The organism is Leptospiraceae bacterium, from assembly GCA_025059995.1.
GTDB lineage: Bacteria > Spirochaetota > Leptospiria > Leptospirales > Leptonemataceae > SKYB61.
The window spans coordinates 1-57,671 of record JANXCF010000005.1 but is presented as its reverse complement, the minus strand read 5'-3'; the positions used below and the strand labels follow the sequence as shown (position 1 = coordinate 57,671).

Sequence of the window (57,671 nt, the reverse complement as noted above, 5' to 3'; positions counted from 1 at the left end):
GACCTCCACAATATCCAGATTATTCCATCCTTGAATCATATCAATCACGGCTTGGGGTGGCATTGCATTCAGTCTTCTTGCCATATTTTCAATCAATCTATTTTTTTCTTTTCTTGCATTTTCAATCTCTTGAAGTTTTTGTTTTTGTTTTTCGATATTTTCTTTTTCGCTTTCTAATTCTTTTTCTTTTTCTGTTAGTGATTTTTGTTTTTCTTCTAATTGGAGTTTGAGTTCCTCAAGTTTGACTTTTTCTTCTTGTAAGATTTCTTTTTCTTTTTCTAACTGCTCTTTTTCAATCAACAAAAAGTTGGCTTGCGTTTGATCTACGGGGGGTGGTTCTTTCTTCAAGAAGGGAATATAATCTCTTAGGGTAATTATGCCCCACTGATCTAACAAATACAAATAAACACCTATCAAAAAGAAAATTAAGAAAATCAAGTATAAAAGTTTGATTTTTGGAGAAACCATTTTACTTACTCCATTTATTGATGATTCGATCTAAAGTTGTTATCTTTTCTGTGATTTTCTTCTTCAAAACTTTTGTGTAGTATTCGTAATATTCTCCTTCGAATCTTCTTTTTGGAATTGGAAAAAGATTCTTTTCAAACTCATGTTTATTCGTTGAATCATTATTCAATAATTTACTTTCATAATGAAATTCCTCGTTGTTGATAAAACTTTTGTAGGGCTTCTCTTCTTCTTGTTTGGAGGTCCCTGGTTGTTTCTTTCTTATCTGGTCTTTTTGGAAGAGTTTTTTTAATATCCTTATCATCTTCTTTCTGCTTCATCGAGTAAATATTATTCTGATTGAGTTCAAATAATTCTTTTTGTTCTGACTTTTTCAATTGTTTTTCATATTCGTTTTTTTGGTTTTGGATCAAGGTTTCTACTATCTTTCTATTTTTTGTTTTTTCAACTAATTTTTTTCTTTTTTCTTCTAACTCTGGTTGTAGCTCCGCTATGAGCTTTTCCACTGATTTTTTTTGATTTTCAATGCGATTTAAAAATGCCTCAAAAGTCCGATAAAATTGAATAGCCTCCGGCATTTTGATCATCTTGGGGAGTTTTTCTAATTCTTGTTGGTATTGTTCTTCGAGGATTCTTAATTTTTCTTTTTCTGCATTGATTTTTGATAAGACTTCACCCAGCTCTTGCATTGCTAATTCTTCTTCAATTGTTCGCAGTCTTAACAGTGGTTCTAAAGATGATTGAAAACGTTTATACTTCATAATCTAACCTACAATCTTTTTCATCAATTCTATTGTTTCCTCGAGTGTAAAGCCTTGTTCGATTGGTTGTTGGAGGAAAGCTCGAATTTGAGGCATCTTTTCAATGGCTATATCCAGATCAGGATTGCTTCCTTTTGCATATGCTCCTAATTGAATTAAATCTTCATTTTGTCTGTAAACAGAAAGCCATGAACGTATTTTCATAGCTAATTTTGCATGTTCTTCACTTACTACATTCGGCATAACACGAGAAATAGATTCAGTAATTTCTATTGCTGGATAATGATTCCTTTGAGCTAATTTTCTACTCAAGATAATATGACCATCCAAAATCCCACGAGCTGCATCAGCCACAGGATCATTCATATCATCTGCTTCGACCAGAACACTATAAAATCCCGTAATGGTTCCCTTTTTACTCACTCCTGCTCTTTCTATTAATCTACTTAACTTGAGCCAAGTGCTCTGTGGATAACCTCCAGGTCCTAGAGGGTCTCCAATAGCAATTCCAATTTCCCTCAAAGCGAAACTGAAACGTGTGACCGAGTCCATAAACAAATTTACATCTTTCCCTTGATCACGAAAATATTCTGCAATCGAAGTTGCAAAATAAGCGGCATATACTTTCTCTAAAGAACTTTTATCACTTGTTGCTACAATTACAATAGAGCGCTGTAAGCCTTCCCTTCCTAAATCCCTTTCTATAAATTCTCTTACTTCTCTGCCGCGTTCGCCAACTAAACAAATCACATTGATATCAGCAGTGGTATATTTAGCAATCATTCCTAAAAGAGTGGATTTCCCTACACCTGTTCCTGCAAAAATCCCAATCCTTTGACCTTTCCCAACCGACAGTAGTCCATCAATCGCTTTGATACCTGTAACCATGATGGTATTTATGGGGTCTCTTTCCATGGGGTTTGGTGGTGGATTATCGGCATTTCGATATTCTCCTTCAAAAATCTCTAACTCTCCATCGATTGGGTGCCCCAAACCATCAAAAACTCTTCCAATCATTTTTTCTGATACTAAAATTTGTGCTTTTCTGTTTGTGTTGTGAACGTTTGCTTTGGGTAAAATCCCCTCAGGTGATCCAAAAGGCATCAATATCAAATTCTTACCCCTAAAGCCCATGACCTCACAAAATAAGTATTCGCCACTTTCTTTTTCGACACGACATATATCTCCGATAGCGGTATCTGGTGGTCCCTCAGAAATGATGGTAAAACCACCAACTTCTTTAACCCTCCCTAAAGGCAAAATGGTATTTGTCTCTTCAATTACTTTGAAGTATTTTCTTAAAATTGTTGAAGAATTTTGCATAAGAACACTTAAGCCAAGAAAACAATATTTGTCAAATAATTAGTTGATTTTTGTATTTGAATAATTTTTATGAATTTCAATGAAAAGCATCGATGTATTAAAACTTTTAGACCAATATGAAGTTTTAAATAAACCTCTTCAAGAAATGATTGATGACTATTATAGAAGTAATGCATTACTTCCCGTATACTTATATGAAAATAAACTCATAAATGAAAAAAAGCTCTACCAACTAAACCAGTCTGAATTCGAATTAAATGAAAGTAAGGTCATAAAAATCAAAGATTTTGAAATATACGGAAAAACATACCCCAAATATTATATCAGTGGAGATTTTTTTGGTATCTTTCAATTGAAAGATAGTCGTGTTTTTATTACACTTTCGGATGTAAGTGGAAAGGGTTTAGAAGCCGGAATACTTGCTTTAATGCTTTCCTATTATATAACCCATGAGCTTAATTATACAAGCCTTACCCCCCAAGCTTTACTAAAAAAAATCAATCAATTGAGTTTAGAGATTTTTGATGACATCAAATTTGCAACTTTTACTATTTTATTATTAGACTTACTTTCAGGAACGATTGAATATGCAGCGGCAGGATGTCCACCTTTGCTTCACTACATACATAGAGAAAATACCTTAAAAGAAATCGATTTGCTAAACATCCCCCTTGGGATTGAAAATGATTTCATCTTTAAAGGAAAAAAAATCGATCTCAATCCCGGTGATGTAATTTTGTGCTATACCGATGGAGCTTATGAACAAGAAAACAAAAAAGGACAACAATACGGATTGGAAAGACTAAAAAAAGCCTTGAAAAAAAACTTAAACAAAAGTAGTAAACATTTAGTTCAAAAGCTTTATTTTGACCTTAGGTTTTTTCGAATGTTTGTCCCTCAGTTTGATGATACAACCTATTTAGTGATTAAATACAATAAAAAAACTCGATGATAAAATGAAGAATCATTTGGAACTTTATGGAGAAATTGCTTCCCATGGTCGAGGAGAAGGTATTGCTGTTATTATTGAACCCTTTAGTTATTACATATCAGAAGAACTCATTTTTGACTCTGAACTAAGAAGAGAAGAACTAAAAAAATTTCATCACTATTTACGAACTACTATCAATAAAATAAAAACCACTCAAAGTGAACTACCAGAGAGCTTGAGGGATTTGTTAGAAATTCAAATTCATTTTTTACGAGATCCTATTTTCATTGATGCTGTTGAAAAAAAAATTTTAAACGAAGGGAAAAATGTAGCTCTAGCTGTTTATCAAGGTTCTTTGGAATTAAAGAAATTTTTCCACGAACAAGCACCAGTTCTTATTCAACAACGATGGATCGACTTACAAGACGCCATCCACCAACTGTTAGAAGAAATTTTGAAAATATCCTATATCGAAAAATCTATAAATAAAATTGAATTACAATGTCAAAAAAATTGTAATTATATTTTAGTTGCTCAAGAAATTAGCCCATTATTGTTTTTAAAAATTCCCAAACCAAGAGGACTCATCCTAAAAGATGGTTCTTTGATGGATCACTTGTCATTACTTGCTACCAATCAAGGAATCCCTATTTTGATCCAAGTTTTTCCCAAAGAGAATTTCTATAAAATCCACGATGGAGATTGGATTGTCATCAATACTGACAAAGGTAAAGCTATTATCAAAAAAGAACCACCACCTGAAATCAATCTTATATCAGAAATTCTACCAAAAACCCAGAAAAAACGCTATACGCAAAATGAAGTGACAATATCCATCAATGCAGATGATATAGAAATCATAAAAAACCATAAAAACCATTACTATCTTTCCGTGGGATTATTTCGAACTGAATTTTTGTATATTAAAGATCCGAGTTTAATCTATGATTTAAATAAAGCAACACATACTTATCGAGAGATCTTTTTGAATTTCGATGAACATGAAATCCTAACTTTACGTCTCATTGATGTGAACGAAGATAAATATAGTTATTACCTTTATAGTTCTCCAGAAAACCGAAACAAAAGAGGAGTGGAGTATTATAAATCAGAAATCACCATCATAAAAAACCAAATCCGAAGTATCTTCAAAGCATTGCAGGATTTATCTAACATCAATTGGACCTTACGCATATTAATACCCATGGTAGCGAATTACGAAGACTGGAGGTTTGTATTTGAATTAATCTTAGAAGAAAGAAACCATATTCGTTTGGAGTCGAGTCCTAAAATTCAAATTGGTATTATGCTGGAAATCCCCTCTGTTTTTTTTAATCTACATCAATTAGAGAAAGAAGTGGATTTTTTTAGCATTGGCACTAATGACTTATTATCCATGTTTATAGGAAAACATAGAAACTTGATTTCAGAAGAAGATATCTATGATCCTTCTTTTTATCGAATGCTGTTCTTTACTTTAAATTCCCTTCAAAAAGAAATTGGTATTTGTGGAGCCATCGCCACTAGATTGGATCTTATACCTCTACTTTATTATTCTCAAGTTCGTAATTTTAGTGTTCCTTTGGGATTATATTCAAAAATATATGATTTTTTTAGTAATTATGATTTCTTTGAGAAATTCCAATCCGAATTCAAAAATTTGATTTTATTTTCAAAAACCAAAAAAGAAATGAAAGAAAACCTCAAATCAATTTTTAATTCCTATTTTTCGAAATCTAATTTATATTTATAAAAAAATTCTACCATTTTTTTATAATGACTACCTTCCCAGTAAACTTTTTTGCATTTCTCACAAACATAGAAACCTTCATACGTCTCCATAAGCCAAACGGGTATGGGTTGGAGTTCTAAAATTTCAGAGCTATCAACATACTTTAAGATTGAATTACAAATACTACAACGTTGAAAAGGCTTTATCTTGAGATGAAAATGACTCAAAATCTCTTGCAATTGTTCGCTTGGGGTTCTGCTAATGAGATAGTAACCATATTCTAGTCGTTTCTGCTTTAAAATTCCTTTATCCTGAGTTAATAAAACTCTCTTTTCTTGATTCGAAATCTGAATCAACTCAAAATCATTCCATTTAGGATTAAATAATACATCAATCCCTAATAGACGTAAATACCTTGTTAGTTTTCCTAAATGAACATCTGCAATAAACTTTTGCTTGAATTTGATTTTGTATTTTTTTACGTATTCTTTTTTTTCTTCGCAAGTTAGTTTTGTTGAGGTTAAGATTTCCCTTAGAATTTCCCTATCCATTTGAAAAAACATTGGATAAAGAGAAATCCTATCATTATGTTCTATTATCTGATTTAGGTATGTAATCGTTTGATTTCTTAAAACCAAAAAGATTTCTGTATGTGGCACCCCCAAAGACTCAACGACGTCCTTGATGGTTCGTCTTCCATAAAACGCAACTCGCATTGAAGAAACTTTTGATAGAAATACTAACTTTCCATAAAATCGGAGCTCTACTACTTTCATTTCTTTAAAAAGAATTTGATTTCATAATTTTATTTTCAATATTGGCATTTATATGAGTAAACAAAAAAAATACTTAATAAACTACTTTAAGCTTTCATTCTTTCTTTATTTTCTTTTGATTGTTTTATCCTCATGTATCAACGAGAACACTACATTTTTAAAAGAAGTATATGCAGAATCACCTTTAAAAAACAAAAAGAATTTTGTAGGGATTTATGAACTCCAGCAACGATTTTATGAAATCTATGAATTGTATAAAGATTCTGTGGTCTTTATAAGCACCGAAAAAACTGTTCGGATAGAGAATCCGTTTTATAATGATCCGTTTTTGAGGCGTTTTTTTAACATCCCGCAACTACCTGAGACCCAAAAACAACGGGGCTTGGGGACTGGCTTTATCATCTCGAGTGATGGATATATCTGCACTAATCATCATGTGATAGCAGGAATGGACGTCGTCAAAGTCTCTATAAAGGGAAAAGAATATAATGCCAAAATTGTCGGTTCCGATAGATTTGTGGATATTGCTCTTTTGAAAGTGGATGGAGTTAAGGATTTACAACCCGTTTACTTTGGAGACTCCGATAAAGTCAAGGTAGGTGACTGGGCAATTGCTATAGGAAACCCTTTTGGTCTTGACAGAACTTTCACGGTTGGAGTGATTAGCGCAGTTGCAAGAAAAGACGTAGATCAGATGGGCAATTCCCATATCCAGACAGATGCATCCATTAATCCCGGAAACTCAGGCGGTCCCCTAATCAACATTGACGGAGAAGTTATTGGTGTAAATAGAATGATTTATTCCCAAACAGGAGGAAACTTAGGTATTGGGTTTGCAATACCCATCAACACAGCGAAAACAGTAATAGAACAACTAAGACTACATGGTAAAGTCAAAAGAGGATACATAGGCATACAAATAGCTTCTTTAACAGAAGAACTAGCCCAAGAATTAGGAGTACGAGAACGAAAAGGAGTCGTAATCATAAGTATTTTGGAAAATAGTCCAGCCGACAAAGCCAAATTACAAGTAGGAGATGTAATCCTTTCTGCAAATGATAAAGAAGTTAACGAACCTGATGATTTAATACGGATTGTAAATGAAACCCCCATTGGAAAAATCATAAAGCTCCGAATCAATAGAAAAAATCAAATTCTAACAGTCATGGTAGTCGTAGAAGAAAGACCCCAATAATGGCATTTCTCTCCATACAAAATCTTCACACCTACTATGTCACAAAAAAAAGACTATTTACCCCAAAACTAACGATATATGCATTAAAAGACTTTTCGCTAAATGTTCAAAAGGGAGAATTCATTGCTATCGTGGGAGAGTCTGGTTGTGGAAAAACTACTTTAGGTAATACCCTTGTAGGATTACTAACACCAACGAAAGGGAAAGTTATTTATCACGGTCAAGAAATTTTATCTCCTCAGACGAATTTACTAAAAAGAAACTTAGATTTAAGAAAAAAGTTTCAGATGATTTTTCAAGACCCTTACTCCTCACTTAATCCCAAACATACAATCAAAACATATCTTTCGTCTGCACTGAAAATCCACCAAAAGAAAGAGATTGATGAAAGCTTAAAATACTATTTGTCATTGGTTCATTTACCTCTTGATATTTTAAAGCGCTATCCTCATGAGCTTTCTGGGGGACAACGACAAAGAGTGAGTATTGCTCGAGCAATATCATTACAACCTGAGGTATTGGTTTGTGACGAAATCACTTCGGCTTTGGATGTTTCCGTCCAAGCATATATTTTAGAACTACTTAAAGAATTACAAGAAAAATTCAATCTGACAATTTTCTTGATCACTCATGATTTATCTATTGTTCGCTATATAAGCACTAAAGTCTGTGTGATGTATGGCGGAGAAATCATGGAAATAGCTCCAACCAAAGAGCTCTTTTCAAACCCAAAGCATCCCTACACGAAAGCCCTATTGGAGTCAGTTCCTACCTTGAATCGAAAACGAAAACCCAAACTCTTAGAAGGAGAACCACCAAAAACCAATCAAATTTATAACTATTGTATTTTCTATGATCGCTGCTCAATACGAAAAGATTTGTGTAGAACTCAAAAACCAAACATGATAGAAAATAACAATCATCAAGTAAAATGCTTCTTTAGTAATTAATTTATATCCAGAACAAGGTCTTTCTTGCTCATGTCCATCACATAGACATCTATGATATGACCCGACTTTAACTGCAACTTTCCTCTCTTGCGAAACAACCCCTTCAATCTTTCATCCTTTATCTTGCGATACGTTTCCTCCGATATCTGTATCTGATTGCCCACTCCATAATTTTCTAATCGACTCGCTATGTTCACCGTATCCCCCCATACATCATATATAAACTTCTTTGTCCCTATCACACCAGCCACTATCCTACCACTATTTATACCTATTCTCATCATTATATCCAATCCTCTCTCTCGATTCATCCTCTCTATTTCCCCTATCATCCCCATTGCAAACCTCACTATGTTGTCCGCATGCCAATCGTCATACTCAGGTATACCCGTAGCCGCCATATAACAGTCCCCTATTGTCTTTATCTTCTCTACTTTATACCTGTCCGTTATCTTATCAAACCTCGTAAACAACTCATTCAACGTCGACACTAACTCTCTCGGTTCCAGATCCTTACTCCAACTCGTAAAGTTCACCATGTCTGCAAACAGTATACTCGCTTCATTATATCCATCCGCTATCAAATCCTCATGACTCTCAAACAATCGATAAGCTATCGGCTTCGGTAATATATTCAATAATAACTTAAATGTCTTATTCTTCTCTTGCTCTAATAACTCTATATAAATCTTATTCAATGACTCGTATTCTTTTATTTTCCTCATCATCTCTATGAAATCCATTTGTAGTTGAGCTATCTCATCTTTTCCATTCACTACCATCAAATCTCTTATGTCCTCAGGATGATTCTTTATGTGGTTTATCTCCTCATTCAGATGTTGTAATCTTTTCACAACTTTATTAAAAATATCCCTCCTTAGAAGAAAGAAAGAGACCATAATAATTATTAAAGTGAACACCAATATTGAAAGTAGTAAGTAAACATTATATTTCACGTAGGTTTTGGGAAATTCAATAGATAAATAGTAAATGGGTTTTCCAAAGTAATCAAAAATATATACCCTCCCTTCGTTGTAAAACAGACTTTCTCTTTTCAATTCAACGGAGTCTTTGATATTAGTCGCATCAGTAAGCTTTTCTAACGAGACATTATACTGGATATCATTTTGGAGTTGTTTAAGAAAACGATCATCAATGACTTTACCAAATACCATTGTTCCATGAGAATTTTTATAATTTTCTTTGAACCATAAAACTCCACGAGTAGCAAACATAATTAAACCTTTCTCAGAAAAAAGAAATCCAGTAATCTCCTCCTCTCTTTTAGTCAGATGAGGGATATTTCTTTGAGAAAAAAAGTTTTGCAAATCTTTGGGAATATCACTAATGGTTCCATCAGGATTAAATAAATATAGTTCTTTTAGACTTCCATCTTTCTGGATGGTGGCAATCAACTGTAAACCTAAATTCCTCACACTAACCAAAAATTCTCTTTCAATGAAATCAGGATATAAATTTTGAAAATACTTCACAGGGGCATCGTAATCCACCCATTCCACCAAGAGCTGAGATAATTCTTTTTTCTTTTGATGAAGCCTTTTTTCAATGCTAATTAATATTTCTTTATGAATTCTTGATTGTTGAATTTCCGAAAGTACGATGAAAAAAATACTCAAAAGAATAATTCCAATTAAGGTTGGTAAAATTAAAAAATTGATAAAGGAAAAGAAAATTTTCGTATTGATAGTTTCTTTTTTCATACCACTTAACTGACTTATAACCAAGTATAATTATAAAGTCAAGTATGAAGTATAGTTTTAAAAACTAGATATGATATTCTTTTATAATGCTATGAATATGTTGGATTTCTTTTTCGATTTCGCTAACTTGTTGATGGTTCGTCTGTACTGCTTTCGTTAGTTGTGCAGATTCTTCTAAAAAGGAATCTAAACTTTGAGAAACTTTTTGTAATGAATCCGAAACATTATTGATATATTTAGCGTTTTCTCTTATGGATATGGTCTGTTCTTCAACTGCTGAGACAATCACAGAGTTTACGTTTTCTAAAGTCAAAAAATCTTCTTTAAGAGTGGCCATGGATTGAATTGTGCTTTCTAATTCTTTTCGTATCACTTGGGATAATTCTTTGAGTTTAATAGTATGATTTTTGGTTTCATAGGCCAAGTTCTTGATTTCGTTTGCAACAACAGTAAATCCTTTGCCGTGCTCTCCTGCTGATGCTGCTTCAATAGCGGCATTCAATGCCAGTAAATTTGTTTGCTCAGCAATACTATTAATTGAGTCTGTAAAACTCAAAATTGTTTTAATATGTTCTACTAAATTAAAAATGGTGTGATTGGCTTTTTGCAAGGATTCAGCTGTTTTTTTTGTGATTTCATAAGATTCGGAATTTTTTTTCGAAACTTCTTTCGTCGAAATACTAAACTCCTCCATTGATGCTGATATATTCTGCAAAAGTTTATCGATCTCTTTGATTTGATTAGCCATGAATCGAACTTTTTGAATATATTCATCTGAAAAACTTGCCAACGAATTAGTGGATTGCTTGAGTTCATTATAAACTTCCTGAAGGCGAGAAAGGGTATCTTGAAGTTCTCCTATCATCCCCCCTGCATTGATTAATAAATTTAACAATGCTTTTTCTAAGAAACCAAGTTCATCGTTTCTTCTTGTATTGAAATTTATACTTAAATTTTTTTCTACCATTTCGTTAGTTTTATCAATCAGCTCTTGGATTCTTGCTTTCATATGATCAAGAGATCGAAATGCCAAGGATACAATTAAAACACTTAAAACAATTACAATAATGATGGAAATGAAGAAAGGAAAATTAAGAAAATATTGAAGCAAGAAGAAAATCAGATTGAAAAAAGTAAAGAATATTACATAACTTTTAATTCTATTGATTGGGCTTGTTTGCCTAAATATTGTAGGTTCAAATTCTTTTTTTCCTTCTCGGATTTCCCTATATAAATCTTCATGCCGTTGTTTCTCTTCATTATCAGCACGTCTTCTAACGGAAATGTATCCTATGTTTTTCCCGTTTTTCTTTATAGGAGCTACATTTGCATCTACCCAATAATAATTCCCATTTTTTGATCGATTCTTGACATATCCTCTCCATGGTAAACCCATTTGCAGGGTTTGCCAGAGATCATAAAAAGCACTTCGTGGCATATCAGGATGTCGAACGATACTATGAGGTTTTCCTATTAACTCGCCTCTTTCATACTCACTGATTTCTTCGAAAGCACGATTAGCATAAATGATTTTTCCCGTAAGATCCGTTTTGGAAACCAAAACCGGATTTTCTTCTTTAAAGTGATTCTCTATCGAAGTAATAAACACATTCAAACGTTTCTGCTCATCTTTGATTTTTTCTTTTCTTTCTTGAATAATCTTTTTTAAAACTTTTAACTTCATAGAAATAAATTTTTATTTTATATCGGATTTTTAAAGAATAATTTTGGAATATAGAAAAGAATTTTAATGAAGTAATATAAAAATTAGTAGGAAGTATTTACATTTTCTTTCTGATTTTCGCTCCTTTCTCTTTTTTTCTTTCTTTTTGTTAGATAAATTTGATTCGCAGACTCAGCAATATAAATAGTTCGATTTTCCATCTGTTGGGAATTTCTCTTGAGTTCTCGAGAGATGGTGGATGGGTTTCTGTTCAAAATTTTAGCAATTTTCGTAATAGTATAGCCTTCACCATATAAGCGTTCAATTTCTTTTCTTTCATTTAAACTAAGGTGTTTGTATTTCATATAGATATAAATAATAAAATTCTAAATTTAATGACAATACTTTATCATTATAATCATTATAGAACAGTGTGATAATAAAATTTAAAATTTGGTTTTTTTTATTATTTTTTATTTATACTATTAAATCTAAATTAAACATCAATGTTGTTTATTCTTTTTAACGTCTTCTCGAGTTCTTTTTCTGGCAAAGGTGGTGAGAAAAAGTATCCCTGTGCATATCGAATACCTAGATTCTTCAACAATTCTAAAGTATTAAGATCTTCCAAGCCTTCTGCAACTACTTCAAGATTTAAGCTATTAGCAATAGAAACGATAGCTTCTACAATTCTTTTTTGTTCTTCCAAATGGATCTTTTTTATGAATGTTTTGTCTATTTTTATTATATCCAATGGAAAATCACGAAGTTCACTCAACGAAGAATATCCGGTACCAAAGTCATCAATGGCTATGCGATAACCGATTTTTTTCAACTGCCCTAATTTGGTGATACTATTTTCTTTATCAAACATTGCTAATGATTCCGTAATTTCAATCACAATATCCTTTGCTTCAACACCAACGAAACGTTGGATATCAAAAAGGCTCATCACAAAATAATCCGATTGTAAAAGCCTGCGAGATATGTTAAACGAAATGTAAAGAGGGGTAAATTTTCTGATTTTTTTATAAAATTCCATCGACTTTTTGATTACATACAAACTAAGTTCTTCAATCAATCCCAAGTCTTCCGCAATTGGAATAAATATATCAGGTCCAATGTAAATTTCATTCTGAAAATGCCTTAATCTCGCTAGGACTTCAACTCCTATGATCCTCATGATAAATATATCATAAATGGGTTGAAAATAAGAATATATCTTTTCTTCCGAGATTGATTCTAATATATAGCTTTGAAGTTCAAATCTACTAATAGGAAAACTTCTTTTGGGAAGGTTCGAAGCAAACACAACTTGATAGCGACCACTTTGTTTTGCATGATGTAAAGCTTTATCAGCCTCCCCGAAGAGAACATCTATCGTCAAACCATCAGAAGGATAAATTGCTATACCAATAGAAAAAGTTAAAAAAAATTTCTCACCTTCAATAAAAAAAGGTTCTTTGGCGATTTGTTTCAACCTTTCAATAATTGGGTAAAGGGCTTGCTTATCATAAATGTCTTCAATAAAAAAGACAAATTGATCTCCACCCCATCGATAGATGTTATTTTTTAATTCTGGGAATAGCCTCAATCTTTCAGCAAATAGACTTATCAGCAAATCTCCTAATCTATGACCTAAAAGTTCATTAACATGAAAAAACTTGTCTAAATTTAAGAAACCAACTGCCAATAAAGAACGATTTCTATCTGCTCTTAATATGGCTTTGTATAAATCTTCTTCCAATCGAATTCTATTTGGTAGAGATGTTAATAGATCATACTCAGAAATAAGTATAAACTGCTTTTCAGTAAGATATTCTAAAGTGATGTTTTTTAAAATCCCCTTTATGATTTTTTTTTTATTCTTTCGAACGACAAAAAAATCTCCATCATACCATTCTTTTTTTGCTTTTAACATGATAGGGAATCGAATTCTAATAGACTTTTTATCAATGAACAAGTTATTTATCATCATCCTCACATATTCTTGATAGTCTTGCTGAACAATTTCTAAAAAATTATCATTTACTTTTAGTCTAATATCACTGGAATTTGAATAGTTATTAAAAGAAATAACTTGTAGGTTTCGATCTAATTCAACCACATGAAGCTTTAAAAAATTCAATACTTGTGAATAATTTTTTTGATGCTCAATGGCTTTAAGCACATAACTGAGGTCTCGAACAACTCCTATCAAATTTGTCCCATCTGGCATCTGAATGATAGTTATAGAAACTTCAAGAGGAATTTCTGCTCCTTCTGAATTTTTGAATACCACTCTTAATCTATTATTTTTTAATCTTTTCTTTCTGTAGTAGTATTCAAAGATTTTTCTGAAACGATTGATTTGTACTTCATCTACATAAGCGAAAGGGGATTGATTGACGATTTTGTCTTTACTTGTATTAAGCAGTCTCAAAAAAGCATTATTACAATCAATAATCACATTTTTTTCGACGTTATAAATAAAAACTGCATCGCTTGTTTGTAGAAAAATTTTATAAATGTTTTCATATTTTTTATAGAAATATAGTCTCATGTAATCATTTATGATTTTTAAATTGAGAATATTCAAGGCAAAGTGAATTTTCGGCAGATTTTTTTGAATTTTCTCTGAATAAGCAATCAAATACAAAGTTTCCTGTTCAGTTAACTGAGTTTTGATTCCTATGAGAGCCTGAAGGGCGTAATCCCCTATTTTTTCGCTTGGATAAATTTGATTGAAATCTTTCTCAATTAAGATGAAGCCGGAAAGATCAAGTTTTTTTATAAAATTTTTAGTTAAATTGATTTCTATTTTTTGATTCGATTTTTCGTATTGAAAGACAATATGTGATTTCATGTACTCCTGAATCTGTTCCTTTAATAAAAGAAAACTACCATTGAAATCAAACGCTTCGACAATTTTTTTCAAAAGAGTTTGGATAAGTTCTTCTCCATGCAAAGTAAAGGTCTCGAGGATGATATTGTTCAATATAGAATCTACAACATCTTGATTTTGGATTGTTTGAAATACCAAAAAATAACGATACTTTTGGTCTATGTTTTCAATCAACCTAGCAGTTACTAAAACTGGAACATCTTGTTCTTGAGTCTTTAAGATCAAAGAAAAACTAATTGATTCGCCTTTTTTTATCTGTGTTAGCTGAGAGATTAGAAAGTTTTTTTGACTCTCATCAATAAACAAAGAAAAATCAAATTGTTCTTCTTCTGTTTTAATTATTTCTTTTGCTTTCTCATTTAAGTATCGAACATTCAAATTGTCTAAAATCACTACAGGAAATGTCAGACTGTCAAGAACAGAATATAATTCTTTTTGTTCCATGAATGAGAACCTAAACTTGAGTCTTAGTTTTCTTCAAAATTGGGTTTTTGTTTGTTTAAAAATGCTTGTATTCCGATTTGAGGTTCTTTCTTTGTAAACATTTCTGCAAAAAGGGTGACTTCTCTTTCTAAGGAAGCTGTCAAGGGTAGTTCGGTTCCTGAGTGAACTAACCACTTTGCAATTTTTTGTGCCTCAACTCCCTTATGGTTGAGCATTTTCTTCATTAGTTCTTCGGCTTTGGGAAGTAATTCTGAAATATCCACCACATAATTAACTAATCCGATTTCATAAGCTCTATCAGCTGTGATGGATTCACCACTAAAGATCATCTCTAAGGCTATGCCTTTTCCTACGACTCTGGGTAGTCGCTGTGTTCCTCCGAAACCAGGGATTATACCTAAGCCTGTTTCCGGAAGCCCCATCTTCGCATTCTTAGAAGCAATTCGAATGTCGCACGCCAATGCCAATTCCAATCCACCACCCAAAGCATATCCATTAATGGCGGCAATCGAAATCAGGTCCGAACCAGCTATCATGTTCATGGTCTTATGGCCTTTTCTTGCAAACTCTTCAGCATCATCATAAGATAGATTATGAAGTTCTTTGATGTCAGCTCCAGCACAAAAGGCTTTATCACCTTTTCCCGTGATGATAAAACCTCTCATTTTGGGGTCAGTAATCAATTCTCGAATGGCTTCTCGGATTTCTGATAAAACTTTAGAATTTAAAGCATTCAAAGCTTCTTCTCGATTGAGGGTCAAAATTGCATAGTTTCCTTTTTTTACTAAATCAACATACATACAACCTCCATTTTCTATTCCATAACGATGCCATTTTTATTTCTGTAAATTCGATTTTTTATTGGCATGGAAATTTTTAATTATGATTTGATAATGTTTTATTTGCTTTAATTAGTTTTTGATGACTCAAATCATCTCACATCGAAGTTTAAATTTCTCTTTTATTGACATTGATTATTTTTTGAAAAAGGGAAGGATTCAACTCCCCGACAAAAGAACCAACAAAAAGAAACAAAGCTCCAAAACCTTCAAAAATGGTGATTTGGGTTTTCAAAAAGACCAAAGAAAAAATCAAAGCAAAAACTGGCTCCAACGAATAAATGATAGATGCTTGAACAGGAGAAACTTTCGGCTGATAATAAAACATAATGCCCGTTGTAATCAACGTAGAAAAGAGAGATAAGTAAAGAATGGACAAAATTATCGTGATATCAAAATTTTTAACTTCCTCAAGAATTCCAAACATGTCTGAAAATAAAAAGCTGAATCCAAAGATAACAAAAAAATGAACAATCATAATGGAAAAAAAATTTTCTTTGATTCCATCAATCAGAAGAATGTAACTGGCAAATCCTACAGCACAAAGCAAAGTCAAACCATCCCCCAAAATTATGGAATACGAAAAATCTACAGAGTCTCGCAAGTATGGGTAAAACATCAATAGATTACCAAAAACAATCAAAACCAAACTTCCCCATTGCAAAAGCGTGATTTCTTTTTTTAGAAAAGCTTTCTGAAACACATACACAAACAAGATGAGAGATTGAGTGATAAAAGCGGATCTAGGTGGCGTTGTAAATTCCAAGCCCTTTGTTTGTGTAAAATAACTAAAAAACCCCACAATCCCCAACAAAATCCCTACAGTAAGGGTTTGTTTTTTGAATACTTTTTTTAAAGAAGATTTCCAAAGGAAAATCGCTAGACTCAACCAAAACGCCACAAAAAAACGAAGAAAAATCAGAAGATAAGGATCCATTGAAGCCAATGCTATTTTGATGACCGGGAATGAGCCACCCCAAAGCATGGTGGCAAACACTAAAAAAAAGTATGCCTGATAGTTGAAAGAGAAAAAATTCGCTTTTGTGTTAAAACTCACAGCTCTAGACTATGCAATGATTGTTGTTTATTTTATTGTGGTAATATCCGTTGGTTTTTTTCTTCGTAAAAAAGCAAGTAAGAATTTGTTTTCTTTCTTTGTTGCCAATCGTGAATACCACTGGTTTTGGATTGGGACTTCGATGGTGGCTACGACTTTTTCTGCGGATACTCCTTTGGCCGTTTCGGGAATCACTGCCAATCAAGGTATTTCGGGAAATTGGTTTTGGTGGAGCTGGATTTTGACCTATATGAGCTTTGCCATCTTTTATTCAAAATTCTGGTGGCGAAGTAAAATCATCACAGACGTGGAATTCACAGAACTCCGCTATTCTGGTAAAGAAGCAGCAATCTTGAGGTTTATCAAAGCCTTTTATTTCTCTATTCTTCTTAATGGTATAATTCTGGGTTGGGTTTTTCATTCCCTTTATAAAATCCTTTACCCGATTGTGGATCTTTCTTTTTCTTTGGACTGGTTTGTGAGGATTTATCCTGAGTTTTTGGTAATGGGGAATTATCATCAGACCTTTGTCTCATTGGTCTTGATTTTTGTGGTGGTTTTGTATGCGAGCTTTGGTGGGATACGAAGTGGGATTTCCAATGATGCCCTTCAGTTTGTTGTTGCGATGGGTGGTTCACTTTATTTTGCGTTTTTCGCTCTTTCTTACGTTGGCGGATCAGAAGGTTTGATTTCTCAAATCAAAACATTGTATCCCGATGAAAGTGAGCAGATTTTGTCGTTTTTTCCCAATTCTTGGGATGCTTTGAGTTTGTTTTTGATCTATTTTGGTGTTCAGTGGTGGACCCAGTATTACTCCGATGGCACAGGATATTTGGTCCAAAGGATGAATACTGCCAAAACAGAAAAAGATGCGCAACTCAGTGTTCTATGGTTTTCTTTTGCTAATTTCGTGATACGAACTTGGCCATGGGTCGTAATTGGTTTAGTGGGATTGGTTTTGTATCCAAAAACAAATTGCTTAGGGGATCAACTTCTTTGTCAAGATCGAGAATTCGTGTATCCTGTGATGATGTTTGAGTTACTTCCTGAAGGTTTACGTGGCTTTTTATTCTTAGGATTGATTGCTGCCTTCATGAGCACAGCTGAAACCCACCTCAACTGGGGAGCTTCCTATATTGCAAATGATTTCTATAAGCGTTTTTTTCGACCCAACGCCTCCGAAAAAGAACTCGTATGGGTAAGCAAATGGGGAATAGTTTTGATGGCAATCTTAGGAATTGTCTTTTCAAGTCAAATGGAAACCATCTCTGGAGCTTGGAAGTTTTTGATTGCTATCTCTGCCGGGATTGGTCTTCCACAGATGCTTCGATGGATTTGGTGGAGAATTAATGCATGGAGCGAAATCAGTGGAATGATTTCCTCATTGGTTTTGACTTTACTGGTTTATCTTTATCTTGATGACTTAAAGCCAGAATACCAGCTAATTTTAGTTGCCATCGGAAGTGTAATCATAAGTTTGGTAGTAACGTTACTAACTAAACCAACGGACTATAGGGTTTTAGCTCAATTTGTTGAAAAAGTTCAACCCTATGGGTTTTGGAAACCATATATGGGTTCAAACAAAATTAAGCCTTTGATCAAGGATTTGATCCTTTGGGTTTTAGGTAATATCAGCATTTTGATGTTCATGCTATCGATTGGTTATTTCATTTTTTCCCAATACGTGTATTCAGTTTTGTACGTGATTGGTTCTGTGATTTCTGGTTTACCCGTGATTGTTTCTTTGGTTTTTAACAAAAATTCATGAAAATTTTTCTTGTAGTTTTGTTGCTTTTACTTTCTTGTGTCATGAGTGATGATCAGGTTTCCTCCATCAAAGGCATAGAAGTATATAGCCGAAAAAAAACGATTGAGACCTTTCAAATTTCTTCTTTAAGAGTCATAGAAACATGCCCTTCAACAAAAGATAGTTTGGAGTATATGATAAAAGAAGGTTATAATGATTTTTTTAGTGAGTTATATTACAAAAAAAGTAGTGTAGAAACCTGCAATCTTCTTTTTTTGGCGTTGGAATGTCCTACATCCCGTGATACAGCAAGTATTATTAGTTTTTATAAGAATTTTCTTTATCAATGTAAAATTTCTCCAGTTTTATTTTGAAAATGTTTCACATTTGTTTAATCAGTAAAAAATAAAAAACATGAAGAACAATAAAATTCACGGAACTACTATTTTGTGTGTGCAAAAAGATGGAATGACGGCAATTGGCGGAGATGGTCAAATCAGTATGGGGAATACCATCCTCAAGCATACCGCCAAAAAAATTCGAAAATTAGAAAACCAAAATATTGTCGTAGGATTTGCTGGTTCAACAGCAGATGCCATTACATTATTTCAAATGTTTCAAAGAAAAGTAGAACAATATCGAGGGAATCTCAGTAGAGCTGCTGTGGAATTGGCTCAAGATTGGAGGACGGATAAAGTTCTTCGAAGGTTAGAAGCCCTCATGATCGTTGCCGACAGCAAAGAATCTTATTTGATCTCTGGGAATGGTGATGTTGTTGCATCTGATGATGGGATTTTAGCCATAGGTTCCGGAGGAAACTATGCCTTAGCCGCAGCAAGAGCCCTAAAAAAATTTAGCCAGTTAGATGCCCGCGCAATTGTAGAAGAATCCCTAAAGATCGCCGCTGAAATCTGTGTCTTCACGAATCATAACTTCACGATTGAAGTTATCCCTTAAATGAATGAAATTTTTCTAAATTCTATTTTTGGATTGACAAAAATTTTAATTAAGATAAAAAAGTCTAAAAAATTTAAGTTAAAATCCACAAAAATATTAAAAAGGTGGGAATATGCTTTTTTCAAAGCGATCAAATTATGGCATTCAAGCAGTGGTATTCCTTTATAAGTTTAGAGACAAAAAAAAATTTTTTAAATCCAAGGAAATTGCAGAACAATTAGGCATTAAGCCTTCTTATCTGACAAAAATCCTCCAAGATCTCGTAAAAGAAGGAATTTTAATTTCCACAACAGGACCCGAGGGAGGATTTGCTATCCCTGAAGAAAGTTTTCATATCGATTTATTGCAAGTTTATAAACAATTAGAAAATAAAGAACTTCTCAGTCAATGTGCAATGGGATGGAAACCTTGCAATTCCAATAATCCTTGCCCTTTACATGAACTTTGGAATCAAGCCAAAATGGATATATTTGAAAACCTTTCAAATATAACCATCAAAGAAGCAAGCTATCGTTTTTGGCCTAAGATAGAATATGTCCCTACTTGAGGTTTATTTTCGGTTTTCTAAATAAAACAAAGCAATTCCACAAGATACCGCTGCATTCAAAGAATCGATTTCTTTGCTGATGGGAATAGTGATTTTTGGTAAAGAATATTGATAAAATTCTTTAGGAATGCCTTGTCCTTCTTCCCCAATGATCAAACCGAAGTTTTTAGGAATCACTTTCAATTGTCGAATATCCTCGCCTTCAATATCTAAGAGAAAAATTTTGTTTCGGTAAGAATTGATAAACTTATCTTTATCGTCTTTCAAAGAAAAAAAATTTGCAAGAAAAACTGCTCCACTTGAACTTCGAATGGATTTCAATAAAAACGGATTGGCACTTTCTTTTGTTAACACAATATTCGAAATCCCAAAACCAATCGCAGTTCGAACACAAGCTCCTAAATTCAAAGGATTTTGTAGAGGCAAAATCAAAAAACTTGATGAATAATCAAAAGCTTTTATTTCTTGGATTTCCTTTGTTTCTACCAAAAGATAAGGAGGAGAGTATTCACTTATTTCGAGCTCTCGAACTAGTTCCTTCTCAAGATATACGTATTCTACATTTGAATTTTTGATTAGCTTAAAATATTTTAAGACTTTTTCCTCACTCAATTCTTTTGTAAAAAGAAAGTCTTGTATCTTTTCAGGAAACTTCTCTATGAATTCATTGACAATTTTTTCTCCTGCAATTAAGGTTCGTTTTTCTTTTTTGATCTCTTTGGAGTTTTCTAATTTTTTTAGAAACTTGAAGAATTCATTTTGCTTCGATTCAATCTTTCGAAAACGTAAATACTTCTCAAGCTGAAAGTAATGACGAACTACAGGACTAAGTAAATATTCTTTAGATACTTTTTTTCGAAAAACAATCAAGGTTCTTTCATCTCTTTGCTCTCCTCTTGAGGGAAGAACATAATCATGTTTTAGGATCAATTCAAAATACTTTTCATTCATTTCATTGAGTTCTTCTTGGACATTAGGACCTTTGAGAAATACCAACAATCCCTCTTTTGGTAAGGAATTTGCGGTTCTTATGGCTGTTTCCTTCATGCTTTCTAGAGCTCGAGTTATCACACTTCCACAAGGAACTTGGTCCTTATAAGTTAAGGTTTTATGAATGATTTCGATATGATTCAACCCCAATTCCTTTTTTACTTCTAAAAGAAACTCCACTCGATTTTTTCGACTTTCCACTAAAAGAAAGTTTTGATTTTCCAAAAGTATGGCAAGAGGAATAGAAGGAAAACCCGCCCCCGTTCCTAAATCCATAATAGGAGTTTTTAAAACAAGCCTATATTTATCGAGGATAGGAAGAATCATACATGAATCAACAAAGTGTTTTCGGATGATTTCTTCTAATGAATGAATACGTGTTAAGTTGAGTTCTGGATTTTTTTGTTTCAGAAGTTGATAAAATCGGAAAAACAGTTCTTTTTGCTTTGGATTTAATGGTAAAGAAATACAATCAAAATATTCATCCAAAAGAACAAAGAAATCCATACAACAAAAAAAACTTTACGAATAAAACTTCAACTCATAACTATTGGTTATGCCATTCGAATGGGTTCACTTTCAGTTCCCCATTAAAATCCACATCGAAAAAGACTCAACCCATAAAATGGGTAGCTACATTGCAGATTTCGCTAAAAGAGTTCTTCTCTTTACCATTAAAAACGAACAACGAAATGAAGATGATTTCTACATCCTCAAAACAAGCATGGAAAGAAATGGCATATCTTGTATTGTCAATGATGAACTAACCCAAAGACCTTCTCATGATCAGATTGAATATTTGGCTTATTTTTTGAAGCGCAGTGGAGTAGACCTTGTTGTTGCTTATGGTGGGAAGTTTACGTTTCATATTGCTAGGACCTTGTGTTTTCTGGCAACGAATGATTACTTAGTACAAATTCCTGATGAAGAAGGGCTCCAACGATTTTATCGTTATACAAATGACTTGGTAAATTCTAAGATTGAAATAAAAAAAGACCCCTTACCTTTGATTTGTATTCCCAGTATATTTAGTATGGGAGAAGAGGCTTCTCCAGACATCTTTAACTACGATGAACAAAAGAAAACATTTTTTTATCATAGAGATACCCGATTTTTCCCTCAAGCCATTTTGTTTGATCCAAACATCATTGCAAACATGACAAAATTAGAATTAGCAAGAGCCTCTATGGCAATCATAGCAGCTTCAATTGAAAGTATTCTTTCAAAAAGAAACAACGAAATCATCACAGCTACTTCCCTCAAAGCCATTGATTTGGTCTCAAGAAGTATCCGTACTTTAATGAAAAATCCAGAAAATGAATTAGCGAGGATGAACCTTGCTATTGCCAATGTAGTTTGTGGAATTGCTCACTCAAATACTAGTTTAGGATTAAGTTATAGTATTGCTTTATCCATCCATTTGCTTAGCGGTATGGATTTTTATCAAGCTTATGCGATATTATTACCACATATCATGGAATATAATCTAACTACTTCTGCAAGAACCTATGTTCAGATTGCTCAAGCGTTAAACGAAGACATTGCCCAAATCACCATAATCGAAGCAGCCATCAAAGCCATTGAAGGAGTTCGAAAACTTCATTTGGAACTAGGCTTATCTTATAAATTATCTGATTTTGATTTGCCTAAAGAAATTTTACCAGAGATTTCTCATTTTGCTTCCCAATTTCCTTTAGTTCATAATACTCCAAGAGAATTAGATCGAAATGAAATCGAAACCATACTTTTAGCTGCATACTAACATTTTGGATTTATTATAAAAATTTAACTATTTGATTTTATAAAAGAAATTTCTATCATTTCTTTAAGATAAATTTCTTGATTTTCAAATCAATTTTTTTTCTTTGTTTTTTATGAGTGAAAGACTCTTCAGTGGTAAAGTCGCATTAGTGACTGGTTCAGCAAGAGGTATCGGGAAAGCGATTGCAGAGGATTTAGCCGAATGGGGTGCCAATCAAGTGATTTTAGATTTACGGTATGAAGACTGTGAAAAAACTGCCAATGAAATTTCAGAAAAATACAATGTCCGATGTTTACCTATAGCATGTGATGTTACCAAAAGCGACCAAGTTCAAGAAGCAGCAAATAAAGTCAAAGCAGAGTTTGGTGGTTTGGATTTTTTAGTTAACAATGCTGGTGTCATCAGAGATAATCTACTTATTCGTATGAAAGAAGAAGAATGGGATTTCGTTATCAACGTCAATTTGAAAGGACCTTTTTTAGTTACAAAAGCTTTCTTACCTATGTTAATGAAAGCAAAAGACGGTGGCAGAATCATCAACATCAGCTCCATCTCTGGCTTAGTAGGACAGGTGGGACAAGCCAACTACGCAGCAAGCAAAGCTGGGTTGATCGGTTTTACCAAAGTTGTAGCAAGGGAATACGCCAAAAAAGGGATTCTTTGCAATGTGATCTGCCCAGGTTATGTAGAAACTGATCTTACTGCTGTTCTCCCTGATGCCGTGAAAGAAGAACTCCGAAAATCCATTCCTTTAGGTCGCCCCACTCAAGTGAAAGATATCTCACGTATGGTTCGCTTTTTGTGTTCTGATGATGCCTCCTTTATTACTGGAAATGTAATTCGTGTGGACGGGGGAACCGCTATTGGTTTATAAATTCGTGAGCATAGATTTTTCTTTCTAACTCTTCAATGATTGTTTGAACGTGGTGGAACTCCGATTGAAGCACTGTAATATGCCCCATTTTTCTTTTTTGTTTAGCCTCTTTTTTCCCGTAGTAATGAAAATATGTTTTTGGGTATTTTAAAATTTCTTCTACGAGATAAGGTTGTTCGTCTATTCGATTGAAAGAAACCAGGTTCAACATACCCGCATAAGAATGAGGCTTGGGTTTATGAACAGGAAGTTTACTGATGGCTCGAACATGTTGATGGAACTGGGAATAATCATAAGCTTCAATCGTAAGGTGCCCTGAGTTATGAGGTCTTGGAGCCATCTCATTGAAAAAAATTTCATTTTCTTTATAAAAAAATTCAATTGTCAATAATCCAATATAATCAAAATCCCTCATAAGTTGGGTGATTTTGTTTTGAAGTTCTTCAAGGAATTGAACTTCTTTTTGTAGAGAAAGAAAGGTTTTTCTTAAAATCCCATCTTTATGATAGTTGATGAAAGGATGAAAAAACTCTATTCGGTAGTTCCCGTTTTGATCCTTGATGCCACAAGAAATCACACTAAACTCAAAAGAGAAGTTCAATCGTTCTTCGATGATGATTTCAATCGTGTCTTTTTTGAAAGCACGAAAAATCTCACTTAGTTTTTGTTCGAAGTCACTGAGCGTAATGGTTTGTGAAGGAAAGAAAATCTGGAACTTTCCGTCATAACCACCCTCTGCTGTTTTTATGATCCAGTCGATATTTGTTTTTCTTAGCTCATGATAAAGTGTTTCTATGGATTCTTTTTGATTCTGAACGGTCCTGATGGGAAAGATTTTGGGAATGCTGATCCCGTATCGATGGGCTAATTCTTTTTCTTTGTTTCGATTTTTGGAAATCTTTAGGATTTCTGGATTAGGATGGATAGGTATCTCTTTTCGAAACTCCAACAAAAGCTCGGGATTGACGTTTTCAAACTCATATGTAATCACATCACATTCTTTTACCATTTGGAAGATGGCTCCTTCATCATCATATGAAGCAACTATGGGTTTATGACAAATCTGCATTGCAGGGGCATCAGGATCAGGATCCAAAACATACACAAAAAACCCCATCTTATAGGCTTCATATGCCATCATCCTTCCTAACTGTCCACCACCAATAATCCCAATAGTTTTTTTAAGCTTGAAGTTTTTCATTTTCAGAAAGCACGGATTCTTTTAGTTGTTGATAGTATTCTTTGAGTTTTTGACTCAACTCTTTGTATTTGATACTCAAGATACGTATGGCAAGAAGTGCTGAATTTTTAGCTCCCGCATTTCCAATTGCTACGGTAGCTACAGGAATCCCTGCAGGCATTTGCACAATCGATAAAAGAGAATCCAAACCATTCAAGCTTTTGGATAAAATAGGAACTCCGATCACAGGAAGAGTCGTTATGGATGCCGTCATTCCAGGCAAATGGGCGGCTCCTCCTGCAGCTGCGATGATTACTTCAATTCCTCGTTCTTCAGCAGTTTTTGCGTACTCAAACATCCACTCGGGAGTGCGATGAGCAGAAACAATTTTCACTTCGTGAGGAATCTGAAAATTTGAAAGAATTTCCACTGCTTCTTTCATTGTTTCCAAGTCAGAAACACTTCCCATAATCACGCCTACGATTGGATGGCGTGGTAGCTCTTTCATGAAGTCAAAAATTTTTTTTCTCAAACGACGTCAAAGAAAATCATACTATCTCAACTTATGAAAATTCCTTTTCACAATAAAAGAAAAATTTTCTATGATGATTTTGAAGTGAAGCTAAAAGAAATTTTTCTTCGAGTCAGAGAACGCATTCAAAAAGCAAAACGGGATTTAGAAGAACGAAACCTTTTATTTAAAACTTCTCTTAGCAGTATTACAGAAATCATTTCTGAAGACTGGATTGAAAGAGCACTTCAAAAAGCACGAGAAACCCTTGCCCCATCGATTGATGAAATCCCCCTTAACTTGGAACTTCGAAAACTGGGTTTTTTTCGAAAAATCTTCGAAAGAACGTTTCCTGTTACTTACGCCTTTCGCCTGAGGTACCGATACGGAAGAGAATTCTTGGATGAATTCATGCCTATATCGTATGATACCTTTCTTGGAAGGGGTTCCTACAAATTCGTTTATGCTCTTCCCTGGAAGATGGTGATCAAGGTTTCAAAAATGATTCTACCCTCGGATCCTCTTTGTGGTAGTTTATTTACAGAAGTAAGAAAAAAACCTGAGCGTTTTTTGACTTCTGAAGAATTACAACTTTACGAACACTTTTCTAAAGGTCTGAATCGTTTCCAAAAAGAATTTTTGTGGTTTCAGTTTTTACGTTTGGGATTAGAACGTTATCACTATGCCATTGTGAAAGAAAATCTTCCTGATCTTATTATCCCTACGAGGTTTTTTATAGGAATGCAATACCGAAGACATTTTTTGAATGATAGCGTGTTTTTTGCCATCAAACCAATGGATGTTCAGGTTCTTTTAGCAGGAAAACACCTAAAAGAACTGATTAAATCAGGAAAAAGGGTTTATCCAGAAAATTTACTTTTGCGCTGGATAACACCTCCAAAGTATAAATTCGAATTTGACATTGGGGTATTTTCAAACATCAAAAAAAGAGTTCTATACAAAATCAAAGAAGATTTGCAAAGACTTGCTAACTTCACACAACGATTAGCCAGAGAAGAAAAATTGATCTTAGATATCCACACAGAAAACATCATCATCACCATTCCTGAGTTTGAATTGAAATTGTTTGATTTTCATATTTTTGATGAACATCTTTATGATTACGATGACAAGTTGCTAAAAAATCCTGAGAAAGAACACATTGATGTAATTGAACAATTCATCGAATCTTTTGATTTGGAGTAATTGTATGAAAACCCAGTTGATGAATGAAGATTTAGAAAAAATCCTAAAGCAAATACGACACCTTTTTTTCGATATTGATGGAACCATTTTCTCAAGTGTAGAGATGCTTGAAGAAGTTTACCAAGAAGCCATGAAGGAATATTTTCGTGAAGCCAACATCGAACGAAAACTTCCTTCATTTGATGAAATTATACTCCATATCGGTTTGCCGGTAAAACAAATCTTTGCTAATCTTCTTCCAGATATCGATGAAGTTGGCAGAGAAAAGATCAGTCAAAAAATTTTAGAAATCTTTGTAAAACGAATCCAAAACGGAGAAGGACTCCACTATCCAAACGTAAAAGAAACCATCGAATATCTATACAAAAAACAATATAATCTTTTTGCTGCATCAAATGGAAGAAAACCCTATGTAGAAGCTATCTTAAAAGCCAATCAGACTTATCCTTACTTCAAAGAAATTCCGACATTAGATTACCAAAAAATTCATGACAAAACCCAATTGGTCGCATATATCATTCAAAAATACCAACTTGAGCCTAAGCAATGCGTTATCATAGGGGATCGAGACTCGGATCGAAAAGCAGCTTTCGAAAACGGGATTTACTTTATAGCCGCTGATTACGGACACGGTGACCAAAAAGAAAGAGAAGGAGCTATACTTCACCTTCAATCTTTCGAGGATATTAAAAAATATTTATAAATTTACTCATCTTTTAGGGAGAAGGGAGTAAAATTCGTATGATAGTCATAGTAGTCTTCTTGTTCAGCTCTTTTGAGAAAATGAACCACTATGTAAGTAAAAGGTGTCATGATAGCTTCCCAAAATACTTTGAGTAAATAATCATTAAATGTCACTTGTATAATGGTTCCGATCCCCCAATATCCGTAAAAAGCAAAAGGATAGAAAATCAAAGAATCAACCGCTTGACCAACAACTGTAGAACCAATGGTTCTAGACCAAAGGTACTTTCCTTTCGACCAAATCTTCATTTTTGCTATCACATAGGAGTTAGCAAATTCTCCTGCCCAATAACCAATCAAAGATGCTAAAGCAATTCTGGGGGTCATACCAAAAGCAATTTCATAGGCTTCTTGATGTTTCCAATTGGGGGATGGTGGTAGACTCACAATCACGTAGCTCATGAAGGAAGCAAAGGCGAGAGCGGCAAAACCCACCCAAACAGTCCTCCGGGTTCTTGCATAACCATATACTTCCGTCAGAATATCTCCAAAGATATAGCTGAACGGGAAAAAGAAGACACCAGCACCAAACTCAAATCCAAAGACAATCGCAACTTTGGCTGGTCCAATGATGTTCGATGTAAGAAGCACTGTGACAAATGCCACCATCACGAAATCAAGGTATTTGTAACGTCGCTGCATCTTATATCACCTTCCCTATCAAGGTTGCCTTGGTAGCATTTGTGATTTCGACTTTTACAAAATCCCCCACTTGATAAAGTTCGTTGGGATCAGGAAATACAACGACTTTTCCCGATGTTGTTCTTCCCATCCAATCTTTTTGGGATTTGCGGCTTTTTCCTTCAATCAAAATTTCATAGACTTTGCCGATTTCTCTTTGGTTTTTTTCTTTACTGATGGAATTTTGAAGTTCAATCAAAAGATTGAGTCTTCGGATTTTTTCTTCATAAGGAATGTTATCTTTATATTTTCTTTTCGCAATTGTGTGTTCCCGTTCAGAGTAATAAAACATATATGCCATATCAAATTGCACAGTTTTGACTACCTCCAAGGTTTCTTCAAAATCCTCCAAGGTTTCGTCAGAAAAACCTACGATAATATCGGTTGATAAACCCACTTCTGGGATCTCACTTCTGATTTGATGGACGAGCTCTAAATATTCTTCTCTGGTATAGTTTCGATGCATTCGTTGTAAAATCCTTGTGGAACCCGATTGCAAAGGTAAATGGATGCTATTGCAGAATCGTGGTTCTTGAGACATAAGCTTGATGAGTTTTTTTGGAAAATCTTTGGGATGTGGTGAGGTAAAACGAATCCGTTGAATGGAAGTTTGATCTAATATCATTTGAACAAGATCAGTAAAATCATAACCTTCATATCGATATGAATTGACGTTTTGTCCTAATAGCGTGACTTCTTTAATCTGATGACGTTCAATCAGGTTTTGAATTTCTTTGATAATGCTTTTTGGATTTCTACTTCTTTCTCTCCCACGAGTATAAGGTACCACACAAAAAGAACAAAAATTATCACATCCCCGCATGATGGTAACAAAAGCACTACAACCTTCGATTACTTCTGGTTCTATGTCATCATATACTTCGTTCGAGGAAAGTTTTGTTAGTTGAAATTTGTGCTCTTTTTTGGTTCGGATTTGCTCTACAATCTCTGGCAAATTCCGGTAGTTATCGGGTCCCAAAACAATGTCGATGGGAAGCCCCATCGCAAACAAATCATCCCCTAAATTTTGTGCCATACAACCAATGATAGCAATAATGATTGAAGGATTACGTTTTTTTATAGAGTAAAGGGATTGAAGTTTACCATATACACGTTCTTGGGCATTTTCCCTCACCGCACATGTGTTAATCACAATCACATCGGCTTGATCTTCGGAATTAGCAACCTCGAAATTTTTTTTGAGAAAAAAGGTCCTTACTATACCCGAATCATAAACGTTCATCTGGCAACCGTAAGTTTCAATAAAAACTTTGTCCATACAAATCCAAAAAAATTTTAATTTTCAGGAGTAGGAATAATTTTTACCTTCAATGTCGTAAATAAAACTCAAGAAATGAACTTCATAAAATCTTTGTAAACTAAGATATTTTTATTTATCAATATTTGTTGACAATAAATTTTACTTAAAAAGTATAAAAAAATGCTAAAATTATATTGTTAAATTCCGATTTTTTGAAGCTTCGCATTAAGTTAGCTTGATTTTTTTCCGAATTTCGAAATGGGGAAATAAGAAACTTTTAATAAAATAGCCCCATAGCTTTAGGAGGAAGCGAATGATTATCAATCATAACTTGTCGGCGGTTAACGCCCATCGTGTTTTGAAATTCCAAAACATGGAAGTTTCCAAAGACATGGAAAAACTTTCCTCTGGACTCAGAATCAATAGAGCAGGTGATGATGCCTCAGGACTTGCAGTTTCAGAAAAAATGAGAGCACAAGTTTTGGGTTTGAGGCAGGCAGAAAGAAATGCAGAAGATGGTATGAGCATGATTCAGACTGCAGAAGGTTATCTACAACAAATGACAGATGTTTTGCAAAGAATTCGTGTCCTTGCAATCCAATCAGCCAATGGGATTTATACGCCAGAAGATCGTCAGATGATCCAAGTGGAAGTTTCTCAATTGATTGATGAAATTGATCGGATTGCCTCTCAAGCAGAATTCAACCGAATGGCTTTGCTACAAGGGCATTTTGCTCGTGGTTCACGTGTTTCTTCGATGTGGTTTCACATTGGACCCAATCAATACCATCGAGAAAGAGTTTATATTCAAACCATGACGGCTTTGGCTTTAAACTTAAGAAGAATCGATGGTGGGATTGTAACATTATCTGTTCCTGAGTCCGCGAATAATTTGATTGGTATCGTGGACAGAGCATTGGATAGAGTCAATAAACAAAGAGCGGATCTTGGAGCCTATTACAATCGGTTAGAACATGCAGCAAAAGGTTTGATGGTTGCGTATGAAAATACCCAAGCCTCTGAATCAAGGATACGTGATGCAGACATTGCAGAAACGATTGTGAGTTTTACAAAAAATCAGATCCTAGTTCAAAGTGGAACGGCAATGTTGGCTCAAGCAAACATACGACCACAATCCGTACTACAACTTTTGCGATAAGATCGGGTTCTTAATATTATATTTTTAGATTTTTATATATCTCTCTATAGATACAGCTTTAATGAAAATCCATCATAATCTAAATGCTCTACATTCTCATCGAATGATGAAGTTTCATCTTTGGGAGCTGGAAAAATCTACTGAAAAGGTTGCTACTGGTTTAAGAATCAATCGAGCAAGCGATGATCCTACAAATTTAGCTGTTTCCGAAAAAATGAGAACCCAGATCAAAGGCATCCAACAAGCAGAAAGAAACACCGAAAACGGAATGAGTCTACTACAAACCACAGAAGGATATTTACAACAAACTACAGAAATTATCCATAGAATACGAGCTTTAGCCTTGAAGTCCAGTAATGGGATATACTCTCCAGAGGATCGGCAACTCATGCAAGTTGAAGTTTCTCAATTGATTGATGAAATTGATCGGATTGCTTCCCAAGCAGAGTTCAATCGAGTCGATCTTTTGTTGGGAAGATTTTCAAGAACTTCTCGAATTGGTTCAATTTGGTTTCACATTGGTCCTAATGCTTACCAAAGAGAAAGAACGTTCATTTCCACCATGACGGCAAGATCTTTGGGTTTTCGTGATGAAACAAACAAAACACTAAGTATCTCCACACCCATCACAGCAAACAAAATGATTGAGGTTGCTGATAGAGCTCTGGATAGAGTCATGAGGCAACGAGCTGAATTAGGGGCTTTTTATAACCGTTTAGAGTATGTTGCCAAAACCCTGATGATTACTTATGAAAACTTTCAGGCATCAGAATCAAAGATTCGAGATGCTGATATTGCCGAAGAAATCATTAACCTCACAACGAAACAAATATTAATGGAAGCTTCTACTTCGATGCTAGCACAATCAGGAATTCGTCCAGAAATTGTGTTAAAATTACTAAAAACATCCAATTCTGCATCAGAGTCATAATTACTTATCAAAGATGCCAAAAAAATAATCTTGTTCTTCAATAGACAAGCCACGATTAGGATAGGCTTGATCATAAAATAAGGCAGCTAAAATTTCAAATCTTTCATCAAATGGAAGTTGGTTTTCTTCCCAATAAATATTTCTTCTTTTAATTAAATACATGATTGTGTCATCCTCTGCAGAAAAAGAAATTCGAAGTTCATTCATTTTTCGGATTAGCCAATTCAAATTCCACGTGATATAATCCCCCAAAACTTCTAAATACGCCAAAGTGGGTTCAAACTTCATCAGGGTTTCGCAAAGATAAAAAACTGTTCTATAGCTTTCTGGATTTCGTCTGGCTTCTTTCATTAAGTTGGAGATTTGTTCATGATACGTAAAAGTTTCTCGATAAGATTCTAAAATAGTTGTTGTGTGCTCAGGATATTCATTAATTACTTCAATCACATCCAAAAATCGATTTTTCTTCATGGCTTCGTTCAATATAGGATAACGCTCATCAAATGGAGGATCAATCAAAGGAATGTATAAATATCGAATTTCTGTTTTGAATTTTGAGTCTTTTGGAATATAATATTCAATCTTAATAGGCTCTACATAATAATCATAGATTTCTTCTCTTGGGATTTTTGGAACTATATCTAAGGACTTTAGCTTTTTTACATCATCTGTGATGACCTTTTTCCCTTCGTAGCGAAAACTTTCTTTTCGTATTCTTTTGATATCCCCTTTTGTGGCTAGTCGCTTTCTTTTGTAGAGAACATCTTCTGACCGGATGATTTCGTCTGCAAATGGCTTTCTTTTTCTGACTTTTTCTGTGATTTGTTGGCTGGACTCTAATGTGTCGACGTTTTCTAATTTTTTCTCTTCGTTCATATTATTAAAAATAAATCAAAAAATTTGAAATAATCTTTTCAATTGGACTTCTTCACCAAAACTTAAATAGGGTTGTAGAGCTGAATAAATCAAGTATTTCTCTTGATGATTTAAGAACTCTTTATAGTAATTCAAGCTTTCCAAAAGGATTTTGTAGTTTCGTTCATTCACAAGAGAACTAAGAGTATAGACAATTTCTAAATGCACAGAAGATTCTTTTTCTTTTTCCAAAAAGAATAATAAATCTTCTAAATAATCACTTAATTTTAATTCTTGGATTGTTTGCAAAGATAGTAATCGTATCTTCGGATTTTGATTGGATAACAAATGAATCAAGACTTTTTGGGGATCCTTGCCAAATCGACTTAATAACAAAATCCCTTCGATAATGAGTTCATCATCCTGCTCAATCAATAGTTGGTTCGAGACCGCCTGAATAAAGTTGGGTTGTGGAAAATTCTTTGCTGCAATCAAAGAGGCTTTTCTGATACTTTTGTTAGGATCACTAATTCCCGCTAACACATAATTTTGATATTGTGTTAATGATTTTTCTCCTATAATTTCAATCATCACTTTCTGAACTTCTTCAGTTTCTGTTGGATAATTTCTAAAAATGTAAAAATGTTCGTTCTCATATTCTGAAAGAGCTCTGATGGCGTAAATCCTAACAGATTTGTTTGGATGTTGGATCAGCTCTCGTAAAAATGGAATCAAACGATTATCTTTGTAATAATAGCTGATTTCTAAACCATATATTTTTGTAAGATTACTGGGAGATTTTAGATACTGAATGATCACAGGAACGATTTGATCACTACTTAGTTCCTGTAATACTTCCAAAGACATCCTACGAATTTCATACTCAGGATGTTTTGTTAAACGGATCAAAGCATAAATCAATTTTCGTTCTTTCCACTTTTTGATCAAATTCAAAGAAGGAATCAATACTTCCTTAGAACGCTTGATTGTCAAAAATTCATCTAATAGAATGTGCCAATTTGGAAGAACCCATTCCAAATCCTGACCTAATAAATCAAAAATGCGAAGAACCAGTAAATGCTCTTCTTCGTTTTCACTTTCTAACAAGAAATTCGCAGCAATACGAAATAAAACATATTGTCGTGTCTCATAACTTAACCATATAGCACGAAGCCGATCTTCTCCTCCTTTTTCCAACATTTGGTATAAATTTTCTTTCGAGAGGTCAAGACCTAAAATTTTCGTATTCAAAAATACAAATAAAAAAAACAACATCCACCTCATCGTTTCCCTTCAAGATAAGCTATGGTTTTTTGCCTATATTGAAGAGCTTGTTCATCAAAGGGATCTATACTTAAGACTTTATTGAAGGATTGTAGAGCTCGTTGGTATTCTTTGTTAGTATAGTAGGCTTCTCCCAAAGTTAAATAGACTTCTTTCATCAAACTTGGGGGTAATTCCTCATACGTCATGGGAAGTAAAATTTCAATTGCCTGCTCTATGTCAGTTAATGTTGAACTCGCTAAATGTATCTTGGCTTTGATGATTTTTAATTTCGGATCTTCGTTATCTAAACGAATTGCCTTGTTGATCCATGTTTTCGCAAAATCCAATTGTTGAGTATCTTTTGTGAGAAGATAAATCTCCGCTATGTGCATTGCTGATTCTTTTTTTTGCTCTATACTTGAGTCAATGGATTCAAAAACCTTTAGAAAATGAGCAATGGCTTGATCATAATTTTTTAGGTTTTTGTATAAAAGTCCGTATTCATAATTAATTTTACTTGCATTTCCTGAATGAATGTTAATCTTCTTTAATTCTTGAAGTGCCAAATCATAAGAACCTAAGTTTTGATAGGCTTTTGCCAAAATGATATGAAGCTTTTCTTTTTCTTCGGGATTTACGCTGGATTTATCTAAGGCATACTTCCAAACTTCAATTGCTTTGTCTTTCCTTCCCCCATGATAATATGCCCTTCCTAATTCGTAAAGGACTTCCGCTTTGGGGTTGGGATCAATATCTACAGCTTTCTTTAGAACAAACACTGCATCTTCATACCTTTCCATTTTAATGTAAAGGTTTCCTAATTCTTTGAGGGCTCGGATGGTATCTTCTGTTCCCGGAGTTCGATTGACAATTTTTCTGTAAACTTCAGCTGATTTTAAGTAGTCATTCTTTTTTTGATAAAGTTCTGCTAATCGAAACAAAGTAGGTATGTGATCAGGATGATATTGGATGGATCGCTCTAAAGTTTTGATGGCTAAATCTAAATCCTGAAATTCTTCAAAAGCGTAGGACAATTTTTCAAAAACTTCTGGATCGGTAGCTCCTAAGTTCATGGCTTTTTTAAAAGCTTCTTTTGCTGAAACTTCATCTTTCAATCGTAGGTAAATTACTCCCAAATTATAGTAGAATTTGGCATTATCGGGCGCAAGTCCCACAGCTCTTTTGTAATACTCCAATGCCCTCTCGTATTGATCGACACTATAATAAATCTGCCCTAAATACGCTAATACATTTGGAACTAATGCATGAGTTGGATAGAGAGTAAGAAAATGTTGAAATTCAACCACTGCTTCTTGAGCTTTCCCCTGACGTAATAAAGAGATTGCTAAATTATAACGATTGATTGGTTCTTCGGGTTCTAACTGAACTCCTCGACGGAATTCTTTTTCTGCTTCCGATGCCCCTTGTACATTCATGAGAAGATTGCCCGTCAAAAGAGCTACTAAAGAGTCATTCGGAGACAACGTCTTTGCCGTCTCTGCTAATCGATAGGCTTCATCGACATTTCCCAATTTGTATTCCGTAATTGCCAAATTCACTACCGCGGGTATATAGTTTTCTTTGAATTTTAATGCCAATTGAAAATAATGTTTTGCTAAAGGAAATTTTTCCAAATCCAAAGAAATGATACCTAAGTAAGTATATGCAACAGATTTTTCTAATGGATCTGCCGAGTGATTAATGATTGACTGGAATTCCTTTTCAGCTTTGCTCAAGAAACCTTCTTTGTAAAGTTTTACCGCTGATTCTAAAGCTGGTGTGATGAGCTCTCGTGGATAGTAATATTTTTCTTTTAGAGCTAAACTTAGCTCGGGTAAGTTTTTTAAAAAAGGATCTTTACCTTCATTGACTTGTTCTTTTGATTTCTGCCAATACCAATAAAAACCTCCAATCAAAAAAAACACCACAATGGCTGTAAAAGCACCTATCAAGATATAAAAATACTTTTTGGGAATGGTTTGTTGTGATTCTTCTTGCTTATGTGGAGGCGACTCTTCCGGAAGATCAAGAAGAATTCTATTTTTATCCATAGAAATTTAATTTTCTTGTTGTTTTTGTAAAATGAATTTATAAATTTTATCTAATATCGCATTAGTATATTTGACTGCATGGTCGTCATCATACTTTCGTGTCAACCTACAATAAGAGTCAATAATGATGGAACCAGGGAATTCACCTTTAAGTAGTTCATAAGTTCCTAATTTCAAAACACAACGCACTATACTCGAGAGAGTTTCTAAATTCCTTTTGCTGTATTTTTGCAAAATCTTTTCTATTTCTATCTCTAATTCAGCTGTTCCTAAAATTAAGTCTTCTATAAATTTACGTTCTTCGTCGTTTAGATTTGAATGAACCCACTCCAATTTTATGATTTCTTCTGAGGGAACGTGAGCTACTTCCATCTGAAATAGCCCCTGCAAAGCAATCTCTCGAAGGTTAAAATTTTTGTGCTTAGCATTTGAACGTGGATCGGGTTTTTTCGTTGGTTTTAATCGAATATAGATTCGTTTTTGTGGTTCTGGCATAGGTTTTATAGCTTTTCTATTTTGTGATACAAATCACACATTTCCATGAGGGTAATAGCACCTTCGTAGCCTTTATTTCCTGATTTTGTTCCTGCACGTTCAATGGCTTGCTCAATTGTATCCGTAGTCAAAACCGTAAAAATTATCGGAATGTTTGTGTCCATGCTTGCTCGGGCAATCTGGCTTGCCGCTTGACTTGCTACGTGATCGTAGTGGTCGGTAGCTCCCCGTATCACACAACCAATGCATAAAATCCCATCATAATTTTTTGTTAGAGCAATCTTTTTAGCCGTTGATCCCAACTCAAAAGAACCTGAGACATAAAAAACATCGAAATTCTCTTCGGGAACTCCATGTTTACGTAATGCCAAAAGAGCTCCTTCTTTGAGCCTTTCGGTGATAAACTCATTCCATCTTGAAACCACAATGGCGTATTTGTATTTTGGAGCATTTAGTAATGAACCCTCATAAACGTTCATAGTTACTTCCCTTGTTTTTTCATCCGCTCGTTAAACTCTTGATAGGCTGATTCTCCTTCTTTCTCGTAAACCAAGGCATCCAGTAAATAAAAGAAGTAGGTTTCATCAGGTGTTCCTCTTGAGACAAGTCGATTATTTACTAACACTGTAGGAGTAGAATTTATACCTACAATTCTAGCATCTTCGACATCACGGTTGATCTTTTGTTGAGCAAAAGGACTTGTCATACACATAAAAAGCTTATTCCATGGAATGTCTAAGTTCTTGCTTATTCTTTGTAATTGCTCTAAATCAATGGGAAGTTGTTGATCTTGCAAAGCAAAGATTTGATGATAGAATTCTGCAAATTGTGGGTAATCCCCGGCACAAACGGCAGCTAAGGCACCGTTGCAACGCCAATCACCATAAGGCTTTCTCGGAGGAGAGGTAAGGTCTTTATTACAAGTTGAATCCAACGGAAATTGACGATAATACACTAAAATTCGTCCAGGCCATCTTTGCAAAGCTTTTTGTAAGAGTTGTGCAGTATCATAACAATGGGGACAAAGAAAATCAGCAAACTTATGAATCACAATATAGCCATCTAAACTTCCTTCGTAGGTTTTTAGATCCTTGGTTGATAAGGAGTATTCTTTGAGAGCGTAAAAATCATTCAAGTAGTCTTTGACTTTATCTGATGGAAGTAATACGCTTTTGGTTTGAGAAGTTGCTTGAGTATTCTCAAAAGCATAGAAGACTCCTACTACAAGAGTCGCAAAGATAATCGCCGAACCCAAGTTGATCAAACCTTGATTAAAAATCTTTCTTATGTAGATTTGAGGCTTGTTTCGATTCTTAAGCACCAACGACAAAATAAAAATGGCTAAGGTCACAAAATACGTATAAACACAAAGTAAACACGGCACGATCAACTTCGTAAAATTGATATATCCCAAAAAAGAATCAAAAATGACTCCAAAGATACTGGCATAAAACAAAAGCAATATTCGAGAATGATTGATTTCCGGATGTTCTGGTTTTTCTTTCAAAAAAGAATACCCAAACAAAAAGGCTAAAAATGAATAAAAAATAATACCAAAATAAGCAATAGGAATCCCAAAAATTTTCGAGTATTCACTTTCTCCCAGTTCTTTACAGCCATCAACCCCCTCAATCGAACACCCCATAGAGCCCGTGCAAATGTTTGGAAATCCATGCTTACAAATAAGTATGACAGACAAAATGATTCCAATGACGCTTATCAAAAATCCCGAAAGATAATAAATTTGATTTTTACTATGCATAAAAAACAAAATAATTTTTTTAATTTACGTGAAAAGCACAAACTATGAAGCTTGTTTCTGAATATTAACTATATTTTTTATTGTCAATTCACAAATCAATATTGTTGTCTTTTATACTATTGATTGACAAACAAAAAAAGATTTTGACAAAAAGATGAATAAAAATTATAATTTTTAATCCATGCCAATTCTGAAAGGAAGTGAAGAAGTTTTTATTCTTTATAAAAATCAAAAAATCCCATGTGAAATTCTCTTTGAAACAGAAAAAAGAATCAGTCTGAGGATTCCTGAAAATCCTTGGATAGAAAAACTAAAACACGAAGATCGATTAGATTTCGAAACCAAACAAGGCAACTATGATTGCTTCTTCCAAAGCAAAGTTGAATTTTTGGAAATGGACATATTGACAAAAACATATATTTTAGAAATTGATTATCCTCCTTCTTTCAGAAGAATTCTAAAACAACCAGAAAATCAAACATAATCATTTAAATCCTACTTTCCCGAACATCTTATTTTTTTTGAAATCGATTGACTCAAAAGAGAATTTCACAAAAGACTCAATTATCAGGAGAGATTTATGAGTGAAAAACAATACCGCATTGAAAAAGACACAATGGGTGAAATCCAAGTTCCCGCAGATAAGTATTGGGGTGCCCAAACCCAACGTTCGTTAGAAAACTTTAAGATAGGTCAAGATCACTTTCCACGTGAATTTATTTGGGCTTTCGGAATCATCAAGAAGGCATCAGCATTAGTCAATAAAGAACTAGGAGTTTTGGATCCTTACATTGCGGATTTGATTGTTCGAGCTGCTGATGAAGTGATTGAAGGAAAATTAGACGACCACTTTCCTTTAGTGATATGGCAGACTGGTAGTGGAACCCAATTCAACATGAACGTTAATGAAGTAATCTCCAATCGTGCCATTGAAATGGCAGGTGGCGAATTGGGCTCTAAAAAACCCGTTCATCCCAATGATCACGTCAATAAATCTCAAAGCTCGAACGATACTTTCCCAGCAGCGATGCACATTGCCACCGTAGAACGAACGTGGAATCACCTCATACCAAATATAAAAATCTTACGAGATACTCTCTATCAAAAATCCAAAGAATTCAAGGACATCATCAAGATTGGAAGAACCCATTTGATGGATGCAACCCCCATCACGTTAGGTCAGGAATTCTCTGGATACGTGGCTATGCTGGATTATGCTATTGAGAGAATCAAAAAATCACTGGATGATGTGTATAAGCTTGCCTTGGGAGGAACAGCGGTCGGAACGGGTATCAACGCTCATCCAGAATTTCCTGAACGAGTTGCGAAAAAGATCGCAGAACTCACAGGATTTCCTTTTGTGAGTGCTCCTAATAAATTCGAAGCGTTGACTTCCCATGGAGCTCTTTTGAACTTTCATGGAACTTTGAAAACCCTTGCAGCAGATTTAATGAAAATTGCCAATGACATCCGTTGGATGGCAAGTGGACCACGAAGTGGCTTGGCTGAAATCCGAATACCTGAAAATGAACCGGGAAGCTCCATCATGCCCGGGAAAGTCAATCCTACTCAAAGCGAAGCCATGACCATGGTTTGCTGTCAAGTGATGGGAAATGACGTTGCCATTAATTTCGGGGGTTCTGGTGGAAACTTTGAATTGAATGTTTATAAACCCATGATCATTCATAATGTCCTTCATTCCATTCGACTATTAGGTGATGCATGTAGAAACTTTAATGATAGATGTGCCATTGGAATCGAACCTATCTACGAAAATCTTCAAAAACACCTAAATAACTCTTTAATGTTAGTCACAGCATTGAACCCCTACATCGGATATGACAACGCAGCAAAGATTGCAAAGCACGCCTACAAAACAGGAAAATCCCTCAAAGAAGCTGCTATCGAACTAGGACTCCTAACAGCGGAAGAATATGATCGATATGTAAAACCAGAAGAAATGATTAAACCCAACTTAAAGGATATTTAATTGGGGAGAATTCTCCCCATCATCTACGAACTTCATTATCGAAGTTTTAATAATCAAAAAATGTAGTTATCCAAAAATATCATTAAATCAGTATTCCATTAAATAATAATTAACGATATTTCAGTCTGAAATACATTCTCATTTCGCAATAATTTTTCAGTAATTCTTAATCATAATAAAAATATTTACCATTTGGTTAAGGATAATTTTTATATATATATGCAAGCCATTATAGAATTTTTCCTTAGAAAAAGTATTTTTGGAAATACTTTGAGTCTTCTTTTGATTGGATGGGGAAGCTACGTGGCATTCACTATCAATCGTGAGGCATTCCCTCCAATCGATTTTGATGTAGTCGTAATTACTACCGTATTTCCCGGTGCTTCTCCCGAAGAAGTTGAAAAATTGATCACCAATCCCATTGAAGATCAAATCAAAGGTATTGAAGGAATAAAAGAAATACGTTCTTCTTCGATAGAAAATCGCTCAGGAATTAACGTTATTATTGATCCTGATGCAAAGAACCCACGAAAAGTGATTGAAGACATTCGCAGCGCAATTGATAGAGTAAACACTCTTCCCAAAGATGTAGAAAAACCTTTAATTATCGAAGTCTCATCAAGACAAATCCCTGTAATTGAAGTGAATTTATTAGCAGATGAAAATGAAGTTTCTTACAAAACTTTACGAGAATATGCAGAAATTTTAGAGGCAGATTTAAAAACGATCGATTCTGTTGCTAATGTATCGAGACGAGGCTGGCAAGATTTAGAATATGTCATCAAACTTGATCCGAAAAAGATTCAAGAAAACTACATAAGCATAGAACAAATTCTTCTATCACTCCAACAAAGAAACATTAATTTTCCCGGCGGTGAAGTTATCGTCAATGGGATGTCTCAAATTGTTAGGACAATAGGAGAATTTACTTCAATTAGTGATATTGAAAATTTCATTATACGTTCGAATGAACTGGGACAAGGAGTTAGAATAAAAGACATTAGCAGAGTAGAAGAAGATTTTGAAAAAGAACCTTATATTTACCGAACCAATGGGAAAATAGCCATCACCCTCATTGTTGCCAAAAAAGAGCAAGGAGACATCATCGACACTGTAGCCAGGGTTCAAGAGAAGGTTCAGAACTTCAAGAAACTCCTTCCCAACAACATCCAAGTAGAAATCCAAAATGATGTTTCTTTTTATGTGAAAAGAAGACTCAACATCTTAATCAACAATGCATTAACTGGACTATTTTTGGTAGTGGTTTCTTTGTTTTTCTTTTTAGGCTGGAGAACAGCCATCATGGTGGCTTTGGGAATTCCTATTGCCTTGGGAACAGCTTTTATAAGCTTCAAGTTTTTGGGAGTGACTCTAAATCTTATCTCTATGGTGGGGATGATTATTGTGATTGGTATCTTAGTGGATGATGCGATTGTTGTGAGCGAAAACTTCTATCGTTATTTGGAACAAGGGAAATCATCTTTTGAGGCAGCCGTAAAAGGAACCTCAGAAGTTATTGCTCCTGTTTTTGCTTCTGTGATCACAACCATTGTTTCTTTTGCCCCCTTGATGTTCATGAGTGGTATCTTTGGTAAGTTTGTGTATTACATTCCCTTAGTTGTGATTTTGACTCTTCTTGCTTCATTATTTGAAGCTTTTTTTATTTTGCCAGGGCATTTATATGATATCAACAAATTTTCTAAATCCACAAAAGAAATCAAAGGAGAAAGCAATCGATTTTATCAATTCCGCAAAAACATCTATGAACCCGCTCTCAAATGGGTTTTAAAACACAAATGGATATCTCTTGGAGCTACGGTTGGATTTTTGATTTTTTCTTTTGTTTTGCAAATTACTGTTGGAAAGTTCAAACTATTCACTGGGGCAGTAGAAGCCTTTTTCATCAAAATGAAGGCTGATCCATCTACACCGCTCGAAGAAATGGATAAATTCAATCAATACATAAGTAAAGTGATTGAGTCCTTACCCAAAGAAGAAATTGAAAACTACCGAACCGCTGCTGGAATTTCTCAACAAAACCCTACAGACCCTTTCACAAAACGAGGAACCAACTACGCAATGGCACTGGTATATTTAACACCTGAAGGAAAAAGAAAACGAAGTGGTGAGGAAATCATTAGACAGATTCGAGAAGAAACGGCGTGGCTCATCAATCCCAAATTTTTAGAAGGAATGGAAATTTTCAACCCCCATCAAAAATTCGAACCTAAAATCTTTCCTGAGTTCGAAAACCTTAAAGGAAAACTGGAGACACTTCAAATTGATTTGCTTCGAGGTGGACCACCCGTTGGTAGACCTGTTGCTGTGGAAATTGTTGGAAAAGATTATAAAATTCTTGAACAAATTGGAGAAGAATTCAAGGAAAGAATAAAAAAGATTGATGGTGTAAAAAACGTTGATGACGACTTTGAGCTAGGAAAATACGAAATCCGAGTCAAGATTGACGAAAGAGCTGCCTCAATTGCTAATGTAAGCGTAGAAAGTATAAGTTTGGTAATCAATGCTGCCTTCATGGGAGTAGTTCCTACTACAATCAAAAAAGGAACAGAAGAAATTTCTATAAGAGTTCGTTATGATGACCAATACCACAAAAGCATAGATACATTGTATTCTCTTTATGTAATGAATCGTTTAGGTCAACTGATCCCTGTAAAAAAATTAATCCGTATTGAAAAAAAACAAGGTGTTGTTGCTTATAATCATCTTAATGGTGAACGTCTTTTAACGGTCTTAGCCGACATTGATGAAAAACGAACCACCTCAGCTGAGGTAAACCAGCAAATTCGAAAGTTTATGAACGAAATCATAGAAAAATATCCAGGCTACACGGTAAGACTCGGTGGTGAAAACAAAGACACAGAAGAATCTCTGAAAAGCCTTCAACGTGCCTTTCTGATTGGTTTTGTGATTAATTTTATGATTCTTTCATCTTTATTTGGCTCGATTCTGCTTCCTTTTATAACGCTAATCACCATACCATTTGCTTTATCAGGGATATTCATTTCTTTTGTTTTACACCAACAACCCTTGAGCTTTTTAGCCTTAGTAGGATTTGTCGGGGTTGCTGGTGTTGTTGTGAACTCAGGAATTGTGATGATAGACTTCGCAGAAAAATTAAGAAAAAATAATCCTGAATTATCATTAGAACAAGTCACTATAGAAGCAGCTTCTTTACGACTTAGACCCATCATTCTTACAACTTTGACCACAGTTTTAGGACTCTTACCTACTGCTTACGGAATTGGTGGGAAAGACCCATTCCTTGTGCCATTATCTTTGGCTTTGGCATGGGGACTTTTATTTTCAACATTACTGACCTTGTTTATCATTCCACTTCTATTTTATAAATTCTCTTCCTTTAGGGAATGGTTTAAATTAAGATTTCAACCAAGGTAACATTAACAAAATTATTTGATTGCAAATCAAAACGAAATAAATTATTTCTTACGAAAAAAACCACAAGGAGCCCAAAAATGTCAGAAGTGGCAAAACTAAATATTCTAGGAAAAGAAGTAGAACTACCCATCATAAAAGGCACCGAAAACGAAATCGGAATTGATATCACAAAGCTAAGAAATCAAACAGGAGCAATCACATTAGATGACGGATACATGAACACAGGTTCTTGCAAGAGTGCCATTACATTCATTGATGGAGAAAAGGGCATTCTTCGGTATCGAGGCTATGACATAGAAGAATTAGCGGAAAAATCCAGCTTTTTGGAAGTCGCTTATTTGCTTATTTATGGTGAACTTCCCACAAAAGAAGAATTCCAAAAATTTAAAACAAATGTAACACGACATACAATGATTCATGAAGATCTAAAAAGACTTTATGATGGGTTTCCCAAGGACTCCCATCCTATGGCAATATTGAGCTCCATGATCTTAACTTTGTCAGGTTATTATAACGATCAAATGGATCCGCTCAACCCAAGCCATCGTGAAATCTCTATTATTCGTTTGATTGCAAAAACACCTACCATAGCAGCGTACTCCTATAAAAAATCCATTGGACAACCCTTTGTATATCCTAAAAATAGTCTAAGCTACGTGGGAAATTTTTTGAATATGATGTTTTCGGTTCCAGCAGAGGATTACGAAATTGATCCTGTTGTAGAACGTGCTTTAGAAGTGCTTTTGATTCTTCATGCCGACCATGAACAAAACTGTTCAGCTTCAACGGTAAGACTGGTTGGCTCCAGTAGAGCAAATATTTTTGCTGCCATTGCAAGTGGCGTTTGTGCTCTGTGGGGTCCTTTGCATGGTGGAGCAAACCAAGAAGTGATTGAAATGCTACAAATGATTTATGAAGATGGTGGGAATGTTGATAAATACATAAATTTAGCAAAAGATAAAAATAATCCCTTCCGTTTGATGGGATTTGGTCATCGAGTTTACAAAAACTTTGATCCGCGTGCTAAAATTATTAAACGAATGGCTGATGAGGTTTTAAATAAACTTGGGATGAATGATCCCCTCTTAGAAATTGCGAAAAAATTAGAAGAACGAGCCCTTAATGATGATTACTTCATCGAAAGAAAACTATATCCAAATGTGGATTTTTATTCGGGAATCATTTACAAAGCGATTGGGATTCCAACGAATATGTTCACAGTTATGTTTGCTATGGGTAGAATGCCAGGTTGGATTGCCCAGTGGAAAGAAATGATAGAGGATTCTAATACAAAGATCGGAAGGCCACGCCAAATCTACATAGGATATCCCAGGAGACCCTACATTCCAATTGAAGAAAGAAAGTAAATTTAAAACAAGCTGGTTATTTTAATGAAATAACCAGCTATTTATCAATTTAATTTTTACATTCACCAATGTATTTTCCACTCATTTTTTGAATTACTTTTTGCTGATCCATTTGCATTACCATTTCTCCCTCCATTGAGTTTTCAGAATAAACGGCTTTGCCAGAAAATTGAGAACGCATACCCGCAAAATTACACTCAGCCTCCCACTCAGCAGTTTTACCATCAAAACTCTGTTTTGTGATTTTGCAAAACTTTGTAAACTCAGGATTGTTAGGAACATAATCTTCTTTTTTTAGACAATCTTCAAATTTTACTTCTTGACTCATACCTTGCATTCCAACTACTTCAGCTCTCACTTGGAATTCCCACAAACCTTCTTTAAATGATGTTTGAATTTGTGGTTTCCCTTCTTCTTTTTCTTTTTTGCCACAACTCCAAACCACCAAAGACATTAGCAAAAAAAACACCGAAAAATGAAATCTCCTCATACTTCAAACTCCTATAATTTTTGACATAAATATAATTTTATTTCTTTTTATCAAGAAATTCTATTTTTTATCAATTAAAGATTATACTGATAAGTAAATCCTAGTTCTGCAATAGTATAACTCTCTTTGATGTCCCTGATATCTAAATTCCTATCTAAAAGATTGTAAGGTATCAAAAGTATTTCGTTAATAAAGGAAACAGAGAATTTATCCCTAATAATTAATGAAACGGCATTAATATTTTTGAATTTACTTAAATACTCAAGCTTTGATATTCGAAAAAATACATATCTTTTGTTATCACTTTTTGAGGGAATCTCATTTTGCCATACGAAAGACACAAAACTACCGCGATAGCTTCCCGTATAGTTTGAATTTAATAAAAGTGTATCTTTGACCTGTAAGTTATTGATGTTTCTTTCAATGACACTCTGTTTCATGTTGGAATTTCCCGAAAAAACGTAATGAAACTCAAAAAGAAAATCAGAAGTAAAAATCTTAAGAAAACGAAAAGGCACAGTTAAATAAATCCCTTGATTCCTTAATTTTTGGTTATTTTGCTGGTTGGTAGAAACAAGTCTTGATACGGAGAAATTATTTAAAGTGATCAGTTCAGCAGCTACTAAATCGTAGTTTAAAGCCGTAGAATAAGTAAATTCTCTACTCACATATCCAACTTCAAAATAAGGAAAAATATAGTTCCAGAATAAAGAGAAGAGATCAAAAGTATAGTAACGAAAAGAAAAATTTGAAAAAAGATTCTGGTATTGTTTTTGCTGATATCTTGTTTCAGAAAGGAGTTCATACAGGTTCACATTTAAAAGGTTTCTATTCGGTATAGCATATAACTTTGGGTTTACATTCTGATAAAAAGTTTTTAGGAAAAAATCAAATTCTATAAATTGATACCGGTATCTTAATCCAAAAAAACCATCACCACTCCAATTCCAATTAGGCAACTCTCGCATAACAATCAAAGCATTCGGATCATAATTTCCTGTAATTGTTAAATAAGATTTAAAGTAGTTGATGTAATTATAAACTTGATTCAAAGGAATGTTGCTAGTTCCTAAGCCAAGACCTCCAAATACGGAAATATGTCTTGATTTTTTTTGAAGTTCCTCGATCACCTCTGTTTCTGGTTTTTGGATTTCTTCTTCGATTTTTTGGATTTCTTGGATGGCTTTTTCTCTTTCTTGCTCTAGTTTTTCTAATTCTTCTTTTCGTCTTTGTTCTTCTTCAATCCGACGTTGTTCTTCTTTTCGCTTAAGTTCTTCTAATTGTCGTTTCAATTTCTCGGCTTTTTCTCTCTCTTGTCTCTTTTTTTCTTCGATTCTTCGTAATTCCTCCTCACTAACATAAAGGATTTTTTGTATATCACGTTTTTGTATTACGAGAACCCGATTATCTTGTGTGATGATTTCAACTTGATTAATGGTCTGCCGACTAATCTGTCCTTTTATGACTCGACCATCACGCAAATAAATTACATCTCCAAATAAAGAAAGAGGAAAAAGAAGTATTAAGCTAAAAATCAAAAAATTGACATAATTATGAAAATGCATAATACCATGATATACCATTACCAAAAAAGAGAAAGAAAAAATTTTTCTAAAACAACATAGTCAATCAACTAAACAAAAGATAATTTTTATTTATTTTTTGATCAACTAAATAATAAAGAAAAAATGGATTCACATGAAAAAGACAAATGGATATGCCATATTTGATTTAGATTATACCATCCTTCCATACGATACCATGTTTCTTTTTGCCAATTACATTTTGAAAAAAGAACGATGGAGAATGTTTTATTTGATTTTGATATTTCCTCTCCTTCCATTGGCTTTACTGGGATTAATTTCTACAAAAACAATGAAAGAATTTTTCTTGAGTTTTTTATGGGGAATTTCAAAAGAGAAATTAGAAACCTATTCAAAAGAGTTCGTAGAAAATGAGGTTCTACCTAAAGTCTCTCCCGAAATCTTGAAGGAAATTCAACTTCATGCCAAAGAAAAGGTTTTGATTCTGAATACAGCAGCTCCAGATTTCTACGTTAAATTCATTGGAAAATATTTAGAATTTGACATGGTAATTTCGACCCACGTTGAGTTCTCAAAAAAATGGGGTTTCCCCAAAATCATAGGCAAAAACAATAAATCAACTGTCAAAGTGGAAAACTTATTATCGAAAATCAGCGATCATTCTATAAAAATCCTTTCAAAGGACTCAAAGAATCCCCTTTTTTCAAACCAATTAAAAAACTCTATTTCCTTTTCGGATAGTTATTCGGATTTACCTCTTTTAAAGATCACAGAAAAAGCAAAACTTATAAATCCCGACGATCTTCGACTCCTACAGGAAGCCAAAAAAAATGATTGGGAAATTTTACAATATGCAACGCCATTTCGAAATAAATGGCAAAAGTATTATATAAGTTTGTTGCAGGTGTTTGGTTTGTTTTAACTATTCCTCTCTTTCGATGTATTTTCCTTTTGCACGAGCGACAATCTTTCCAATTTCGTTTTCCACCTCAGCTCGATTTTCTATTACTTTTCGATTTTTCTTGATGAACCAGCCACGTATGTATAAGCTCTCTCCAATTCTTGCTGACATCAAGAATCGAACATTGATTTCCCCCGTTGTGGTATCAAAATTCATAGATTCATTTATCTTAATCATCGCTTCGTCTAGTATGGCAGTAAGAATCCCTGGATGGATTTCTCCTGGTTCTCCTTCGAAACGTTCATCTGCTACGAACTCACCATATGCTGTTTTACTATCTTCATCAAAACTCAATTTCAAATTTAAGCCACACGGATTATCTGAACCACTACCAAAACTCTTTGTTTTACTTCTTTTTGACACGGAATGAATTTTATAAAAATAATCCATCTGTCAAGAAAGATTTACATTTTGCAAAATTCTTTATTCGCTATGAAAAATATAATTTTTTTTAATTTATATTTGTTTTCTTTTTTATTTTTTTATTGTAGTAAAATAATGATAAAAAAAGATTATCAAAATGTTTTGAAAGAACCAACTTGTGAAATCTATCGATTTCCTTCTTTTGAAGTTTTTCAGAGTTATGATGAAAATCGAATTTGTGTATATTCTCTAAAAAACAGAAATCAAGATATTCAAAAAAAATTAAAAAATAAAATATATGATATCTCAACATATGAGGTCATAACAGGCTTAGACATTGCTGAGAAGTCAAATTTCGAATTCCTTGAAGAACATTCTTTTGCTTTGTTTACCAATGCAACAGGATTGAATCGAAATCTTAAAAGTACTTTGGACATTCTTATTGAAAATGGCTATTTCCCCAAACTTCTTATAGAACCAGAGCATGGAATATATAGCGCAGAAGATCAAAAATTTTCTTCTATAATCCGAATAGAAAAAACTTATTCTATTCCCATCTTGAGTCTTTACTCAGAAATCAAAAAACCTCCTTTAGCATTATTAAAAGACATTGATACAATACTGATTGATTTAAAAAATCTACCTGTTAGATGTTATACTTATGTATCAACTTTAACTTACTTATTAGAAGTAGCTGACCAACTCCACAAAGAAGTAATCATTTTAGATAGACCTCACCCATATGGAATTTGGAAGCCCATGGGTGGTTTCTTACAAGAAGAATATCGAAGTTTTGTTGGCGAAGCTCCTGTTCCATTTCTTTATAATCTAACTCCAGCTGAATACAGTATTTTCCTCACGAAATACAAACTAAAAAACCTAAAACTAAAAATCATCAAAATGGAGTACTTTGATCCCAAAGATACTCAATGGGTTTTGGGCAACATCTGGATTAATCCTTCTCCTAATATTCCAGACTTAGAAACTGCTCTCATATACCCAGGTCTTGTATTTTTTGAGGGAACACCCTTGAGTGTTGGTAGAGGAACGACAAAACCTTTTATTTACTCAGGAGCTCCTTGGTTAAATCACAAAGAAGTGATTCAAGAGCTTCAAAAACTTTCGTTAAAAGGTATCAAAGTTGGATTAGTGGAATTTCGACCCACCTACTCTGTCTATAAAGGTGAACTATGCAAAGGGATTCAAATCCATCCAATTTCTAAAGAACTAAATCCTTTAGAAATTGGTTATGAATACATGAGAATAATTCGCAAATTACATCCTGATAAATTCTATTTTAAGCAATCCCAAGAACAATTTTTTATAGACAAGTTATGGGGTTCTGATCTGTATCGAAAATCCATCGAACATGACTTAAACTATAAAGAATTTGAAAACCTTTGGAAATCCGAAAGCTTAGTATTTGAAGATTTGATAAAAGATATTTTGATTTATCGATAAATCAGAGGGGAATAGAGTTTACCTCTATTCCTTTGGAATTTTTAGTTTTTGACCTGGATATATTAAGTCCGGGTCTTTGATTTGATCTTTATTTGCATCATAAATTTTAGGCCATTTTCTTGGGTTGTTGTAGATTTCTTTTTTTCCTGCTATTCTCCATAAACTCTCTGCTGGTTTTGTTTTTCGCACAGTGTAAATAAGTTTGATGTTTTCATCTATTAGTTCTGATTTTGTTTGGGAAACAGTTTCTTGAATTGTTTGTCTTTCATGGATTTCTTTTTCTTTTGCAGCCAATTCTTCTTTTTTTCTTCTTTCTTCTTCAGCTAAAGCTCTTTGATAAGAAACATTTACATCTTTCAACATTTCATTGATGATTTTAGTTAAATCAATTGTTTCTTTTGAATAATGAATAGAAGTTTCAAATTGCTTGTTTTCGTATTCCTTTTCGGCATTCTGTTTGGATTCTCTTGCTGCTAGTAGGATTTCATTTATGTTTTGCTCTTTTTGAAATCTCTTTAAAGCACCTGATGATGCCTTTACATTTTTTTCTGTATTATCAAGGGATTTTTGAGCAATTTTTAAAATTTCTCCCGAGTATCTCTCTAATGAAGTTTGATAAACCTGCCCAATATCTTCTTCTAAAATCAAGAGATTTTGATAAGCTACTTTCAACTTTTCATTTTGGATCTGTTCACGTGTTTCAGAAATCCTTCCTTCAATGACTGCGCTAATTTCTGGCTCATATTTCTCAACTTGATATTCTTTTGCAGTCTTCCATTTTCTTTCTAGGGAATTAAGTCGATTTATATATTCACCTTTCTGTACCAAGGATGTTTCAACAGCTACATTAGCAGATCTTAAAGACTTCTCGTATTTTTCTTCAATTTCTTTATTCAATAAAATATGAGAATTCAATTTCTTTTGTATATCTTCTTTCTGTTTTGCATCTTTATAATCGGATTTTTCGATGGCATTAATTTCTTCTTGTTTAAGACTGAACTCTGCTAATTTGTTTCTTAATTCCTTTGCCTCTTGAAGAAAAGATTTTGAGGTCTCAAAATCTCCTTTTGCATGAATTTCAGCATTTAACTCATCAGCTCTTTGTTGTTTTTCTTGGATTTGTTTCTCGTATTGATCAAAAAGTTTCGGATACCATTCATACAAAGATAAACGTGAAAATAAAAAAGAACTCTGCGCTTTTTCCTTCGCATCTTCATATTTTTCTTGTGGTAGGAATGAATGAGACAACTTCAATTCCTCGACAGCCTTATTATAGTATTCTTGGGATTTCCCCGAAACGTTGTATTGGCTAATTTCGTCAATTGCTTCTCGAGCAATCACTACATCTTCAACAGGTACAGGCTTACTACAATAGAAAACAGAAAACAAAACCAAAGAAAAATAAATTACATTAGAAATAGAATAATTAATTGATTTCATAACTTACCTCATAACTATATTGAATTAAAACTATTTTTTGAAAGCCGATATAGCTTCTGTTTCTGTATCGTAAATTTCGAAAAATGAAGTCAACTTCGTCAGTTCAAACACTTTTCGCACGGAACCAGAAACATTACAAATCTTTAATCCACCCTGATATTTTTTTAAATTTGATAGGCTCGAAATCAGAGCTCCAATTCCTGATGAGTCAATATAAGAAACCTTATCGAGATTGATGACAACATTGTATTTTTTTTCTTCAATCAATTTATTAATAGTATCTTTAATCTCTGGAGCATTATATAAATCGATTTCACCATTAACATCAAGGATCACTATATCTCCACTCTCTCTTCTTGAAATCTCCATATACGTCCTTCCTAATCTATGAAATTCCTGATAAAATTATGCATAAAGACATGTTTCTAATTTTATAGCTATTATGATAAATATTTTTTATGATAACTTTTTTCAACTTTTTTTTATCAATCATTTTTGTGAATTATTTTTCTATCATTAGCATTATCGACTTTTGTCAAACAAAAAAAAATTACCAGTTAAGATTTATAAAATTTTCAAAAAACTCTTTGAAGGTTTTTTTCATAATGGCTTCCCTCATTTTTTCAAAAAAATGAAAATAAAAATACAAATTGTGATATGTTAATAGTTCATAAGCTAAGAGCTCTTTTGTATTGTATAGATGACGTATATAAGCTCTACTATAACGACGACAGACTCTACAATCACACTTTTCATCAATAGGCTTCGTATCAAGTTTAAAATGAGAATTTTTGATATTTAACTTTCCACTCCACGTATAGGCATGACCATGTCGAGCATTCCTCGTTGGAAGAACACAATCAAATATATCGAAACCATAATAGACAGCATAAAGAATATCTTTGATACTTCCCACACCCATTAGATAGTGAACCTTTTGGGGATTTAGCTTTGGTCCTAAAAACGAAAGAATGCGATAAAAGTCTTCTTTTTCTTCACCAACACTTAAACCTCCAACAGCAATTCCATCGAACTGAAGGGATTCAATAAATTCTAATGACTCAAGACGTGTATCCTCGAAGATCCCACCTTGGACAATCCCAAAGAGCTGCTTTTTCTTCCAGTTCGAGTTTGAGTCAGTTTCTTTTTTTTTTCGTTCAAAGTGTTCTTTAGAGCGTTTTGCCCACCGATGAGTTCGATCCAAAGACTCACGAATTCTTTTTTTATCGCTATTTGCTGGAGGACAATCATCCAACACCATCATGATATCTGAATCCAACAAAAACTGAAAATCTATCACACTCTCTGGACTCAAGAAATGCTTAGAACCATCAAAGTAGCTCTGAAACATAACTCCATCTTCGTGGAACTTTCGAATCCTCGACAAACTATATACTTGAAAACCACCACTATCTGTCAGTATTGCCCCGCTCCAAGAAATGAATTTCTTTAAGCCCCCCAATTGTTCGATGGAAGTGCCTGGACGTAAATACAAATGATACGTATTTCCCAAAATTAGCCTATATCCGATTTCTTCGAGTTGATCCTGCCAAATGGCTTTCACGCTCCCTCGGGTTCCAACGGGCATAAACATAGGAGTCGGAATAGAAAACACCCCATTTTCGTTAGAAAAATTCATTTTACCATAACGAGCATAAGAAGTAGAATCTACCGAGATAAGTTCAAACGGTTTCATTGAAATCCAAAATCTACTTCTTAGTTTGACTCCAAAGCATTTTTGATGAAAAGAATTTTCTGATTTTGTTGGTGATATTTGGGATTATCTTTTGTGAAAAGAAAATACCTTTGAATGTGAGTCCTTAAGATTTCTTTGAGCTTTTGTTTTTCTTTCCATTGCTTAAAAGAATCTAATTCTTTATATAGCTCAAAATAAAAGTGAATAAAAACATATTCATACTGAGGAAGGTCGATAAAAGGTTCAATATATTTCACCTCTCCCGCAAGATATTCCTGAACTTTCAAATACTGCCTTTGGTTTTCTTCGTCTTCGATGGATTTCAAAAGCTGTCCTAATTCTCCTCGCAATTGATCGAACTTTTGCCGTTGTTCTTTGGTAGCTTCATCAGAATAAAAACGATATTCGTAATACAGTGGTATTGCCTTTGCCTTTTTACATTCTAAATCATCGCTGATGATTTGGCATTCTTCTGCGATTTCTTTCATTCGAATGAAAGAATCCAATATAGCTTTTTTTTCTTTTTGAGCCTCTTGAAAATCAAACGATAAAAACATTTCCAACAAAGATGAATAGTAAAGTTTATAGTATTCATACTTGTCTTTGTTTGTGTGGAATTGATTTCGTAAGTCCCATGCAATCTCGAATTCTTTTAAAGCATTTCGTAGCATCACATCTTGAGGTTTTTTTAAGTATTCTGAGTAATAGACCCTCCCCAAGGCAAAATGAGCATCCACCAAGGTATTATCTTGCTGGAGAGCTCTTGTGTATTCTTCAATCGCTTTTTCTGTGTTGCCTCGATAATATTCACTATCCCCTTTTCGTTTGATCAAATGGGCTTTTTCTAAATTTTCTGATTCCAAATCACGAACCACAAAATACCCTTCTCTTACTCGAAGCAAGTTTCCTTCCCCAAGTAAAGCCAAACCATATAAAGGATGATACAAAATCGCATTTACTATTATTTCCCCCACAAGCAAAGCATTTCTGTATTTTTGATGTAAATCTTTATAAACTATATATAACTTCTGTCCAACTCTAATTCCTTTTTTGTTGTAAAGTTTTACCAACACTACGTCTTTTCTTACATCATATTCTTTAATTGGCTCATCTTTGAGTTCTGTCTTGGTGGATTTTACTTTTGATTTAATTTCTCCCACTAAAATCATTTTTTTGGGACGCAACGCTTGATAGGACTCAAACACATAAACATGATCTCTCTCTTCCAAAGAAAACAAAGAAGAAAAAGAAATAAAAACCAAAAAAACGAAAAACCTCATCATTTCGTTTATCGAGTCAATTTTCGTTTTTCCCCGCATTTTCCTTGGAACTATCTTTGTGAAACCGTATTTGGTATAAAAACACTTTGATTTTTTCTTGTTCTTCTTGAGTTAAATCCTTTTTCCAAAGCATATACATGATATGATATTGATTTCCATCAACAACATAGCCTCGAAGAAGAAAGTTTTGATTTTTCTCGCAAACTTCGTATTGATGAAAAACCAACTCGCCAAAAGCTTTGTTTCGACATTTTAAAAAAAAATTGTCCCAGTCTTCTTGCGAAATCCCCTTTCGATTTTGGAGAACCACGGACTTAATCCAAAATTTTTCAATACCTAAATTCTTTCCCTCGAAACCTCGAAGGTTTTGAAAAACTTCAACCCGATATTGCATATCATAAGGAAATTCCCAGACCCAATAAGTATCAGTCGTGATAGGAAAGAAAAATGTTTCGTGAGCTTTTGCTGTTTTAATGTACAAATTTTGAGGATACAAGAACTGCCAAGAAACAATTAACAAACTAAAAAACCAATGCATCCAGCACCAAACTTCGATACTCCAACAGAGTAAAAACGAAAATAGCCGACCTTCGAAATTCTGGGTCTTCTGGTAGATTTTCCAAAAAGAGCTGATTTTGAAAAAGAATTCCTTTGAAAGTCAAACTGAGTTGATAGGGAAGTCCAGGAACAAATGCATTTTTTAGAGCTTCATTCCTTTCATCAAAGCGATCCCGTTTGTAAGGGACATAGATTTCTTTTCTTTTTTTGTCGTAAAAAACCAAGTAAATATCCTCAACCCGCGAAAAAAGTAAATTTACTTTAATGACTGATTGGTTTCGAAAACTTCCAACATCGAAAGAAATTTCATCAAGATAAGCCTCAAAAGCATAATTGGGGAAAAGAAATATTACTGCGAAGAAGACCATTTTTCTAAGATTTCCTTGGCCTTTCGTTTTACGGATTTACTGGGATCATAGAGGGATTTGACTTCCAATAATTCTCGAAACTCTTTGAGTTCTAAATCTTCGATGTAATCCAATGCCTTCAATCGAGTGTTGGCATCATCATCCATAGCTAATTTTTTGATTTCTTCCTTGACTGAATCATCTTTTAGTCTGATTAATGCTTGGATTACATGATTTTTTAGGGAATGATATTTGACTCTTTCTGTGGGATTATTGATTGTTAAAATTTTATTATAAATTTCTTTTAATTTTTGAACAAGTTTTATTTTTTCTTCCTCCTGCCACTCCAAAGCCAATTTCGAAAGTGCATTGATACTATAAGCTCGTAGGTATAAATCCTCTTCGTTGTCTAAATTTTGATAAAGAATTTCTTTAAAGTCCTGATTTTTCGAATTCCCAGCATATACTAAAATCACTCTTTTGATTTCGATATGGGTATCCTCTCGTTGGAACTTTTCTTTTAGAATTTCTGTGATTTCTTTTTGATTATAGTTGAGATTTCCAATGGTTCTTAAAAAAGCATGAGTAAACATTGAATTTTCTTGAAAATCTATTTGATTTAGAGTTTTTAAGACTAAATCTTCTATGTTTTGTATTTTTAAGGTTTCTATTCCTCGTAATGCCTGCAATCGAATTCTTTCTTCTTTATGAAAGAGATTTGATTTGTAGGATTCTATACACTTATCACAACTGGCTTTATGATCCACCAAAAACCGAAGGGATGCCTCTATCAAAAGGGGATCAAAATCATTCAAAGAAAGATCCGCCAGAACATCGAAAAATTTGGATTTTTCTTCTTTGTCGAGTTTATCCAAACTTTTGATGATTTGAATTCGCTCAGAAGTGTGGAGATATTGGAGTTTTTTTAGGATTGTTTGGTATTGTTCTTCTGTTAGCTTTTTTTGGGGATTATCTTTTGAATTTATTTGAGCTACAAATACAAAAACGAAAAGAAACCACAAAATTTTAAATCTGCTTTTTTGCATCATTCTTCTTTTACTTTTTCTATCAGCAATTCTTCTAATTCTTTGACTCTTGCTTCCAGCTTTTTTATCAATCGATGATTTTCTACGTTTTCTTTATATTTCTTGATGAGTCTTTCTACTTGTAAATGTAGTTCTTCGGGTTCCCAAGGTTTTTCGATGAAGTAGTTCAAACCACCTTTGTTGATGGCTTCAATGGTATCTTGTAATCCGGCCTGTCCTGTTAAAAGTATCTTGATGGTGTCGGGAAGGATTTGGTGGACTTTTTCGAGTAGTTCGCTTCCCTTCATCCCCGGCATCACTTGATCGGTAATAATAACTTCCACAGAGCCACCCTCTCTGAGGATGTCTTGGATGATTTCCCAAGCTTCTTCTCCACTTAATGCCACTTCAATTTCATGAGTTTCTGAAAAATAATATGATAATTGTTCTTTTAGAGTCTTGATTACATTTTCCTCATCATCAACACAAATGATAAATCCTTTTTCCATGCTTCCATTACAAGGTAGGATTTCAGAATATCAAGAACTTTGAGACCACGAAGGGAAAGAAATTATGCCCAGGGGCGGAATCGAACCACCGACACATGGATTTTCAGTCCACTGCTCTACCGACTGAGCTACCTGGGCTACCGATTACAGAACCAAAAAAGCAAACATCATACTATAATCAACTCTAATTTAACTTCAAAACTCAAATTTTTTATTATTGCAAAGCGAAATGTCTGGTATCACCTACCTCGACCAAAAAGAACAATCCTAATGGTTTTGATCAAAATGGAAATGTCCAACAAAAAAGAATAATTTTTGATATAATACAAATCATATTCTAATTTTTGTATTGTATCTTCAATCGAAGCTCCATAAGGATACATTACCTGAGCCCAACCCGTAAGCCCAGGACGAATGGTATGGCGGTAGTAGTAAAAAGGAATCACTTTTTGATAAATTTCTGTTAACTTTGTCCATTCAGCTCTAGGACCGATCAAACTAATATCACCTTTTATTACATTGATAATTTGGGGAATTTCATCTATCCTCGATTTTCTAAGAAAATTACCAATTTTTGTTACTCTGCTATCCTTCTCTCTCGTATATGGATCTAATTTATCTGATCCTTTTATCATTGTTCTGAATTTATATGCTATAAATTTTTTGTTATTCATTCCTAATCTTTCTTGCTTATAAATTAATGGAAAACCATCACTTAGATATACAATCAAAAGTATAAAAGGTAGGAATACAAGTATTGGTAAAGCTAAAATCAAGCTAAATATAACTTCTACAATCCTTTTTAGTTTCATTACAGTTGAACTCTCCACAATCAAAAACCCTTTTGTCTGAATGAACCAATAATCGTCAATATAGTAGAGAGGAATTTTAAAAAAGTAATATTCATAAAAATGAATCAAATCATAAACAAGAACTCCTTTTTGTTTTAGTTCGAAGAGGATTTGGATTTTTTCTTTTTCTAATTCCAAATCTTTTTTGGCAACAACAATCGCTGTCCATTGCTCACGGATAGCCGTATAGAATTTTTCTTGAATTGTTCCATAAATACTGAGGTTTTGACTATTGTTCATTTCTTTTGGTATTTCATTTAATAAGTATTCAATTTGCCATTTCCCGCCTCGGATATTGATTTCATGTTGAAACTTTTCTGCAATCTCAAGATTGCAAATAACTAATATACGTATTTTGAGCCTTTTGGGGTCCAAATACTTTTGAAAGTAAAATCTTGATATAAAAATGAAAGGAGCAATGAATAAAAATGACGTTAATAAAATGGTTCTACTTTGAAAAAAGGATTGCATATAGAAAGTCAAAATGTAGTTATAAGAGATATAGAGTATTGGAATCAAAAAAATTCCCAGCAAGCTTCGGTATTGTAATGGGATGTTTGAATAGTGAACCCATGGGTTATATAAATCAAAAAGATAAAATCCTATAACTATAATCAATATAAATTGAATTAATAATAATATTTCTTTT

The 57,671-nt window shown here is 33.9% G+C and carries 53 protein-coding genes and 1 tRNA gene (1 of these 54 running past the window's edge); 20 read left to right on the top strand and 34 right to left on the bottom strand.

Annotation, left to right across the window (positions count from 1 at the left end; translation table 11 throughout):
* From NZ853_08035 to NZ853_08025, 3 genes are all read right to left on the bottom strand, one after another.
* On the bottom strand, positions 1 to 468 hold the 5' portion of the coding sequence (locus NZ853_08035; GenBank protein MCS7205632.1) for a hypothetical protein. Its footprint begins 147 nt before the window's first position; 468 of the gene's 615 nt are visible here — the first part of the coding sequence; the start codon lies at positions 466 to 468; its stop codon lies beyond the left edge, outside the window.
* A gap of 179 nt (positions 469 to 647) precedes the next feature.
* Positions 648 to 1,229: a flagellar export protein FliJ gene (fliJ, locus tag NZ853_08030; protein MCS7205631.1), complete on the bottom strand. Its 582-nt coding sequence runs from the start codon at positions 1,227 to 1,229 to the stop codon at positions 648 to 650.
* A 3-nt stretch (positions 1,230 to 1,232) separates the two neighbouring features.
* Entirely contained in the window at positions 1,233 to 2,552 is a 1,320-nt protein-coding gene (locus tag NZ853_08025) for a FliI/YscN family ATPase (protein ID MCS7205630.1), read from the bottom strand.
* 79 nt (positions 2,553 to 2,631) lie between these two features.
* On the opposite strand from NZ853_08025, the gene NZ853_08020 reads away from it, so the two are divergent.
* Both NZ853_08020 and NZ853_08015 read left to right on the top strand, forming a co-directional pair.
* Positions 2,632 to 3,504: a serine/threonine-protein phosphatase gene (locus tag NZ853_08020; GenBank protein MCS7205629.1), complete on the top strand. Its 873-nt coding sequence runs from the start codon at positions 2,632 to 2,634 to the stop codon at positions 3,502 to 3,504.
* A gap of 4 nt (positions 3,505 to 3,508) precedes the next feature.
* Entirely contained in the window at positions 3,509 to 5,236 is a 1,728-nt protein-coding gene (locus NZ853_08015; protein ID MCS7205628.1) for a PEP-utilizing enzyme, read from the top strand.
* On the opposite strand, the gene NZ853_08010 is transcribed toward NZ853_08015, so the two are convergent.
* Complete coding sequence (locus NZ853_08010) at positions 5,206 to 5,991, bottom strand: Mut7-C ubiquitin/RNAse domain-containing protein (protein ID MCS7205627.1); 786 nt, start codon at positions 5,989 to 5,991, stop codon at positions 5,206 to 5,208. The two genes, NZ853_08015 and NZ853_08010, sit on opposite strands and share 31 nt — an antisense overlap.
* 52 nt (positions 5,992 to 6,043) lie before the next feature.
* On the opposite strand from NZ853_08010, the gene NZ853_08005 reads away from it, so the two are divergent.
* Together NZ853_08005 and NZ853_08000 are read left to right on the top strand one after the other, a co-directional pair.
* Positions 6,044 to 7,186 (top strand): trypsin-like peptidase domain-containing protein, encoded by a 1,143-nt coding sequence (locus NZ853_08005; GenBank protein ID MCS7205626.1) that lies wholly within the window; start codon positions 6,044 to 6,046, stop codon positions 7,184 to 7,186.
* Positions 7,186 to 8,136: an ABC transporter ATP-binding protein gene (locus NZ853_08000; GenBank protein ID MCS7205625.1), complete on the top strand. Its 951-nt coding sequence runs from the start codon at positions 7,186 to 7,188 to the stop codon at positions 8,134 to 8,136. Before NZ853_08005 ends, NZ853_08000 begins: the two co-directional genes overlap by 1 nt.
* Here NZ853_08000 and NZ853_07995 read toward each other — a convergent pair.
* The 6 genes from NZ853_07995 to NZ853_07970 form a co-directional block, all read right to left on the bottom strand.
* Positions 8,133 to 9,773 (bottom strand): hypothetical protein, encoded by a 1,641-nt coding sequence (locus NZ853_07995; GenBank protein MCS7205624.1) that lies wholly within the window; start codon positions 9,771 to 9,773, stop codon positions 8,133 to 8,135. The genes NZ853_08000 and NZ853_07995 overlap by 4 nt on opposite strands.
* A gap of 148 nt (positions 9,774 to 9,921) precedes the next feature.
* Complete coding sequence (locus NZ853_07990; protein ID MCS7205623.1) at positions 9,922 to 11,541, bottom strand: methyl-accepting chemotaxis protein; 1,620 nt, start codon at positions 11,539 to 11,541, stop codon at positions 9,922 to 9,924.
* 83 nt (positions 11,542 to 11,624) lie between these two features.
* Complete coding sequence (locus NZ853_07985; protein MCS7205622.1) at positions 11,625 to 11,885, bottom strand: helix-turn-helix domain-containing protein; 261 nt, start codon at positions 11,883 to 11,885, stop codon at positions 11,625 to 11,627.
* 131 nt (positions 11,886 to 12,016) lie between these two features.
* Positions 12,017 to 14,848 (bottom strand): EAL domain-containing protein, encoded by a 2,832-nt coding sequence (locus NZ853_07980; GenBank protein ID MCS7205621.1) that lies wholly within the window; start codon positions 14,846 to 14,848, stop codon positions 12,017 to 12,019.
* 23 nt (positions 14,849 to 14,871) lie between these two features.
* Entirely contained in the window at positions 14,872 to 15,648 is a 777-nt protein-coding gene (locus NZ853_07975; GenBank protein ID MCS7205620.1) for an enoyl-CoA hydratase-related protein, read from the bottom strand.
* 148 nt (positions 15,649 to 15,796) lie between these two features.
* Positions 15,797 to 16,744 (bottom strand): DMT family transporter, encoded by a 948-nt coding sequence (locus NZ853_07970; protein ID MCS7205619.1) that lies wholly within the window; start codon positions 16,742 to 16,744, stop codon positions 15,797 to 15,799.
* Between NZ853_07970 and NZ853_07965 the strand changes: the two genes are divergently transcribed.
* From NZ853_07965 to NZ853_07950, 4 genes are all read left to right on the top strand, one after another.
* On the top strand, positions 16,731 to 18,512 hold the full coding sequence (locus NZ853_07965; GenBank protein MCS7205618.1) for a Na+:solute symporter: 1,782 nt from the start codon (positions 16,731 to 16,733) through the stop codon (positions 18,510 to 18,512). The genes NZ853_07970 and NZ853_07965 overlap by 14 nt on opposite strands.
* Entirely contained in the window at positions 18,509 to 18,865 is a 357-nt protein-coding gene (locus tag NZ853_07960; protein MCS7205617.1) for a hypothetical protein, read from the top strand. Before NZ853_07965 ends, NZ853_07960 begins: the two co-directional genes overlap by 4 nt.
* A 40-nt stretch (positions 18,866 to 18,905) precedes the next feature.
* Complete coding sequence (gene hslV, locus NZ853_07955; protein ID MCS7205616.1) at positions 18,906 to 19,448, top strand: ATP-dependent protease subunit HslV; 543 nt, start codon at positions 18,906 to 18,908, stop codon at positions 19,446 to 19,448.
* A gap of 112 nt (positions 19,449 to 19,560) precedes the next feature.
* Entirely contained in the window at positions 19,561 to 19,995 is a 435-nt protein-coding gene (locus NZ853_07950) for an Rrf2 family transcriptional regulator (GenBank protein ID MCS7205615.1), read from the top strand.
* Positions 19,996 to 19,998: 3 nt separating this feature from the next.
* Here the strand turns inward: NZ853_07950 and rsmG are convergent, their stop codons facing one another.
* Positions 19,999 to 21,492 carry a 16S rRNA (guanine(527)-N(7))-methyltransferase RsmG gene (rsmG, locus tag NZ853_07945; GenBank protein MCS7205614.1) on the bottom strand — a complete coding sequence of 498 codons (1,494 nt, stop codon included), beginning with the start codon at positions 21,490 to 21,492 and terminating at the stop codon, positions 19,999 to 20,001.
* Positions 21,493 to 21,541: 49 nt separating this feature from the next.
* Here rsmG and NZ853_07940 point away from each other — a divergent pair, with 49 nt between their 5' ends.
* The gene (locus tag NZ853_07940; GenBank protein ID MCS7205613.1) at positions 21,542 to 22,747 is read left to right on the top strand and encodes an iron-containing alcohol dehydrogenase; all 1,206 of its coding nucleotides are present in this window, start codon (positions 21,542 to 21,544) and stop codon (positions 22,745 to 22,747) included.
* Positions 22,748 to 22,859: 112 nt separating this feature from the next.
* A complete protein-coding gene (locus NZ853_07935) occupies positions 22,860 to 23,621 on the top strand; it encodes a beta-ketoacyl-ACP reductase (GenBank protein MCS7205612.1) in 762 nt (253 codons plus the stop codon).
* On the opposite strand, the gene NZ853_07930 is transcribed toward NZ853_07935, so the two are convergent.
* Both NZ853_07930 and purE read right to left on the bottom strand, forming a co-directional pair.
* Positions 23,608 to 24,822 (bottom strand): 5-(carboxyamino)imidazole ribonucleotide synthase, encoded by a 1,215-nt coding sequence (locus NZ853_07930; GenBank protein MCS7205611.1) that lies wholly within the window; start codon positions 24,820 to 24,822, stop codon positions 23,608 to 23,610. The two genes, NZ853_07935 and NZ853_07930, sit on opposite strands and share 14 nt — an antisense overlap.
* On the bottom strand, positions 24,803 to 25,309 hold the full coding sequence (gene purE / locus NZ853_07925; GenBank protein MCS7205610.1) for a 5-(carboxyamino)imidazole ribonucleotide mutase: 507 nt from the start codon (positions 25,307 to 25,309) through the stop codon (positions 24,803 to 24,805). The genes NZ853_07930 and purE overlap by 20 nt, the downstream gene beginning before the upstream one ends.
* A gap of 57 nt (positions 25,310 to 25,366) precedes the next feature.
* Between purE and NZ853_07920 the strand changes: the two genes are divergently transcribed.
* A complete protein-coding gene (locus NZ853_07920; protein ID MCS7205609.1) occupies positions 25,367 to 26,518 on the top strand; it encodes a hypothetical protein in 1,152 nt (383 codons plus the stop codon).
* Positions 26,519 to 26,522: 4 nt separating this feature from the next.
* Complete coding sequence (locus NZ853_07915; GenBank protein MCS7205608.1) at positions 26,523 to 27,221, top strand: HAD family hydrolase; 699 nt, start codon at positions 26,523 to 26,525, stop codon at positions 27,219 to 27,221.
* 2 nt (positions 27,222 to 27,223) lie between these two features.
* Here NZ853_07915 and NZ853_07910 read toward each other — a convergent pair whose 3' ends face one another.
* Together NZ853_07910 and miaB are read right to left on the bottom strand one after the other, a co-directional pair.
* On the bottom strand, positions 27,224 to 27,904 hold the full coding sequence (locus tag NZ853_07910; protein ID MCS7205607.1) for a queuosine precursor transporter: 681 nt from the start codon (positions 27,902 to 27,904) through the stop codon (positions 27,224 to 27,226).
* A gap of 1 nt (position 27,905) precedes the next feature.
* Positions 27,906 to 29,222: a tRNA (N6-isopentenyl adenosine(37)-C2)-methylthiotransferase MiaB gene (gene miaB / locus NZ853_07905; GenBank protein ID MCS7205606.1), complete on the bottom strand. Its 1,317-nt coding sequence runs from the start codon at positions 29,220 to 29,222 to the stop codon at positions 27,906 to 27,908.
* 295 nt (positions 29,223 to 29,517) lie between these two features.
* Here miaB and NZ853_07900 point away from each other — a divergent pair, with 295 nt between their 5' ends.
* Positions 29,518 to 30,363, top strand: coding sequence for a flagellin (locus NZ853_07900; protein MCS7205605.1), 846 nt, complete (start codon positions 29,518 to 29,520; stop codon positions 30,361 to 30,363).
* A 61-nt stretch (positions 30,364 to 30,424) separates the two neighbouring features.
* Positions 30,425 to 31,294, top strand: coding sequence for a flagellin (locus NZ853_07895; GenBank protein ID MCS7205604.1), 870 nt, complete (start codon positions 30,425 to 30,427; stop codon positions 31,292 to 31,294).
* Here NZ853_07895 and NZ853_07890 read toward each other — a convergent pair whose 3' ends face one another.
* Genes NZ853_07890 through NZ853_07865 form a run of 6 tightly spaced genes read right to left on the bottom strand, consistent with a single transcriptional unit; the run spans position 31,295 to position 37,723 of the window.
* Entirely contained in the window at positions 31,295 to 32,170 is an 876-nt protein-coding gene (locus NZ853_07890; GenBank protein ID MCS7205603.1) for a hypothetical protein, read from the bottom strand.
* A gap of 15 nt (positions 32,171 to 32,185) precedes the next feature.
* On the bottom strand, positions 32,186 to 33,433 hold the full coding sequence (locus NZ853_07885; protein ID MCS7205602.1) for a HEAT repeat domain-containing protein: 1,248 nt from the start codon (positions 33,431 to 33,433) through the stop codon (positions 32,186 to 32,188).
* Positions 33,430 to 35,466, bottom strand: coding sequence for a tetratricopeptide repeat protein (locus NZ853_07880; protein ID MCS7205601.1), 2,037 nt, complete (start codon positions 35,464 to 35,466; stop codon positions 33,430 to 33,432). Before NZ853_07880 ends, NZ853_07885 begins: the two co-directional genes overlap by 4 nt.
* Positions 35,467 to 35,472: 6 nt before the next feature.
* The gene (locus NZ853_07875) at positions 35,473 to 35,961 is read right to left on the bottom strand and encodes a hypothetical protein (protein MCS7205600.1); all 489 of its coding nucleotides are present in this window, start codon (positions 35,959 to 35,961) and stop codon (positions 35,473 to 35,475) included.
* Between the two features lie 5 nt (positions 35,962 to 35,966).
* Positions 35,967 to 36,440 (bottom strand): 6,7-dimethyl-8-ribityllumazine synthase, encoded by a 474-nt coding sequence (ribH, locus tag NZ853_07870; GenBank protein MCS7205599.1) that lies wholly within the window; start codon positions 36,438 to 36,440, stop codon positions 35,967 to 35,969.
* 2 nt (positions 36,441 to 36,442) lie between these two features.
* Positions 36,443 to 37,723, bottom strand: coding sequence for a thioredoxin domain-containing protein (locus NZ853_07865; protein ID MCS7205598.1), 1,281 nt, complete (start codon positions 37,721 to 37,723; stop codon positions 36,443 to 36,445).
* A gap of 181 nt (positions 37,724 to 37,904) precedes the next feature.
* Here NZ853_07865 and NZ853_07860 point away from each other — a divergent pair, with 181 nt between their 5' ends.
* From NZ853_07860 to NZ853_07845, 4 genes are all read left to right on the top strand, one after another.
* Positions 37,905 to 38,207 carry a hypothetical protein gene (locus NZ853_07860; protein ID MCS7205597.1) on the top strand — a complete coding sequence of 101 codons (303 nt, stop codon included), beginning with the start codon at positions 37,905 to 37,907 and terminating at the stop codon, positions 38,205 to 38,207.
* A gap of 96 nt (positions 38,208 to 38,303) precedes the next feature.
* Entirely contained in the window at positions 38,304 to 39,713 is a 1,410-nt protein-coding gene (gene fumC, locus NZ853_07855) for a class II fumarate hydratase (protein MCS7205596.1), read from the top strand.
* A 219-nt stretch (positions 39,714 to 39,932) separates the two neighbouring features.
* Positions 39,933 to 43,130: an efflux RND transporter permease subunit gene (locus tag NZ853_07850; GenBank protein ID MCS7205595.1), complete on the top strand. Its 3,198-nt coding sequence runs from the start codon at positions 39,933 to 39,935 to the stop codon at positions 43,128 to 43,130.
* Between the two features lie 77 nt (positions 43,131 to 43,207).
* Complete coding sequence (locus tag NZ853_07845) at positions 43,208 to 44,497, top strand: citrate synthase (protein MCS7205594.1); 1,290 nt, start codon at positions 43,208 to 43,210, stop codon at positions 44,495 to 44,497.
* Between the two features lie 49 nt (positions 44,498 to 44,546).
* Here NZ853_07845 and NZ853_07840 read toward each other — a convergent pair whose 3' ends face one another.
* Complete coding sequence (locus NZ853_07840) at positions 44,547 to 44,987, bottom strand: DUF3617 domain-containing protein (GenBank protein MCS7205593.1); 441 nt, start codon at positions 44,985 to 44,987, stop codon at positions 44,547 to 44,549.
* Positions 44,988 to 45,061: 74 nt separating this feature from the next.
* Entirely contained in the window at positions 45,062 to 46,570 is a 1,509-nt protein-coding gene (locus NZ853_07835) for a hypothetical protein (protein MCS7205592.1), read from the bottom strand.
* Between the two features lie 115 nt (positions 46,571 to 46,685).
* On the opposite strand from NZ853_07835, the gene NZ853_07830 reads away from it, so the two are divergent.
* Positions 46,686 to 47,453, top strand: a complete 768-nt coding sequence (locus NZ853_07830; protein MCS7205591.1) for a haloacid dehalogenase-like hydrolase — start codon at positions 46,686 to 46,688, stop codon at positions 47,451 to 47,453.
* Here the strand turns inward: NZ853_07830 and NZ853_07825 are convergent, their stop codons facing one another.
* A complete protein-coding gene (locus NZ853_07825; GenBank protein MCS7205590.1) occupies positions 47,454 to 47,882 on the bottom strand; it encodes a PaaI family thioesterase in 429 nt (142 codons plus the stop codon).
* A gap of 108 nt (positions 47,883 to 47,990) precedes the next feature.
* Between NZ853_07825 and NZ853_07820 the strand changes: the two genes are divergently transcribed.
* Positions 47,991 to 49,316 carry a DUF1343 domain-containing protein gene (locus tag NZ853_07820; GenBank protein ID MCS7205589.1) on the top strand — a complete coding sequence of 442 codons (1,326 nt, stop codon included), beginning with the start codon at positions 47,991 to 47,993 and terminating at the stop codon, positions 49,314 to 49,316.
* Between the two features lie 24 nt (positions 49,317 to 49,340).
* Here the strand turns inward: NZ853_07820 and NZ853_07815 are convergent, their stop codons facing one another.
* The 10 genes from NZ853_07815 to NZ853_07770 all read right to left on the bottom strand — a co-directional run.
* Positions 49,341 to 50,756 carry a LysM peptidoglycan-binding domain-containing protein gene (locus NZ853_07815; GenBank protein ID MCS7205588.1) on the bottom strand — a complete coding sequence of 472 codons (1,416 nt, stop codon included), beginning with the start codon at positions 50,754 to 50,756 and terminating at the stop codon, positions 49,341 to 49,343.
* Between the two features lie 30 nt (positions 50,757 to 50,786).
* Positions 50,787 to 51,125 (bottom strand): STAS domain-containing protein, encoded by a 339-nt coding sequence (locus tag NZ853_07810; GenBank protein MCS7205587.1) that lies wholly within the window; start codon positions 51,123 to 51,125, stop codon positions 50,787 to 50,789.
* Positions 51,126 to 51,306: 181 nt separating this feature from the next.
* Positions 51,307 to 52,452 carry a tRNA guanosine(34) transglycosylase Tgt gene (gene tgt / locus NZ853_07805; protein MCS7205586.1) on the bottom strand — a complete coding sequence of 382 codons (1,146 nt, stop codon included), beginning with the start codon at positions 52,450 to 52,452 and terminating at the stop codon, positions 51,307 to 51,309.
* Between the two features lie 20 nt (positions 52,453 to 52,472).
* A complete protein-coding gene (locus tag NZ853_07800) occupies positions 52,473 to 53,732 on the bottom strand; it encodes a tetratricopeptide repeat protein (protein MCS7205585.1) in 1,260 nt (419 codons plus the stop codon).
* Positions 53,733 to 53,748: 16 nt separating this feature from the next.
* The gene (locus NZ853_07795; protein MCS7205584.1) at positions 53,749 to 54,270 is read right to left on the bottom strand and encodes a hypothetical protein; all 522 of its coding nucleotides are present in this window, start codon (positions 54,268 to 54,270) and stop codon (positions 53,749 to 53,751) included.
* On the bottom strand, positions 54,254 to 54,658 hold the full coding sequence (locus NZ853_07790) for a hypothetical protein (GenBank protein ID MCS7205583.1): 405 nt from the start codon (positions 54,656 to 54,658) through the stop codon (positions 54,254 to 54,256). Before NZ853_07790 ends, NZ853_07795 begins: the two co-directional genes overlap by 17 nt.
* Positions 54,640 to 55,686, bottom strand: coding sequence for a hypothetical protein (locus NZ853_07785; GenBank protein MCS7205582.1), 1,047 nt, complete (start codon positions 55,684 to 55,686; stop codon positions 54,640 to 54,642). Before NZ853_07785 ends, NZ853_07790 begins: the two co-directional genes overlap by 19 nt.
* Complete coding sequence (locus NZ853_07780) at positions 55,683 to 56,171, bottom strand: response regulator (protein MCS7205581.1); 489 nt, start codon at positions 56,169 to 56,171, stop codon at positions 55,683 to 55,685. The genes NZ853_07785 and NZ853_07780 overlap by 4 nt, the downstream gene beginning before the upstream one ends.
* 65 nt (positions 56,172 to 56,236) lie before the next feature.
* Positions 56,237 to 56,309: transfer RNA gene (locus tag NZ853_07775), tRNA-Phe, on the bottom strand.
* Between the two features lie 101 nt (positions 56,310 to 56,410).
* The coding region (locus NZ853_07770) for an exopolysaccharide biosynthesis polyprenyl glycosylphosphotransferase (protein MCS7205580.1) at positions 56,411 to 57,671 on the bottom strand (1,261 nt) is incomplete at its 5' end.

What these genes read in the sequence shown, in the direction of transcription:
- fliJ (MCS7205631.1), bottom strand. Translation starts at nt 1,229, where the DNA reads ATGAAGTATAAACGTTTTCAATCATCTTTAGAACCACTGTTAAGACTG.
- NZ853_07885 (MCS7205602.1), bottom strand. Translation starts at nt 33,433, where the DNA reads ATGAGGTGGATGTTGTTTTTTTTATTTGTATTTTTGAATACGAAAATT.
- NZ853_07915 (MCS7205608.1), top strand. Translation starts at nt 26,523, where the DNA reads ATGAAAACCCAGTTGATGAATGAAGATTTAGAAAAAATCCTAAAGCAA.
- NZ853_07825 (MCS7205590.1), bottom strand. Translation starts at nt 47,882, where the DNA reads ATGGATTATTTTTATAAAATTCATTCCGTGTCAAAAAGAAGTAAAACA.
- NZ853_07800 (MCS7205585.1), bottom strand. Translation starts at nt 53,732, where the DNA reads ATGAGGTTTTTCGTTTTTTTGGTTTTTATTTCTTTTTCTTCTTTGTTT.
- NZ853_08010 (MCS7205627.1), bottom strand. Translation starts at nt 5,991, where the DNA reads ATGAAAGTAGTAGAGCTCCGATTTTATGGAAAGTTAGTATTTCTATCA.
- NZ853_07815 (MCS7205588.1), bottom strand. Translation starts at nt 50,756, where the DNA reads ATGAAATCAATTAATTATTCTATTTCTAATGTAATTTATTTTTCTTTG.
- NZ853_07830 (MCS7205591.1), top strand. Translation starts at nt 46,686, where the DNA reads ATGAAAAAGACAAATGGATATGCCATATTTGATTTAGATTATACCATC.
- NZ853_07975 (MCS7205620.1), bottom strand. Translation starts at nt 15,648, where the DNA reads ATGTATGTTGATTTAGTAAAAAAAGGAAACTATGCAATTTTGACCCTC.
- NZ853_07895 (MCS7205604.1), top strand. Translation starts at nt 30,425, where the DNA reads ATGAAAATCCATCATAATCTAAATGCTCTACATTCTCATCGAATGATG.
- NZ853_07785 (MCS7205582.1), bottom strand. Translation starts at nt 55,686, where the DNA reads ATGATGCAAAAAAGCAGATTTAAAATTTTGTGGTTTCTTTTCGTTTTT.
- fumC (MCS7205596.1), top strand. Translation starts at nt 38,304, where the DNA reads ATGAGTGAAAAACAATACCGCATTGAAAAAGACACAATGGGTGAAATC.
- NZ853_07835 (MCS7205592.1), bottom strand. Translation starts at nt 46,570, where the DNA reads ATGGTATATCATGGTATTATGCATTTTCATAATTATGTCAATTTTTTG.
- purE (MCS7205610.1), bottom strand. Translation starts at nt 25,309, where the DNA reads ATGAAAGAGCTACCACGCCATCCAATCGTAGGCGTGATTATGGGAAGT.
- NZ853_07900 (MCS7205605.1), top strand. Translation starts at nt 29,518, where the DNA reads ATGATTATCAATCATAACTTGTCGGCGGTTAACGCCCATCGTGTTTTG.
- NZ853_07845 (MCS7205594.1), top strand. Translation starts at nt 43,208, where the DNA reads ATGTCAGAAGTGGCAAAACTAAATATTCTAGGAAAAGAAGTAGAACTA.
- NZ853_07810 (MCS7205587.1), bottom strand. Translation starts at nt 51,125, where the DNA reads ATGGAGATTTCAAGAAGAGAGAGTGGAGATATAGTGATCCTTGATGTT.
- NZ853_07850 (MCS7205595.1), top strand. Translation starts at nt 39,933, where the DNA reads ATGCAAGCCATTATAGAATTTTTCCTTAGAAAAAGTATTTTTGGAAAT.
- NZ853_07980 (MCS7205621.1), bottom strand. Translation starts at nt 14,848, where the DNA reads ATGGAACAAAAAGAATTATATTCTGTTCTTGACAGTCTGACATTTCCT.
- NZ853_07880 (MCS7205601.1), bottom strand. Translation starts at nt 35,466, where the DNA reads ATGGATAAAAATAGAATTCTTCTTGATCTTCCGGAAGAGTCGCCTCCA.
- NZ853_08025 (MCS7205630.1), bottom strand. Translation starts at nt 2,552, where the DNA reads ATGCAAAATTCTTCAACAATTTTAAGAAAATACTTCAAAGTAATTGAA.
- NZ853_07820 (MCS7205589.1), top strand. Translation starts at nt 47,991, where the DNA reads ATGATAAAAAAAGATTATCAAAATGTTTTGAAAGAACCAACTTGTGAA.
- NZ853_07790 (MCS7205583.1), bottom strand. Translation starts at nt 54,658, where the DNA reads ATGGTCTTCTTCGCAGTAATATTTCTTTTCCCCAATTATGCTTTTGAG.
- NZ853_08000 (MCS7205625.1), top strand. Translation starts at nt 7,186, where the DNA reads ATGGCATTTCTCTCCATACAAAATCTTCACACCTACTATGTCACAAAA.
- NZ853_07890 (MCS7205603.1), bottom strand. Translation starts at nt 32,170, where the DNA reads ATGAACGAAGAGAAAAAATTAGAAAACGTCGACACATTAGAGTCCAGC.
- NZ853_07875 (MCS7205600.1), bottom strand. Translation starts at nt 35,961, where the DNA reads ATGCCAGAACCACAAAAACGAATCTATATTCGATTAAAACCAACGAAA.
- NZ853_07960 (MCS7205617.1), top strand. Translation starts at nt 18,509, where the DNA reads ATGAAAATTTTTCTTGTAGTTTTGTTGCTTTTACTTTCTTGTGTCATG.
- miaB (MCS7205606.1), bottom strand. Translation starts at nt 29,222, where the DNA reads ATGGACAAAGTTTTTATTGAAACTTACGGTTGCCAGATGAACGTTTAT.
- ribH (MCS7205599.1), bottom strand. Translation starts at nt 36,440, where the DNA reads ATGAACGTTTATGAGGGTTCATTACTAAATGCTCCAAAATACAAATAC.
- NZ853_07865 (MCS7205598.1), bottom strand. Translation starts at nt 37,723, where the DNA reads ATGCATAGTAAAAATCAAATTTATTATCTTTCGGGATTTTTGATAAGC.
- NZ853_07910 (MCS7205607.1), bottom strand. Translation starts at nt 27,904, where the DNA reads ATGCAGCGACGTTACAAATACCTTGATTTCGTGATGGTGGCATTTGTC.
- NZ853_07985 (MCS7205622.1), bottom strand. Translation starts at nt 11,885, where the DNA reads ATGAAATACAAACACCTTAGTTTAAATGAAAGAAAAGAAATTGAACGC.
- NZ853_07990 (MCS7205623.1), bottom strand. Translation starts at nt 11,541, where the DNA reads ATGAAGTTAAAAGTTTTAAAAAAGATTATTCAAGAAAGAAAAGAAAAA.
- NZ853_07930 (MCS7205611.1), bottom strand. Translation starts at nt 24,822, where the DNA reads ATGAAAAACTTCAAGCTTAAAAAAACTATTGGGATTATTGGTGGTGGA.
- NZ853_08020 (MCS7205629.1), top strand. Translation starts at nt 2,632, where the DNA reads ATGAAAAGCATCGATGTATTAAAACTTTTAGACCAATATGAAGTTTTA.
- NZ853_07795 (MCS7205584.1), bottom strand. Translation starts at nt 54,270, where the DNA reads ATGCATTGGTTTTTTAGTTTGTTAATTGTTTCTTGGCAGTTCTTGTAT.
- NZ853_07935 (MCS7205612.1), top strand. Translation starts at nt 22,860, where the DNA reads ATGAGTGAAAGACTCTTCAGTGGTAAAGTCGCATTAGTGACTGGTTCA.
- NZ853_07940 (MCS7205613.1), top strand. Translation starts at nt 21,542, where the DNA reads ATGCCATTCGAATGGGTTCACTTTCAGTTCCCCATTAAAATCCACATC.
- NZ853_08005 (MCS7205626.1), top strand. Translation starts at nt 6,044, where the DNA reads ATGAGTAAACAAAAAAAATACTTAATAAACTACTTTAAGCTTTCATTC.
- NZ853_07840 (MCS7205593.1), bottom strand. Translation starts at nt 44,987, where the DNA reads ATGAGGAGATTTCATTTTTCGGTGTTTTTTTTGCTAATGTCTTTGGTG.
- NZ853_08015 (MCS7205628.1), top strand. Translation starts at nt 3,509, where the DNA reads ATGAAGAATCATTTGGAACTTTATGGAGAAATTGCTTCCCATGGTCGA.
- hslV (MCS7205616.1), top strand. Translation starts at nt 18,906, where the DNA reads ATGAAGAACAATAAAATTCACGGAACTACTATTTTGTGTGTGCAAAAA.
- rsmG (MCS7205614.1), bottom strand. Translation starts at nt 21,492, where the DNA reads ATGGATTTCTTTGTTCTTTTGGATGAATATTTTGATTGTATTTCTTTA.
- NZ853_07950 (MCS7205615.1), top strand. Translation starts at nt 19,561, where the DNA reads ATGCTTTTTTCAAAGCGATCAAATTATGGCATTCAAGCAGTGGTATTC.
- tgt (MCS7205586.1), bottom strand. Translation starts at nt 52,452, where the DNA reads ATGAAACCGTTTGAACTTATCTCGGTAGATTCTACTTCTTATGCTCGT.
- NZ853_07780 (MCS7205581.1), bottom strand. Translation starts at nt 56,171, where the DNA reads ATGGAAAAAGGATTTATCATTTGTGTTGATGATGAGGAAAATGTAATC.
- NZ853_07920 (MCS7205609.1), top strand. Translation starts at nt 25,367, where the DNA reads ATGAAAATTCCTTTTCACAATAAAAGAAAAATTTTCTATGATGATTTT.
- NZ853_07860 (MCS7205597.1), top strand. Translation starts at nt 37,905, where the DNA reads ATGCCAATTCTGAAAGGAAGTGAAGAAGTTTTTATTCTTTATAAAAAT.